57 protein-coding genes (1 of these 57 only partly in view) are annotated in these 55,908 nt (G+C 67.2%); 34 read left to right on the plus strand and 23 right to left on the minus strand.

Going from position 1 to position 55,908, the window contains the following annotated elements:
- The 8 genes from dksA to egtD form a co-directional block, all read left to right on the plus strand.
- Window positions 1-254: the 3' portion of an RNA polymerase-binding protein DksA gene (gene dksA, locus JL101_RS02115; protein WP_158047149.1), read on the plus strand. It extends 166 nt beyond the left edge of the window; the window shows 254 of its 420 coding nt (coding positions 167-420); its start codon lies beyond the left edge, outside the window; it ends in the stop codon at window positions 252-254.
- Window positions 244-789 (plus strand): hypothetical protein, encoded by a 546-nt coding sequence (locus tag JL101_RS02120; RefSeq protein ID WP_203096874.1) that lies wholly within the window; start codon window positions 244-246, stop codon window positions 787-789. Before dksA ends, JL101_RS02120 begins: the two co-directional genes overlap by 11 nt.
- Window positions 790-902: 113 nt before the next feature.
- The gene (locus tag JL101_RS02125) at window positions 903-2,948 is read left to right on the plus strand and encodes an NAD(+) synthase (RefSeq protein WP_203096875.1); all 2,046 of its coding nucleotides are present in this window, start codon (window positions 903-905) and stop codon (window positions 2,946-2,948) included.
- Between the two features lie 136 nt (window positions 2,949-3,084).
- Window positions 3,085-4,065, plus strand: coding sequence for a TAXI family TRAP transporter solute-binding subunit (locus JL101_RS02130; protein ID WP_228435247.1), 981 nt, complete (start codon window positions 3,085-3,087; stop codon window positions 4,063-4,065).
- 95 nt (window positions 4,066-4,160) lie between these two features.
- Window positions 4,161-6,230, plus strand: a complete 2,070-nt coding sequence (locus tag JL101_RS02135; RefSeq protein WP_203096877.1) for a TRAP transporter permease — start codon at window positions 4,161-4,163, stop codon at window positions 6,228-6,230.
- A 220-nt stretch (window positions 6,231-6,450) separates the two neighbouring features.
- A complete protein-coding gene (locus JL101_RS02140; RefSeq protein WP_203096878.1) occupies window positions 6,451-7,392 on the plus strand; it encodes a DUF3800 domain-containing protein in 942 nt (313 codons plus the stop codon).
- A 22-nt stretch (window positions 7,393-7,414) separates the two neighbouring features.
- Entirely contained in the window at window positions 7,415-7,696 is a 282-nt protein-coding gene (locus JL101_RS02145) for a GNAT family N-acetyltransferase (protein ID WP_228435248.1), read from the plus strand.
- 40 nt (window positions 7,697-7,736) lie between these two features.
- Entirely contained in the window at window positions 7,737-8,750 is a 1,014-nt protein-coding gene (egtD, locus tag JL101_RS02150; RefSeq protein WP_203096880.1) for an L-histidine N(alpha)-methyltransferase, read from the plus strand.
- 14 nt (window positions 8,751-8,764) lie between these two features.
- On the opposite strand, the gene JL101_RS02155 is transcribed toward egtD, so the two are convergent.
- From JL101_RS02155 to flgF, 5 genes are all read right to left on the minus strand, one after another.
- Window positions 8,765-10,063, minus strand: coding sequence for a Gfo/Idh/MocA family protein (locus JL101_RS02155; RefSeq protein WP_203096881.1), 1,299 nt, complete (start codon window positions 10,061-10,063; stop codon window positions 8,765-8,767).
- A 524-nt stretch (window positions 10,064-10,587) separates the two neighbouring features.
- Window positions 10,588-11,388: a flagellar basal body L-ring protein FlgH gene (gene flgH / locus JL101_RS02160; protein WP_203096882.1), complete on the minus strand. Its 801-nt coding sequence runs from the start codon at window positions 11,386-11,388 to the stop codon at window positions 10,588-10,590.
- Between the two features lie 51 nt (window positions 11,389-11,439).
- On the minus strand, window positions 11,440-12,399 hold the full coding sequence (gene flgA / locus JL101_RS02165; protein WP_203096883.1) for a flagellar basal body P-ring formation chaperone FlgA: 960 nt from the start codon (window positions 12,397-12,399) through the stop codon (window positions 11,440-11,442).
- 15 nt (window positions 12,400-12,414) lie between these two features.
- Entirely contained in the window at window positions 12,415-13,200 is a 786-nt protein-coding gene (flgG, locus tag JL101_RS02170) for a flagellar basal-body rod protein FlgG (RefSeq protein WP_203096884.1), read from the minus strand.
- A 35-nt stretch (window positions 13,201-13,235) separates the two neighbouring features.
- Window positions 13,236-13,961 (minus strand): flagellar basal-body rod protein FlgF, encoded by a 726-nt coding sequence (flgF, locus tag JL101_RS02175; RefSeq protein ID WP_203096885.1) that lies wholly within the window; start codon window positions 13,959-13,961, stop codon window positions 13,236-13,238.
- 404 nt (window positions 13,962-14,365) lie between these two features.
- On the opposite strand from flgF, the gene JL101_RS02180 reads away from it, so the two are divergent.
- The 7 genes from JL101_RS02180 (at window position 14,366) to JL101_RS02210 (ending at window position 21,605) form a co-directional block, all read left to right on the plus strand.
- The gene (locus JL101_RS02180) at window positions 14,366-14,938 is read left to right on the plus strand and encodes a flagellar basal body-associated FliL family protein (protein ID WP_203096886.1); all 573 of its coding nucleotides are present in this window, start codon (window positions 14,366-14,368) and stop codon (window positions 14,936-14,938) included.
- A gap of 16 nt (window positions 14,939-14,954) precedes the next feature.
- Window positions 14,955-16,040, plus strand: a complete 1,086-nt coding sequence (gene fliM, locus JL101_RS02185; protein WP_201074230.1) for a flagellar motor switch protein FliM — start codon at window positions 14,955-14,957, stop codon at window positions 16,038-16,040.
- Entirely contained in the window at window positions 16,037-16,669 is a 633-nt protein-coding gene (locus tag JL101_RS02190) for a DUF6468 domain-containing protein (RefSeq protein ID WP_203096887.1), read from the plus strand. The genes fliM and JL101_RS02190 overlap by 4 nt, the downstream gene beginning before the upstream one ends.
- Window positions 16,670-16,702: 33 nt before the next feature.
- Window positions 16,703-17,485: a MotE family protein gene (locus JL101_RS02195; RefSeq protein ID WP_203096888.1), complete on the plus strand. Its 783-nt coding sequence runs from the start codon at window positions 16,703-16,705 to the stop codon at window positions 17,483-17,485.
- Window positions 17,486-17,547: 62 nt separating this feature from the next.
- Window positions 17,548-18,201: a protein phosphatase CheZ gene (locus JL101_RS02200; protein ID WP_203096889.1), complete on the plus strand. Its 654-nt coding sequence runs from the start codon at window positions 17,548-17,550 to the stop codon at window positions 18,199-18,201.
- Window positions 18,202-18,207: 6 nt separating this feature from the next.
- Window positions 18,208-21,246, plus strand: coding sequence for a tetratricopeptide repeat protein (locus JL101_RS02205; protein ID WP_203096890.1), 3,039 nt, complete (start codon window positions 18,208-18,210; stop codon window positions 21,244-21,246).
- Window positions 21,247-21,311: 65 nt separating this feature from the next.
- The gene (locus JL101_RS02210; RefSeq protein ID WP_203096891.1) at window positions 21,312-21,605 is read left to right on the plus strand and encodes a hypothetical protein; all 294 of its coding nucleotides are present in this window, start codon (window positions 21,312-21,314) and stop codon (window positions 21,603-21,605) included.
- 42 nt (window positions 21,606-21,647) lie between these two features.
- Here JL101_RS02210 and JL101_RS02215 read toward each other — a convergent pair whose 3' ends face one another.
- The 5 genes from JL101_RS02215 to JL101_RS02235 form a co-directional block, all read right to left on the minus strand.
- Window positions 21,648-22,340 (minus strand): YsnF/AvaK domain-containing protein, encoded by a 693-nt coding sequence (locus JL101_RS02215; RefSeq protein WP_203096892.1) that lies wholly within the window; start codon window positions 22,338-22,340, stop codon window positions 21,648-21,650.
- Window positions 22,341-22,689: 349 nt separating this feature from the next.
- On the minus strand, window positions 22,690-23,472 hold the full coding sequence (gene fliP / locus JL101_RS02220) for a flagellar type III secretion system pore protein FliP (RefSeq protein ID WP_228435249.1): 783 nt from the start codon (window positions 23,470-23,472) through the stop codon (window positions 22,690-22,692).
- Entirely contained in the window at window positions 23,469-23,762 is a 294-nt protein-coding gene (locus JL101_RS02225) for a flagellar biosynthetic protein FliO (RefSeq protein WP_203096893.1), read from the minus strand. The genes fliP and JL101_RS02225 overlap by 4 nt, the downstream gene beginning before the upstream one ends.
- Window positions 23,763-23,790: 28 nt before the next feature.
- Entirely contained in the window at window positions 23,791-24,171 is a 381-nt protein-coding gene (locus JL101_RS02230) for a hypothetical protein (RefSeq protein WP_203096894.1), read from the minus strand.
- Window positions 24,168-24,527, minus strand: coding sequence for an EscU/YscU/HrcU family type III secretion system export apparatus switch protein (locus JL101_RS02235; protein ID WP_203096895.1), 360 nt, complete (start codon window positions 24,525-24,527; stop codon window positions 24,168-24,170). Before JL101_RS02235 ends, JL101_RS02230 begins: the two co-directional genes overlap by 4 nt.
- A 281-nt stretch (window positions 24,528-24,808) precedes the next feature.
- Here JL101_RS02235 and flgB point away from each other — a divergent pair, with 281 nt between their 5' ends.
- The 13 genes from flgB (at window position 24,809) to JL101_RS02300 (ending at window position 38,508) form a co-directional block, all read left to right on the plus strand.
- Window positions 24,809-25,219, plus strand: coding sequence for a flagellar basal body rod protein FlgB (flgB, locus tag JL101_RS02240; protein WP_203096896.1), 411 nt, complete (start codon window positions 24,809-24,811; stop codon window positions 25,217-25,219).
- Between the two features lie 34 nt (window positions 25,220-25,253).
- Window positions 25,254-25,664: a flagellar basal body rod protein FlgC gene (flgC, locus tag JL101_RS02245; RefSeq protein WP_203096897.1), complete on the plus strand. Its 411-nt coding sequence runs from the start codon at window positions 25,254-25,256 to the stop codon at window positions 25,662-25,664.
- Window positions 25,665-25,702: 38 nt separating this feature from the next.
- Window positions 25,703-26,008 carry a flagellar hook-basal body complex protein FliE gene (locus tag JL101_RS02250; protein WP_158047125.1) on the plus strand — a complete coding sequence of 102 codons (306 nt, stop codon included), beginning with the start codon at window positions 25,703-25,705 and terminating at the stop codon, window positions 26,006-26,008.
- 39 nt (window positions 26,009-26,047) lie between these two features.
- Window positions 26,048-26,320, plus strand: a complete 273-nt coding sequence (fliQ, locus tag JL101_RS02255) for a flagellar biosynthesis protein FliQ (protein ID WP_203096898.1) — start codon at window positions 26,048-26,050, stop codon at window positions 26,318-26,320.
- Window positions 26,321-26,324: 4 nt separating this feature from the next.
- Window positions 26,325-27,101: a flagellar biosynthetic protein FliR gene (locus JL101_RS02260; protein ID WP_228435250.1), complete on the plus strand. Its 777-nt coding sequence runs from the start codon at window positions 26,325-26,327 to the stop codon at window positions 27,099-27,101.
- Between the two features lie 72 nt (window positions 27,102-27,173).
- Complete coding sequence (gene flhB / locus JL101_RS02265; RefSeq protein WP_203096899.1) at window positions 27,174-28,250, plus strand: flagellar biosynthesis protein FlhB; 1,077 nt, start codon at window positions 27,174-27,176, stop codon at window positions 28,248-28,250.
- Window positions 28,251-28,510: 260 nt separating this feature from the next.
- Window positions 28,511-30,928: an ATP-binding protein gene (locus JL101_RS02270; RefSeq protein WP_407697428.1), complete on the plus strand. Its 2,418-nt coding sequence runs from the start codon at window positions 28,511-28,513 to the stop codon at window positions 30,926-30,928.
- A gap of 172 nt (window positions 30,929-31,100) precedes the next feature.
- Window positions 31,101-32,177, plus strand: a complete 1,077-nt coding sequence (recA, locus tag JL101_RS02275) for a recombinase RecA (RefSeq protein ID WP_201074188.1) — start codon at window positions 31,101-31,103, stop codon at window positions 32,175-32,177.
- Between the two features lie 228 nt (window positions 32,178-32,405).
- Complete coding sequence (gene alaS, locus JL101_RS02280; RefSeq protein ID WP_203096901.1) at window positions 32,406-35,066, plus strand: alanine--tRNA ligase; 2,661 nt, start codon at window positions 32,406-32,408, stop codon at window positions 35,064-35,066.
- 1 nt (window position 35,067) lies between these two features.
- Window positions 35,068-35,937 (plus strand): AAA family ATPase, encoded by an 870-nt coding sequence (locus JL101_RS02285; RefSeq protein WP_203096902.1) that lies wholly within the window; start codon window positions 35,068-35,070, stop codon window positions 35,935-35,937.
- A 137-nt stretch (window positions 35,938-36,074) separates the two neighbouring features.
- Entirely contained in the window at window positions 36,075-36,413 is a 339-nt protein-coding gene (locus tag JL101_RS02290) for a hypothetical protein (protein ID WP_228435252.1), read from the plus strand.
- Between the two features lie 73 nt (window positions 36,414-36,486).
- Window positions 36,487-37,674: a vWA domain-containing protein gene (locus JL101_RS02295; RefSeq protein WP_203096904.1), complete on the plus strand. Its 1,188-nt coding sequence runs from the start codon at window positions 36,487-36,489 to the stop codon at window positions 37,672-37,674.
- A gap of 465 nt (window positions 37,675-38,139) precedes the next feature.
- On the plus strand, window positions 38,140-38,508 hold the full coding sequence (locus tag JL101_RS02300; protein WP_037459387.1) for a GcrA family cell cycle regulator: 369 nt from the start codon (window positions 38,140-38,142) through the stop codon (window positions 38,506-38,508).
- A gap of 172 nt (window positions 38,509-38,680) precedes the next feature.
- Here JL101_RS02300 and JL101_RS02305 read toward each other — a convergent pair whose 3' ends face one another.
- The 4 genes from JL101_RS02305 to JL101_RS02320 all read right to left on the minus strand — a co-directional run bounded on the left by JL101_RS02305 (window position 38,681) and on the right by JL101_RS02320 (window position 42,130).
- Complete coding sequence (locus JL101_RS02305) at window positions 38,681-39,259, minus strand: OmpA family protein (RefSeq protein WP_203096905.1); 579 nt, start codon at window positions 39,257-39,259, stop codon at window positions 38,681-38,683.
- A gap of 304 nt (window positions 39,260-39,563) precedes the next feature.
- Window positions 39,564-39,941 (minus strand): Gfo/Idh/MocA family oxidoreductase, encoded by a 378-nt coding sequence (locus JL101_RS02310; RefSeq protein ID WP_203096906.1) that lies wholly within the window; start codon window positions 39,939-39,941, stop codon window positions 39,564-39,566.
- A gap of 173 nt (window positions 39,942-40,114) precedes the next feature.
- On the minus strand, window positions 40,115-41,338 hold the full coding sequence (locus JL101_RS02315; RefSeq protein ID WP_202684108.1) for an NADP-dependent isocitrate dehydrogenase: 1,224 nt from the start codon (window positions 41,336-41,338) through the stop codon (window positions 40,115-40,117).
- Window positions 41,339-41,545: 207 nt separating this feature from the next.
- Window positions 41,546-42,130: an LOG family protein gene (locus tag JL101_RS02320; RefSeq protein WP_203096907.1), complete on the minus strand. Its 585-nt coding sequence runs from the start codon at window positions 42,128-42,130 to the stop codon at window positions 41,546-41,548.
- 298 nt (window positions 42,131-42,428) lie between these two features.
- On the opposite strand from JL101_RS02320, the gene JL101_RS02325 reads away from it, so the two are divergent.
- Window positions 42,429-43,505 (plus strand): LysM peptidoglycan-binding domain-containing protein, encoded by a 1,077-nt coding sequence (locus JL101_RS02325; protein WP_203096908.1) that lies wholly within the window; start codon window positions 42,429-42,431, stop codon window positions 43,503-43,505.
- Between the two features lie 32 nt (window positions 43,506-43,537).
- Here the strand turns inward: JL101_RS02325 and JL101_RS02330 are convergent, their stop codons facing one another.
- Entirely contained in the window at window positions 43,538-43,972 is a 435-nt protein-coding gene (locus tag JL101_RS02330; protein WP_203096909.1) for a hypothetical protein, read from the minus strand.
- A 198-nt stretch (window positions 43,973-44,170) separates the two neighbouring features.
- Here JL101_RS02330 and JL101_RS02335 point away from each other — a divergent pair, with 198 nt between their 5' ends.
- The 3 genes from JL101_RS02335 to JL101_RS02345 are packed head-to-tail and all read left to right on the plus strand — an operon-like array spanning window position 44,171 to window position 46,329.
- A complete protein-coding gene (locus JL101_RS02335) occupies window positions 44,171-44,863 on the plus strand; it encodes a phosphatidylserine decarboxylase (RefSeq protein WP_228435253.1) in 693 nt (230 codons plus the stop codon).
- A gap of 1 nt (window position 44,864) precedes the next feature.
- Window positions 44,865-45,713: a CDP-diacylglycerol--serine O-phosphatidyltransferase gene (gene pssA / locus JL101_RS02340; RefSeq protein WP_203096911.1), complete on the plus strand. Its 849-nt coding sequence runs from the start codon at window positions 44,865-44,867 to the stop codon at window positions 45,711-45,713.
- Between the two features lie 10 nt (window positions 45,714-45,723).
- Window positions 45,724-46,329, plus strand: a complete 606-nt coding sequence (locus JL101_RS02345; RefSeq protein ID WP_203096912.1) for a CDP-alcohol phosphatidyltransferase family protein — start codon at window positions 45,724-45,726, stop codon at window positions 46,327-46,329.
- A gap of 28 nt (window positions 46,330-46,357) precedes the next feature.
- On the opposite strand, the gene JL101_RS02350 is transcribed toward JL101_RS02345, so the two are convergent.
- From JL101_RS02350 to JL101_RS02365, 4 genes are all read right to left on the minus strand, one after another.
- Complete coding sequence (locus JL101_RS02350) at window positions 46,358-46,627, minus strand: hypothetical protein (protein WP_203096913.1); 270 nt, start codon at window positions 46,625-46,627, stop codon at window positions 46,358-46,360.
- Window positions 46,628-46,629: 2 nt separating this feature from the next.
- A complete protein-coding gene (locus JL101_RS02355; protein ID WP_203096914.1) occupies window positions 46,630-46,872 on the minus strand; it encodes a hypothetical protein in 243 nt (80 codons plus the stop codon).
- A gap of 18 nt (window positions 46,873-46,890) precedes the next feature.
- Window positions 46,891-47,232 carry a cupin domain-containing protein gene (locus JL101_RS02360; RefSeq protein WP_203096915.1) on the minus strand — a complete coding sequence of 114 codons (342 nt, stop codon included), beginning with the start codon at window positions 47,230-47,232 and terminating at the stop codon, window positions 46,891-46,893.
- 103 nt (window positions 47,233-47,335) lie between these two features.
- Window positions 47,336-48,247 carry an MBL fold metallo-hydrolase gene (locus tag JL101_RS02365; RefSeq protein WP_203096916.1) on the minus strand — a complete coding sequence of 304 codons (912 nt, stop codon included), beginning with the start codon at window positions 48,245-48,247 and terminating at the stop codon, window positions 47,336-47,338.
- Between the two features lie 138 nt (window positions 48,248-48,385).
- On the opposite strand from JL101_RS02365, the gene JL101_RS02370 reads away from it, so the two are divergent.
- Entirely contained in the window at window positions 48,386-51,160 is a 2,775-nt protein-coding gene (locus JL101_RS02370; protein ID WP_203096917.1) for an ATP-binding protein, read from the plus strand.
- Window positions 51,161-51,180: 20 nt separating this feature from the next.
- Here JL101_RS02370 and JL101_RS02375 read toward each other — a convergent pair whose 3' ends face one another.
- The 3 genes from JL101_RS02375 to JL101_RS02385 are packed head-to-tail and all read right to left on the minus strand — an operon-like array spanning window position 51,181 to window position 52,190.
- Window positions 51,181-51,600, minus strand: coding sequence for a Shedu anti-phage system protein SduA domain-containing protein (locus JL101_RS02375; protein ID WP_228435458.1), 420 nt, complete (start codon window positions 51,598-51,600; stop codon window positions 51,181-51,183).
- A complete protein-coding gene (locus tag JL101_RS02380) occupies window positions 51,491-51,859 on the minus strand; it encodes a hypothetical protein (RefSeq protein ID WP_203096919.1) in 369 nt (122 codons plus the stop codon). The genes JL101_RS02375 and JL101_RS02380 overlap by 110 nt, the downstream gene beginning before the upstream one ends.
- Complete coding sequence (locus tag JL101_RS02385; protein WP_203096973.1) at window positions 51,825-52,190, minus strand: DUF4258 domain-containing protein; 366 nt, start codon at window positions 52,188-52,190, stop codon at window positions 51,825-51,827. Before JL101_RS02385 ends, JL101_RS02380 begins: the two co-directional genes overlap by 35 nt.
- 223 nt (window positions 52,191-52,413) lie before the next feature.
- On the opposite strand from JL101_RS02385, the gene JL101_RS02390 reads away from it, so the two are divergent.
- Window positions 52,414-52,740 (plus strand): catalase-related domain-containing protein, encoded by a 327-nt coding sequence (locus JL101_RS02390; RefSeq protein ID WP_228435254.1) that lies wholly within the window; start codon window positions 52,414-52,416, stop codon window positions 52,738-52,740.
- A gap of 403 nt (window positions 52,741-53,143) precedes the next feature.
- On the opposite strand, the gene JL101_RS02395 is transcribed toward JL101_RS02390, so the two are convergent.
- Window positions 53,144-55,585: an SIR2 family protein gene (locus JL101_RS02395; protein WP_203096920.1), complete on the minus strand. Its 2,442-nt coding sequence runs from the start codon at window positions 55,583-55,585 to the stop codon at window positions 53,144-53,146.
- Between the last annotated feature and the right edge of the window lie 323 nt (window positions 55,586-55,908).

The following is a 55,908-nucleotide window of genomic DNA, read 5'->3' on the forward strand; positions in this document are numbered from 1 at the left end:
AAGCCGACATCGCCGACCGGGCTTCGCTCGAGACCGACCGTTCGCTTGAGCTGCGGACCCGCGACCGCGAGCGCAAGCTGATCTCCAAGATCGACGCCGCGCTGGAGCGGATCGAGGACGGAAGCTACGGCTACTGCGAGGAAACCGGGGAGCCGATCAGCATCCGGCGGCTGGAGGCGCGTCCCATCGCGACGCTCAGCCTGGAAGCCCAGGAAAGGCATGAACGGCTGGAACGTACCCACCGTGACGATTAGCCGCCCGGTCCGCCGCCTCGTCGTATCCGTCCTGGCGCTCGCCGCATCGTGCCTGCCGGCCCTGGCCCAGGCGCCGGGCCAGGGGCGCGAGAGCGCCGTGCTGGAAGGCGTCAACATGGCGGTCGTGATGCCGGTCGACCTGGCCTCCAGCGCCGCCAACGCCGAATGCGGGCTGACCGAGCAGCTGGTCAACGATTCCATCCAGCTCACCGTCCAGTCCGCCGGCCTGCGGACCGAACTGCTGTCGCAGGCCCAGCCCTTCACCACGGTGACCCCGGGCGTCTACCTGATCCCGACGATCGCGACGCTGCGGGACAGCTCGTCCCTGTGCGTGACCTGGCTGAGCCTGAAGGCCCAGTCGGCGCATACCCTGACGCTTCCCTCGACCCAGCAGCGCAAGACGGTCCAGGTGCTCTACTGGGACCGCGGCATGCTGCTGAGCACGCCGCGCGGCAGCCATGCCGGCGCGGTCGCCGCCGGCCTCCGCCAGCTCGCCGCCGACTTCGGGGAGCAGTGGCGGCGCGACCAGCGCTGAGCGGGGGTCCCGGATGCCGACCGGCCGGGCGGACCGGATCAAGTTCGCCCGTCAACAAATCGTGGTCTAGACTGTTGGATCCAGACCATCGATCCGCTGCTCCGGAAGCTCCCATGACGTTCCGTTCGATCTACCAGCATGGCTTTGCGCGCGTCGCCTCCTGCACCATGAGGTGCTCGCTCGCCGATCCCGCCGGCAACGCCGAAGCCGTCCTGCGCGTCGCCCGGACATGCCACGACCGCTCGGCGGCGCTGGCGCTGTTCCCTGAACTGGCGCTGTCCGGCTACGCGATCGACGACCTGTTCCACCAGGACTCCCTGCTGGACGCGGTGGAGCGCGCGGTCGAAACCGTGGTCGCCGGGTCCAAGGACCTGCTGCCGCTCCTGCTGGTCGGGGCGCCGCTGCGCCACGCCGGGCGCGTCTACAACTGCGGGCTCGCGATCCATCGCGGCCGCCTGCTGGGCGTCGTTCCCAAGATCCACCTGCCCAATTACCGGGAATTCTACGAGAAGCGGTACTTCGCGTCGGGCGCCGGCACCGGGGGCGGCGAGATCCGGATCGCCGACCAGAACGTGCCGTTCGGCCCCGACCTGCTCTTCGCCGCGGAGGACCTGCAAGGATTCACCGTCCATGTGGAGGTCTGCGAGGACCTGTGGGTGCCGGTGCCGCCCAGCTCCGCGGGCGCCCTGGCCGGGGCCACCGTGCTGGCGAACCTGTCGGCCAGCAACATCACGATCGGCAAGGCCGACACCCGCCGCCTGCTGTGCCAGTCCCAGTCCGAGCGGTGCATCGCGGCCTATCTCTATTCCGCCGCGGGGGCGGGCGAATCGACCACCGACCTCGCCTGGGACGGCCAGACCTCGATCTACGAGAACGGTAGCGTCCTGACCGAGACCGACCGCTTCCCGACCGGCGACCAGATCGCCGTGGCCGACATCGACCTGGACCGCATCCGCCAGGAGCGGACGCGGATGGGCAGCTTCGACGACAACCGCCGCTACCAGGACGTCATCGGCGCCGATTTCCGCACGGTTCGGTTCCATCTGGACCCGCCCCGGGCCGATATCGGGCTTGAACGCCGGGTCGAGCGCTTCCCCTTCGTGCCGGCCGACCCGGCGCGGCTGGAGCAGGACTGCTACGAGGCCTACAACATCCAGGTCGCCGGCTTGGTCCAGCGGCTGCGCGCGATCGGCACCGAGCATCCGGTGATCGGCGTTTCCGGCGGCCTCGACTCGACGCACGCCCTGATCGTGGTCGCCCGCGCCATGGATCAGCTCGGACTGCCCCGGTCCAGCATCCTGGCCTATACCATGCCGGGCTTCGCGACCAGCGACCACACCAAGGGCAACGCGGTCCGGCTGATGGAGTCGCTCGGCGTCACCTGGCGCGAGCTCGACATCCGCCCGGCGGCCCGGCAGATGCTGTCCGACATGAAGCACCCGTTCGCCGGGGGCGAGCCGGTCTACGACGTGACCTTCGAGAACGTCCAGGCGGGCCTGCGCACCGACTACCTGTTCCGGCTGGCCAACCAGAACAACGGCATCGTCGTCGGCACCGGCGACCTGTCGGAACTCGCCCTGGGCTGGTGCACCTACGGCGTCGGCGACCAGATGGCGCACTACAACGTCAATTCGGGCGTGCCCAAGACCCTGATCCAGCACCTGATCCGCTGGGTCAGCGCGTCCGGCCAGTTCGAATCGGACGTGTCGGCGACCCTGGACGCGATCCTCGGGACCGAGATCTCGCCCGAGCTGGTGCCGGTCGAGCCCGGCCAGACGCCGCAGAGCACGGAGGCCAAGGTCGGCCCTTACGAGCTTCAGGACTTCAACCTGTACTACACGCTCCGCTTCGGCTACCGGCCGGCCAAGATCGCCTTCCTGGCCCTGCATGCCTGGAGCGACGCGGAGCGGGGCGCGTGGCCCCCGGGTTTCCCGCCGGAGCGGCGCCGCAGCTACGAGCTGCCCCAGATCCGGCAATGGCTGGAGGTCTTCGTCCGCCGCTTCTTCGGCTTCAGCCAGTTCAAGCGGTCGGCCATGCCCAACGGGCCCAAGGTGAGCGGCGGCGGGTCGCTGTCGCCGCGCGGCGACTGGCGGGCGCCGTCGGACTCGACCGCCCGCACCTGGCTCGACGACCTGGAGCGCAACGTTCCCCGGTCATAAGCGGAAGGACTGCGGTCCGGAACAATCCGATAGGGTGACAATCTCAACGGCAACCGCCATGATCCCCCGACATATCGGACCGGCAGGAACGGGTCCGACAAGTCTGCATAGTAGAGAGGGGACTGCCGTGAGCTTCATGACAAGAAAAAGCCGCCTGGCGATCGGGGCGATGCTCGGAGCGATCGCGCTCGGCACCACCGTCGCCATGGCCCAGGCGCCGGCCTTCTTCCGCATCGGGACGGGCGGCACCGCGGGAACCTACTATCCCGTGGGCGGCCTGATCGCCAACACGATCTCGGCGACCGGCGGCGGCGTGCCCGGACTGGTGGCGACCGCCGTGTCGTCCAACGGCTCCGTCGCCAACATCAGCGCCGTCAACGGCGGCTCGCTCGAGTCGGGCTTCTCGCAGTCCGACGTGGCCTACTGGGCCTATACCGGCACCGGCCTGTTCGAAGGCAAGGGCAAGATCGAGAACCTGCGCGCCATCGCCACCCTGTATCCCGAGACGATCCACCTCGTCGCGACCAAGGATTCCGGCATCAAGTCGGTCGCGGACCTCAAGGGCAAGCGGGTGTCGCTGGACGAGCCCGGGTCGGGCACGCTGGTCGATGCGCGGATCGTGCTCGGCGCCTACGGGCTGACCGAGAAGGACGTGAAGGCCGAGTATCTCAAGCCCGGCCCCGCGGGCGACCGCCTGCGCGACGGTGCGCTGGACGCCTATTTCTTCGTCGGCGGCTACCCGACCGGCGCCATTTCGGAACTCGCGACCTCCAGCGGCATCACGCTGGTGCCGATCGCCGGCCCGCAGGCCGACAAGCTGCTGTCCGAGTACCAGTTCTTCTCCAAGGACACGGTGCCCGCCGGGACCTACCGCGACGTTCCGGAAACCCAGACCATCTCGGTCAACGCCCAGTGGGTGACCAGCGCCAAGCAGCCGGAGGAACTGGTCTACAACATCGTCAAGGCGATGTGGAGCGACAGCGCCCGCGCCGCCCTGGACGCCGGCCATGCCAAGGGCAAGCTGATCACCCTGGAGAATGCGACCAACGGCATCGCGATCCCGCTGCATCCGGGTGCCGAGAAGTTCTACCGCGAGAAGGGCGTGCTGAAGCAGTAACCGCCCCGGACCCCGCCCTCGCCCTCATTCTCGTAGGGGGAGGGCGGGGGTCCGTCCTGTTGGGATCCAATCGAAATCATGATTCTGGAATACCGATGAGCGACCCGTCGCGCGAACAGCCGCACCTCACCAAGTCCTCGCTCGAACTCGACCCGGAAAAGGCGAAGGAGCTTGAGGAGAAATTCGACAGCGAGATCCGCTTCCGTCCGCTGGCGCCCGCCGCCGGCTGGCTGGTCGGCGGGCTTCTCGTGGCGCTGTCGCTGTTCCATTACTACACGGCGGGCTTCGGGCTGCTGTCGGAGATGGCCCACCGCGGCATCCATCTCTCCTTCGTGCTGGGACTGGTGTTCCTGGTCTTTCCGTTCTCCAAGCGGGGTTACGACCAGCCGGCCCGCGGCACGGCCCTGCGTCCGCTCGGCATCTCGCTGCCGGATTGGGCGCTCGCCGTCGGCGCGGTGGTCGCCGTGCTGCACGTTCCGCTGATACCCCTGGACGACCTGGCTTTCCGGGTCGGCAACCCGACCACGACCGACGTGGTGCTGGGCGGACTCCTGATCGTCGTCCTGCTGGAGGCGACCCGCCGCTCGGTCGGCTGGCCCTTGCCGATCATAGCGTTGCTGTTCATGGGCTACGCGATCTGGGGACCGTCGATGCCCGGCATCCTGGTCCATCCCGGCGCCAGCTTTTCCCAACTCGTCGACCACCTGTACCTGACGACCCAGGGCATCTACGGCATAGCGCTGGGCGTGGTCGCGACCTACGTCTTCCACTTCGTGCTGTTCGGCGTGCTCGCCACCCGCATCGGCCTGGGCCAGCTTTTCCTCGACTGCGCCGCGTGGGTCGCGGGACGCTATGCCGGCGGCCCGGCCAAGGTGTCGATCTTCGGGTCCGCCCTGTTCGGCATGATCTCCGGCTCGTCGGTCGCCAACACGGTCACCGTCGGCTCCCTGACCATCCCGGCGATGATCCGGTTGGGCTACAAGCCGCATTTCGCCGGCGCCGTCGAGGCGACCGCGTCCACCGGCGGCCAGACCACCCCGCCGATCATGGGGGCCGCCGCCTTCCTGATGATCGAGTTCCTGGGGCTGCCCTACACCACGATCATCATCGCGGCGATCGTCCCGGCCTTCATGCATTTCTTCGGCGTGCTGGTCCAGGTCCATTTCGAGGCGAAGCGTACCGGCCTGCGGGGCCTCCGCCCCGACGAGATGCCGGACGTCAAGGCGGCGCTCAAGCGGGACTGGCCGACCGTGATTCCGCTGATCGTCCTGGTCGGCATCCTGCTGGCCGGCTACACCCCTTACCTGGCGGCGTTCTGGGGCATCACGCTGTGCATCGCGGTCGGGCTGCTGAACCCGCGCAACCGCATGAGCATCCCGGACCTGGTGATCGACCTGCGCGACGGGGCCAAGTACGCGCTCGCCGTGGGCGCCGCGGCGGCGACGGTCGGGATCATCGTCGGCGTGGTCACCCTGACCGGCGTCGGCTTCAAGATCTCCTTCATCGTCACCTCCACCGCCGCCGAGATGGCCGGCTGGGTCGGGGCATTCCTGCCGGCGGGCTGGACGGCACCGCAGACGCTGACCCTGCTGTTCACCCTGATCATGACCGGCATCGTCTGCATCCTGATGGGCTGCGGCATCCCGACTACCGCCAACTACATCATCATGGCCACCATCGCCGCACCGACGCTGGGACTGCTCGGCGTGGCGCCGATCGTGGCCCATTTCTTCGTCTTCTATTACGGCGTGCTCGCCGACATCACGCCGCCGGTGGCGCTGGCGGCCTATGCCGCCGCGGGCATGGCGGGGGCCGATCCGTTCAAGACCGGCAACACGGCCTTCCGACTGGGGCTGGGCAAGGCGCTGGTGCCCTTCGTCTTCGTGTTCTCGCCGTCCCTGCTGCTGGTCGCCCCCGGCTTTACCTGGACCGACTTCATCATCGCCTTCGTCGGGTGCATCGTCGGCATCACCTGCCTGGGTGCGGCCCTGGCCGGCTGGATGTTCACGACGGCCCGGATGTGGGAACGGTTGCTGCTGGCCCTGGCGGCGATCCTGCTGGTCGCGCCGGAACTCTATTCCACGCTCGCGGGCCTCGTGCTCCTGGCACCGGTGCTGGTGCGGCAGATCACCACCTGGCGGGCGGAGGCGCCGGCAGCGGTTTGAGCACGCAGCCGATGACATGACCAAAGGGCTAATCTATAAGGCGTAGACAGCCCTTATAAATTCGTCGCGAGTTGGTCATGGAAATCGGCGTGCTGCCCTCTTGCGACCGTTTCGGGAGCATGTTAATCGTAGCTGTGGATGCGGCAGGTTCGTCTTGTCGCTCCATTTCCGGGGCCCGCGTAGCAAAATGCGCGGGCTTCCGTGTTTCTGATCGTTGACGATGCATTTCATCGTCTATCTGGATGAATTCGGCCATGATGGCCGCTACATCAGACGCACCGATCCCCACCATAATGCCAGTCCGGTATTCGGTTTCGCCGGTTTTGCCATGCCGGTGCCTCGCGTCCGGAGCTTTGCGACCTGGTTCTTTCAGCTCAAATGCAGGCTTCTGGCCTTGGAAATAGAAAAAGCAGGCGGTCATCCCGCCAAATGGGAGAAGAAAGGAGCTTCTTTATATACAACTCGGAATGTAAAGAATTATCCGGAGCTCCGAAAAGCTACGGGGCGTATTTTGAACAAAATCCGATCAGACGGTGGTTTCATTTTTTACTATGGATTGGAGAAGTATGATCCGCAAAAAGGTCACGACCCGAAATCCCTTTATCAGGTAACCCTCACTAAGTCATTGAGGAGGATAGATAGTTTCATTCTGGGGGATTCCAGTACCTTTCTCCTCCTGCTGGACGAGCATCAAAACCGCGCCGAGCTTGTCGAAGCAACCTCGAAAACGATGTTCGGCGAGGATGGCGTAAAGTGCTTGATAGAGCCGCCAATCCAAGCGGAAAGTCATCTTTATCAGACGCTGCAGTGTGCGGACTGGATCTGTGGACTGGTCGGCCGGCTTGGTGCGTTTCGCGTCAGACCTGACGAATACAGGGACTTCGAATGGGCTGAAAAGTATTTCGGCAATCGGGTGGACTCGGTCGCACGATCAAGCGTAATCCTCAAGAACAAACGTTCCGCGTCCGGGACTCTGGCCGAGCAAGTCACCCTGACGGAAGTCGCGGTCTTGGCATTGCCTCCTGAGTCCGCAGGGAGCGAGGAGGCAACTGCGATGGGGCAAACGGACCCGACCCGGGAAGGCCATCGGAATTCGGTGCTTCAGGCAGAGTCCGTCGAACCAAGCCCCCCGCCGGGGTGTTCTCCCTTGCAAGGCATCTAGACCCTGCATGAGGAGAGCGCCCGTGGCGGAAGTCACCGACAATCAAGCGGATAACCGGTACGAGATGGACGTGAAGGGCACCGTTGCCTTCATGGACTACCGGCTGAAGGACGATGTCATCGCCCTCGTCCATACCGAAGTGCCCGAGTCCCTGTCCGGACAGGGCGTCGGATCGAAGCTGGTCAGCGGCGTGCTGGACGACGTCCGGCGCCGCGGCTTGAAGGTTGAGCCGTACTGCACCTTCGTGAAAAGTTACGTCGAGCGTCATCCGGAATACCAGGATCTCGTCCTGCCGATCCGCTAAGCACCGCCGTCAGACGAAAAAAAGATCAAGGGAGGAATACATGACGGATGGAACAGCCAGCCGCCGCATCGGCATGCCTGCGCCCGGACCCGACCGGGACACGGAATTCCTCAAGGACGTCCTCGACGGGCTGGGCCGGCCGGCCAAGGCTCTGCCGGCCAAGCATTTCTACGACCAGCGGGGATCGCGGCTCTTCGACCGGATCTGCGAACTGGAGGAATATTACCCGACCCGTACCGAGACGGCCATCCTCGCCCGCTACGCCGGAGACATCGCCGGGAAAGTGGATCGCGGCGTCACGCTGCTGGAACTTGGCAGCGGGTCGAGCGTCAAGGTGCGCCTGCTGCTCGACGTGCTGGACGAGCCTGCCGCCTACATTCCGGTCGACATCTCCGGCGCGCACCTGGAAGCGTCGGCCGCCCGGCTGGCGGCCGACTACCCGGACATCTCGGTGAAGCCGATCCATGCCGACTACAGCCAGGCTTTCCCCCTTTCGGTGAAGGGCGGAGCGGAGCGTACCCTGGCGTTCTTTCCCGGATCGACCATCGGCAACTTCTCGCCGGAGGAGGCACGGTCCTTCCTGGCACGCCTGGGGCGGCAACTCGGCGCGGGCGGCCGTCTGCTGGTCGGCGTCGACCTTAAGAAGGACGTCGGACGGCTGGAGGCCGCCTACAACGACGCGGCCGGAGTGACGGCGGCGTTCAACCTGAACCTGCTGGAGCGGATCAACCGCGAACTGGACGGCACGTTCGACCTCACGGCCTTCGCCCATCGCGCCTTCTACGACAGGGATCTCGGCCGGATCGAGATGCACCTGGAGAGCCTCAAGCCCCAGACCGCCCTGGTCGCGGGGGTCCCCTTCCGATTCCAGGCGGGCGAGACCATCCATACCGAGGTTTCGCACAAATACACGGTGGAGGAGTTCCGGGACTTGGCGCGCGATGCCGGATGGCGGGCCGACGAGACCTGGACGGACGGCGACCACCTGTTCAGCATTCACCTGCTGACCTTCCAGGAGCCGCCGACCCGCTTCCGCCGGGCTCCGGAGGCGTAGCGACCGAAGGCGCTTCAGCCTTCCTGCCGCGGTTCGGGTCCGCGGGTCGTGTCCCGCCCGGCCACCGCCTCGAGGGATACGGGAGCCATGGTGCGGGCGGATTCGTACAGCGCCTCCATCAGGACATGATCCTGCACCCCCTCCTGGCCGGGCGTCCGCGGCATCCGGTTCTCCTTGACGCAGGAGGCCATGTGGTCGATCTCGAGCGCGAACTGGTTCTGCTGCGGCAGGCGCACCCGCTCGACGATCTCCGCCTTGCCGCCCCGATGCGCCACCTGCATCTGCTGGCCCTCGTATGCGAAGGCGTTCTCCAGGTCGATCCAGCCCTTCTCCAGCCGTACCCGCAGGTCCTTGCTCTCGTGGGCGCCGTAGCTGGTCGTGCAGTTGGCGATCGTCCCGGAGGGGAAGCGCAGCATGAAGGAGACGGTTTCCTCTATCTCGCGGTAGCGCGGGTCGCCTTCCGGGTTGAAGATCCGGGCGAAGACCTCGATCGGCTCCTCCCCGGTGATGGCGCGCGCCGTGTTCAGGCAGTAGAGGCCGATGTCCGGCAGCGCGCCGCCGCCGGCCAGCGCCTTGCTGAAGCGCCACTGGTCGCCGGGTCCCATCACCTGGGTGTTGGTCGCCTCGATGAACCGTGCGGCGCCCATGTCGCCGGAGCGAACCCGCTGGATGGTTTCGCGGTTGTAGGGCTCGTACTGGCAGCGATAGGCCACCATCAGCTTGACGCCGGCCCGTTCGCAGGCGGCGACCATGTCTCGCGCCTCGGCCGAGTTGTTGGCCATCGGCTTCTCGCACATGACGTGCTTCCCGGCCTTCGCGGCGCGCAGCACGTATTCGCGGTGGAGCCCGTTGGGCAGCACGACATAGACCACCTGGACCCGGGGGTTCTCGGCGATCCGGTCGAAATCCGCGTAGTCGTACACCGCCTGGTCGGGAATGCCGTACTGGGAGGCCACCAGTTTGGCCTTCTCAGGCGACCCCGAGACCAGAGCCACCGGCCGCGCCCGCTTGCATTCGGCGAAGGCGGGCAGGAGCTGCTCCAGGGACAGGCGGCCGAGCCCGACGATCGCGAACCCGATGCGCTGATCCGGCGGCAGGGGTGCCGGCGGCGGCGGGGAGGGCCGGTCGGCCTCGCCGCGCCAGTTGGGGAAGGTCACCTTGCCGCCTTCCACCTTGCCGGTGTCGAGCGGCGTCGGGCCGGGTACCGCCGGGCCGCCGGCCGCCAGGGCGGGGCCGGCGACGGCGGACAGCAGGCCGACGGAGCCGGTCCTGATCAGGCTGCGGCGGGAGAGGAATGGAAGGTCGAACGACATCGGCGTGCGCTGGCCCTTGAGTCCCGTGGATGGATCAGATTACCCCGATCACCAGCAGCACGATGATCACGATCAGCGGGACGCCCATCATCCAAAGAATTCCACCCTTGAGCATTGCCGGTCTCCTGTCGTCTTCCGTGAAAGTTCTTGTATTCGAGGAAGTTCAACAGACGCGGCGGTCATTCGTCACGCGTGAGAGCCGGCATCGCCTTCGTTGTTGCCGCCCGATCGTAGGTCGGCGTTCGCCCGTCAGGGCGAACGCCGACACCCCGCACCAACGGTCCTGCCATGCTGTCGGCGTCGGCCTGCGGCCGAGGTCGACCTACGGTCATAGGGAATGTCTACACAGTTCCGTACACAGGAGCAGCACTCGGCCTTTCGATGCGCTCGACTGAAGCGCATGGAGCGATGGGCTCCCGTAGTCCGGCCGTCATCGGCGAAGGGACATTGAAAAGCGCTTTCCGCCGTGGCTGCACCACGGCGGAAAGCGCTCCTTGATTCCATTTGCCTTTCAGGGCCATTCGTCAGAACGGCATGATGATGTCGAAGATCTGCTGGCCGTAGCGGGGCTGCTGGACGTCGGTGATCTGGCCGCGGCCGCCGTAGGAAATGCGGGCCTCGGCGATCTTCTCGTAGCTGATCGAGTTGGCCGAGCTGATGTCCTCCGGCCGGATCACGCCGGCCAGCAGCAGCTCGCGGACCTCGAAATTGACCCGGACCTCCTGGCGGCCCTGGAGCACCAGGTTGCCGTTGGGCAGCACGTCGGTGATCAGCGCCGCGACCTGAAGGGTGATCGTCTCACGGCGGTTGATCTGGCCGGTGCCCTTGTTGCTGGTGTCGCTGGTCAGGCCCAGCAGGTTCTCGCGCCCGCCCGGATCGTACTGGGTCGAGTTGCCCTCCAGCTTGCCTTCCAGCAGCGCCTTGGCGGCGCTGGTGCCGGGCAGGACCTTGTTCAGGTCGAAGCCGAAGATCTCCGGCATGCCGGCGTTCTCGCTGTTGGCCCGGGTCCGGGTGGTCTGGTTGTTCATCTGGGCCTGATCGTTGATGTTGATCGTCACGGTCAGGATGTCGCCGACCCGGCTCGCCCGCTGGTCCTTGAAGAAGGCCCGGGCGCCCGAGCGCCACAGCGAGTTGGCTTCGCGAACGCCGGTCTGCGGCGCCGGCATCGGCAGGCTGACCGGGACGAAGCCGGGGGCGCGGTTCGGGTTCTCGATGTGCGACAGGGCCGGCGCGCTGCCGACTTCGGACAGGCGGCTCGTGGCGTTGCAGGCGGAGAGCGAAGCGGCGGCGGCGGCGATCAGGGCGATGCGGGCGAAGGTCGACATGGCGGTATTCCTTGGGGGCCGGATGTCTCGGCCGGAAATCGGTTCAGGAAATCAGTTCAGGACGGCGGCGCCGGGCCGGGTGACGGAGACCTGGTTGGGACCGACCACGACCGCCTCGACGGTGCGGTTGCTCATGGTGTTGACGACGCGGATCACCGCCCCGTCGGATCCACCCTCCAGCGCCTTGCCCTGGGCGGTCAGCATCATCGACTTGTGCTGCAGCACCATGGTGACCAGCGCGCCCTTGGCGACGACCTGCGGCTGCTGCAGGTCGCGGGCCCGGACCGGGGTGTTGGCGGAGATCTGCCTGCGCGGGGTCCGGCCGACCAGCTCGTCGGCGTCGCGGAGCAGTTCGGCGCCGATCCGGTTCATCCGCACCTCGGTGTAGCCGATGTCGGAAGCCGTGATGACTTCGCCCGGCTTGATCCGGCGGGTCAGGACCGGGACCTCGACGATGGCGGCGGCGCGGCCGGAGATCGCTGTGCGGCTCTGCTCCGGTCCTTCGGCGGGTGCCACCACGACCGCGCTGAAGCGGCCCTGGATCTGGTCGTAGGTCACGGATTCGAGCTTGAGCGTCGCCGGCTGGCCGCTCGGCAGGTGCAGTTCCAGCAGCTTGTTGTCCAGGTCGATGTCGAGGCGGTCGGCTTCCGACCGGCCGGCCAGTTCCTGCGCCACCGCGTCGCGGACCCGTTCGGCGTCCACGACCGTGCTGCCGCGGGTCAGCACCACCCGGTCGTACTGGCTGGCCGGGCGCCAGCCCAGCTGGTGGTAGGAGGCGAGCCGGACCAGGAAGCCGGCGTCGTAGGTGGCGCGGCGGCCTGGCGCCGGGGCGCGGCCGACCGGCTGCCCGGCCTTGTCGCCGACGTCGTCGAACAGGTCGCCCAGGAGGACGGTGTCGCCCTCGATGGTGGCGTCGGTGCGCAGGGTCGCGGCATCGGCCGACAGGGCGGCGGCGAAGGACAGCGCTGCGGAGAGGGAGGCGGACAGGGCGATCAGGGAGAGCTTGTTCATCTATCGGTCCTCCGCTCAGCGCAGCTGGCTGGTGGTGTTCATCATCTGGTCGGTCGTGCTGATCACCTTCGAGTTCATCTCGTAGGCGCGCTGCGCGGTGATCAGGTTGGTGATCTCGGCCACGATGTTGACGTTGCTGGTCTCCAGGGCGCCCTGGACCAGCCGGCCGTAGCCGGGGGCCGAGGGGTTGCCGGGGACGGCGTCGCCCGACGCCGGGGTCGCCAGCAGCAGGTTGCTGCCGATCGCCTCCAGGCCGGCCTCGTTGGGGAACACGGCGAGCTGGATCTGGCCGACCACCTGGGGCTGGATCTGGCCGTCCAGCTTGACCTGCACCTCGCCGCTGCCGTTGACCGTGATGTCCACGGCGTCGGCCGGGACGACGATGCCGGGCTGCACGGTGTAGCCATCGGCTGTCACCACGGTGCCCTCGGCGTTGATCTGGAACGAGCCGGCCCGGGTATAGGCGGTTTCGCCGTCGGGCAGGGTGATCTGGAAGTAGCCCTGGCCGTTGACCGCCAGGTCCAGCGCGTTGTCGGTGACCGACAGGTTGCCCTGCTCGTTGATCCGGTAGACGGCGGCGGCCTTGACGCCCGCGCCGATCTGGACGCCCGAGGGGACGATCGTGCCGGCGTCCGACGAGGTCGAGCCGACCCGGCGCTGGTTCTGGTACAGCAGGTCCTGGAACTCGGCGCGCTGGCGCTTGAAGCCGGTCGTCGTCATGTTCGCGATGTTGTTCGAGATCGTCTCGACGTTCAGCTGCTGGGCCAGCATGCCGGTGGTGCCGATGCTCAGGCTACGCATGGTTGGTTCCTCTTCTCTCAGGGGTAGCCGGGGCTTCAGCTCAGCCGGGACAGCTTGGTGATGGCGTTGCGCTGCCGTTCGTGCTCGGCTTCGATCATTTTCTGGTTGACCGCGTACTGGCGCGAAATCTCGATCATCTGGGTCATCTCGACGACGGACTGGACGTTGGACTCCTCGACCGCGCCCTGGACGACCTTGGTCTCGGGGGCCGGCAGTGGCGGCTCGTCGGTGGTGAAGATCCCGCCGCCCAGCTCGGTCATGAACTGCTCGCGCTCGAACCGGACCAGCTTGATGCGGCCGATCTGGCCCTGGTCGGACGAGACGGTGCCGTCCGCCGCGATGGTGATCGGACCGGAATTCTGCGGGACCGTCATCGGCAGGTCCTGCTCGTTCAGCACCGGCAGGCCGTTGGTGTCGACGATCTGGCGGTCCAGGTCGAGCTGCAGGCGGCCGTTGCGGGTGAACCGCTGGCCGTCGCGCGTCTCGACGGTCAGGTAGCCGTCGCCCTGGAGCGCCACGTCGAGGGGGTTGCCGGTCGAGCTGATCGGGCCGACCGCGGTGTTCCGCAGGACGCCGTAGTCCTGCACCATGGAGATCTTCTCGACCGGGGTGGCCGCCGGCTTCGCCAGGTATTCCAGGAACATCATGCGCTGGTTCTTGTAGGCCGGCGTCGTCATGTTGGCGAGGTTGTTGGCGACCACGTCCATCTGCCGGCGCAGCGCGTCCTGACGCGACAGGGCGATGTAGATGGGGTTTTCCATGTCCGACGCTCTCGTTCCTGGTTGCTGACCCGGCGCCGTCCGCCGTGCCGCGATATCCTTTGCATCCCGCGTGCCAGACCCGGAAACCGCGGGAATGCCTGGGTCCGGGCGCCTCCGACGCTCCGGGGCAGGGATTGCCCGGCATAAATTGCCGGTGCCGGGCGGGGCGCGGGGCAAAGGGTGCCGGTGCGGCGCGTCGGCCGGCCGGGCCATCCGCCGGGGGCTTGGCGGAAGATTGCGGAGAATTATACTTAAAGATTTCTGAACGGGGAGCTGGTCCGCGTCTTGCAGAACGGCAGTAGCGCTTAATAAAGCCGGGTAGCTTCAACGACTTGTTAACTATCCCGAGCTAAGTGTTTACCTAGTTTTTCGCACGCGCGGCGATCGCAGGGAGCCCAGTGATTATGGCGGGTGCAACCCACGAGGAAGATGAGGGGGCAGGCGGCGAAGCGCCGGCACGCAAGAAGTTCAGCGGCAAGAAGCTGGTGCTGTTCGTCATATTGCCGCTGCTTCTCGTCCTGGGCGGAGGGGCCGCCGCGTTCTTCGCCGGCGTCTTCAGCCCCGCCGAACCCGCCGCCGAGGAAGGCCACGGCGAGGCGGCGCCCGCCGACGACGGCCATGGCGCGCCGAAGGACGACGGGCATGGCGGAGGGCACGGCGCGCCGGGCGGCGGCGGTGTGTTCTTCAACGTGCCGGACCTGGTGGTCAACCTGAACAGCACCGGGCGGCGTCCCAGCTTCCTCAAGATCAGCATCAGCATAGAGGTCGGCCGGCCGGAGGATGTGCCGGAAATCGAGAAGGTCATGCCGCGTATCGTCGACAATTTCCAAGTCTACCTCCGCGAACTGCGGCTTGAGGACCTGCGCGGTTCCGCCGGGATCTACCGGCTGCGCGAGGAGCTGCTGATGCGCGTCGGCGTCGCCGCCCAGCCGGTGCAGGTCAAGGACGTCCTGTTCCGCGAAATGCTGATCCAGTGAGCCGGGGGAGCATGGCATGAGCGACCTTAAGCTGGACGGGCTGAGCGACGAGGAGCGGCTGGCCGCCGAATGGGCGGCGCTGGCCGACGAGGGCAGCGACGGCGGCGGCGGCGACGTGGGCGGCGGGACTTCGACCCGCGTGCTCAACCAGGACGAGATCGACAGCCTGCTGGGCTTCGACAGCGACGGCTCGGGCGACGGCGACAATTCCGGCCTGATGGCGCTGGTCAACAGCGCGCTGGTCAACTACGAGCGCCTGCCCATGCTGGAGGTGGTGTTCGACCGCCTCGTCCGCATGATGTCCACGTCGCTCCGCAACTTCACCTCCGACAACGTGGAGGTCAGCCTCGACCAGATCTCCTCGGTCCGGTTCGGCGACTATCTCAACTCCATCCCGCTGCCGGCCATGCTGTCCGTCTTCAAGGCGGAGGAGTGGGACAATTACGGCCTGATGGTGGTGGACAGCGCGCTGATCTACTCCATCGTCGACGTGCTGCTGGGCGGACGGCGCGGCACCGCCGCGATGCGCATCGAGGGCCGTCCCTACACCACGATCGAGCGCAACCTGGTCGAGCGCATGGTCCATGTCGTGCTCAGCGACCTGTCCGCCGCCTTCGACCCGCTGTCGCCGGTGACTTTCCGGTTCGACCGGCTGGAGACCAACCCGCGCTTCGCGACCATCGCCCGGCCGGCCAACGCCGCCGTGCTCGCCAAGCTGCGCATCGACATGGAAGACCGCGGCGGCCGGCTGGAACTGCTGATCCCCTACGCGACGCTGGAACCGGTGCGCGAGCTTCTGCTTCAGATGTTCATGGGCGAGAAGTTCGGCCGGGACTCGATCTGGGAAACCCACCTGGCGAGCGAGCTGTGGATGACCGAGGTCCAGATCAGCGCCGTCCTGGACGAGATCACGGTGCAGCTCTACGACGTGCTGAACTGGAAGGTCGGCACCCGCATCCTGCTCAACGCCACGCCCGACGACACGATCGAGCTGCGCTGCGGCGACGTGCCCATGTTCGACGGCCGGATGGGGCGCAAGGGCGGCCATATCGCGGTCCGGATCGAACGCGAGGCCCCGCGCGAGGAGGATACCCGGAGATGACCGTCACGCTGCCCCTCATCCTGGACGTCCTCATCGTCGTGCTGCTGTCGGCGACCATCGGCTTCGCCATCGTGCTGAACCGCCGGCTGACCCGCCTGCGCGACAGCAAGGACGAGCTGGACGCGCTGGTGAAGGGCTTCGCCGACGCCGCCGGCCGGGCCGAGACCAGCGTCGCCGGGATGAAGGACACGGCGGCCAAGGTCGCCGAGACCCTTCAGAAGTCGATCGACCGGGCCCAGACCCTGCGCGACGAGCTGCAGTTCATGATCGAGGCCGCCGACAGCCTGGCGAGCCGCCTGGAAGGGTCGGTCGGCAGCCACACCCTGCGCGCCGCGACCGGCCCCGCTCCCGCCGCGATCAAGGCGGGGGCCGCGCCGAAGCCGTCCGCGGCGGCATCGCAGCAGCCGTCCGCCGGTCCCGCGCGTCCGGCCAGGGCCGAAGCGCCCGCGCGCCGCCCGCCGCCGCCCGGCCCGGCGAACGCGGCGCAGCATCCGCCCTTTCAGCATGCCGCGCCGGCCGCCCATCCGGAGCCGCCGCCACCGCCACCGCCACCATCCCCGGCGCCGCCGCAGGAGGCCCGCTCGCGGGCCGAGCGCGAACTGCTGCGCGCCCTCGAAAACCTGCGCTAGCAGCGCGCCAGATCCAGCGTCGAGCCGACCGCCATGTCCAAACCCAAACGCCCCGCCAAGACCCCCGCTCCGGCCAAGCCGTCCCGCGCTCCCGCCGGAGCGGCGGCCCCCGTCGCGACGCTGAGCCTGCCGTCCCGCTTCCGGCCGCGCCTGCTGCCGCTCACCATCTTCGTCGCGGTCCTGATGCTGGGAGTCCGGGTCGGCGACATCTGGCTGGCGATCGGCGGCGGCATGCGCGACCCGATCGCCGTCGTCCAGGCCCGGGAGCCCGTAGCGAAGGCCGAGGTTGCCCAGGCCCCGGCCGCCGCTCCCCCGGTTCCGGCGCCGCAGCCTGCGCTGGCTCCGCCGCCGCCGCTGCGGACCGTGACCGCCTCGACCGGCGAGGGCGACGGGCAGGGCTTCGGCAATGTCCAGGCCGAGGCGTTCCAGCGGCTGACCGAACGGCGGGAGGAGCTGGACCGGCGCGCCCGCGAGCTCGACCAGCGCGAGGCCCTGCTCACCGCGGCGCAGCAGCGGATCGACCAGAAGGTGGCGGAGCTGACCGACCTGCGGACCAACATCGAGGGGCTGCTCCGCCAGGTCGACGAGAAGCAGGCGGCCCAGCTCGAAAGCCTGGTCAAGATCTACGAGACCATGAAGCCCAAGGATGCCGCCCGGATCTTCGAGGCGCTCGACATGCCGGTGCTGCTCGACGTGATGGAGCGCATGAAGGAGGCCAAGAGCGCCCCGATCCTCGCGGCGATGGACCCGCTGAAGGCCAAGGAGGTCACGACATCGCTCGCCGACCGCAGCGCCCTGCCCACCATACCCCAATAGTCGACCCCCGAAGACCGTCCCCCGGGATCGGTCCCGCAGGCCGGCCCAACGAGAAGGCGAAGATGACCACCGCTCCTTTCGGCTCGACCCCGCCGCTCCACCAGCGTCTCGCGCTGGCGCGCGATGAAATCCGCCAGCCCTTCGCCCGGGAGGAGGTGGCCGGGATCGTGACCGCCGTTCTGACCTCCATGGAGGGCGACGTCTCCGCCGCCGACCTGAAGCTCTACGGCGAGCTGGAGGCGCTGGCGCGCTACATCCAGCACGCCAAGCGCGAGATCGCGGCGATCCGGCCGGACGACATCGGCAGCGAGCACATCGCCAGCGCCACCGACGAACTGGACGCCGTGGTCGGCGCCACCGAGGACGCGACCAACCGGATCATGGATTCCTGCGACGTGATCGGCGCCATCGCCGGCAAGGTCGATCCGGAGAACGGCGCCGCGTTGACCGCCGCCGTCACCGCCATCTTCGAGGCCTGCAACTTCCAGGACATTACCGGGCAGCGCATCACCAAGGTGGTCCGCACGCTCAAGCATATCGAGGGCAGGATCGACGTGCTGATCCAGGCCCTGGGCGACGAGGTCCAGAAGACCCACCGGAACGCCGCCGCGGCGGCCGACCCGGGCGACGAGTCCTCGCTGCTGAACGGCCCCCAGCTTCCGGGCAACGCGATCGATCAGAGCGAGATCGACAAGTTGCTCGCCAGCTTCGACTGAACCGACATGACAACCCGGCTGGGGGCGGCACTGGCGGCCGCGATTCTGCTCGCCGCCGGGTTGTCCGGAGGCTCCGGTCCGGTCGCGGCGCAGCAGCCCGCCCCCGCGGGTTCCGGCCCGGCGGCCGCCGAGGCGGTGGTCCGGGTCCGCGCGGGCGTGCATCCCGACCGCAACCGGCTGGTGTTCGACTGGCCGGGAGCGGTCGACTATTCCGTCGCCCGGCGGGGCGATACCGTCCAGATCACCTTCTCCAGGCCGGGGCAGGCCGATTTCTCGCGGCTTCAGCGAGTCCGCCTGCGCAACGTGCCGACGGTCGGGCAGGCGGCCGTCGACGGCCGGCTGGTCGTGCAGGTCAGCATCCCGCCCGGCAGCGAGGTCAAGGATTTCCGCACCGGGGCCGGCGGCGTTGCCCTCGACATCGTCGATCCGCCCCGCCGGGAAGCCGCCGCGCCGGCCACGCCCGCGGCCCCCACGCCCGCGGCGACGCCGGCCCCCGCCCAGCCCGCCGCTCCGGTGCCGGCCAAAGCTCCGGCTCCGGCTCCAGCTCCAGCCGCCCCGGTGAAATCGGAACGACCGCCGGCACCGCTGCCCCAGCCGCAGGCTGCGGCTCCGGCTTCCCGCGCGGTGCCGGAGCCGCCGCCGCCCTCGACGGCCCCGCTCCAGCCCGTTGCGGCGCAGCCGCTGTCCCCGGGCGGCGCCGAGACCTGGCGCGGCACCGTGACGGTGGAGGCGCAGGAGCCCGCGGCGGCGGCCGTCTATGTCCGCGCCGGCTATCTCTACGCCGTGTTCGGAAGGCCGCTGGACCTGGAGGGCCGCGTCAGGGTGGATGCCCTGATTCCCGGGCTCGGCGGGCCGGAGACGGTGCCGATGCGGGGCGCCACCGCCTTCCGCATGGCCGTGCCCGACGGGCTGGAGCCGACCGTGTCGCGCGACGGCAATACCTGGCGGATCGCGCTGGCCCAGCGTGCCGCCACCCGGCCCGAAGGGTTGCCGGTCGATGCCCAGCGCGATTTCCCGCTCGGCGCCCGGCTGGTGGTCGGCGTGCCCGACGCCCGGCAGGTGATCCAGATGAACGACCCGGTGGCGGGGGACCAGCTCCTGCTGGTGCCGCTGCCCAATCCGGGGCAGGCCGTGGTCGAGCCGCACGGGTTCGCCCAGCTCCGCCTGTTGCCGGCCGCGCAGGGCATCGTGGTGCAGCCGCTGGAGGATACGGTCGCGGTCCGGCCGATCCGCGACGGCGTCGAGGTGACCACCGCCGGCGGCCTGATGCTGTCGCCGCCCGGCGACCTGGTCGGCGTCTCGCCGACCCGCCTGAGCGGACGGGGCCGCGAGGTCCAGTCTCCGACCGGGCTGTTCGACCTGGCGGGATGGAAGCGCGGCCCCAGCGGCGACTTCAACAAGCTGCGCCAGGAGGTCCAGAGGGCGGTCGTCACGGCGCCCGAGGCCGAACGCGACCGGGCCCGCATGGACCTCGCGCATTTCTACTTCGCCCACGGCTACGCCGCGGAGAGCCTAGGCCTGCTGGGATTGCTCGCGGGCAACCAGCCCGACCTGGAGACCCGTCCCGAGTTCCTGGCGATCCGCGGCGCCGCCCGGCTGCTCTACGGGGACCCGCAGTCGGCTGCCGACGATCTCGCCAACCCGGCGCTCGACGGCAAGGAGGAGGCGATCCTGTGGCGAGCCGCGGTGGCGGCGGAGCGGGGCGACTGGCCGGCGGCGGCGCGCGACTTCGACCGCGCCCGTGCCCAGCTCGACGGCTATCCGGATCCGTTCTTCACCAAGCTGGCTGCCCTGGCGGTGGACGCCCGCATCCGCACCGGCGACCGGACCGGCGCCGCCCGCCTGCTGGATACCCTGGCGCAGCGGACCGGCGGGAATTTCGAGCGCAGGCCGGCCGGGCAGTTCCGGCGCGCCCAGCTCCAGCAGCTCGCCGGCGACAAGGACGGTGCCGCGGCCTCCTTCCTCGCGGCGGCAAGCGGCACCGACCGGCTCTACCGGACCCGGGCCGAGCTGGCCCTGGTCGATATCGAGCTGGAGCAGGGCAAGCTGACGCCGGCCGACGCGGCGGCGCGGCTGGAGCGCCTGCGCTTCGCCTGGCGCGGCGACGACCTGGAGCTGGACATCCTCCAGCGCCTGGGCGAGACCTACATGAAGGCGAACAACTACGCCGAGGGCTTCAACACGATCCGGCAGGCCGTCGCCCTGTTCCCCGAAAGCCCGCGGGCCGCCGAACTGTCCCGCGGACTGTCCGACAGCTTCGCCAACCTGTTCATCAAGGACGGTGCTGCGGCGCTCCCGCCGGTCGAGGCGCTTGGGCTGTACGACCAGTTCAAGGACCTCGCCCCCGAGGGGCCGCGCGGCGACCTGGTGGTCCGCATGCTGGCCGAGCGGATGGTCGAGATCGACCTGCTCGGGCGCGCCGGGGACCTGCTCCAGGCCCAGGTCGCGGGCAAGCTCCAGGGGGCGGAGAAGGGCGAGGTGGGCGCCCGGCTGGCCGAGATCAGGCTTCAGGACGGCAGGCCCGACCAAGCCCTGTCGGCGCTCGACCAGTCCGAGGTTCCCGACCTGTCCGCGGAGATGGTGGCCCGGCGGCGCGTGCTGCGCGCCCGCGCCCTGGCCGAGCTGAAGCGCTACGGCGAGGCGGTGGCGCTCCTGAAGGAGGACTCCAGCCAGTCGGCGGAACTGATGCGGGTGGATATCGCATGGCGCGGCGCCCAGTGGGCCGAGGCGGCGGCCGGTCTCGCCAAGGTGATCGGTCCGCCGCCACCGGCCGGCACGCCGCTTTCCAAGGACAAGGCCGACCTGGTGCTGAACCAGGCGGTGGCCCTGTCCCTGGCCGGCGACAGCGCCGGGCTCGACCGGCTGCGCGGCCAGTTCACCGCGGCCATGGACGGGACGCCCCACGCCGACACCTTCCGCGTGCTGGCCCGTCCGGGGCAGTCCGGCGGTCTGGTCGACCTGGCCTCGATCCAGTCCCGCGTCAAGGAAGTCGGGACCTTCCAGAAGTTCCTCTCCGGCCGCCAGGGCGGGCAGGCGGTGAATTGACGGAACGGACGCCGCCCGGGTCCTGTTGAGTTCTCCCGACTGAACGAGATCCGGAGAAGCCGACCGTGTCAGACCATGATCAGAACAGCAGGAACGACGAAACGGAACGGCTGAGGTTCCGCCCCGGCCAGCCTGTGCAGACCGACGCCGACGGCATCAAGGCCGGGCAGGCGGCCGGCCCGGGCAGCCCGACCGCCGCCGCATCGAGCAGCGGCGGTTCCGGCGATCATGTGGCCCCGGAGCAGAAGGGCGCCAATCCGGTCGCCGGCGGCACCGAGCGGGCGGATGCCGCTGGCGACGCCGAAAGCAAGGCGGCCGAAGGGGATGGCGGGCCGCGCGGGGAACCCGCCACCTCCTGACCGCCCAACTGCTCACCGAACGGGCCGATCGGAAGGACCGGATCAGGACTTGCCGGACTTCCGGTCGATATCCTCGACGGTGACGTCCTGGCGGCGGACGGTGCCGCTCACGGTGGCCTCGCGCTCACCCGACTGCTTGGTCAGGGCGACCTCCTCGACCACGTGGGCCTGCTTGGAGACGACCGGCTTCTCCTTGATCTCGGTCATCTCGACGGTCCGGTCCTGGAACGCCTTGTCCGCATCCTCGGGCTTCAGGACCCGGTCGGCCTTGGTGCGCTCGACATCGACGGTTTCCTCGTGCAGGGTCACCGACTCCTGGACCTCGCGCTCGCTGACGGAAACCTCCAGGCGCTTGCCGCCGGTCGTCCGGGCCTTGCCGACTTCCAGCTCTTCCTCGATCACCTGGGCCTTCTCGGTTTCCGAGCCGCCGATCTTCTCCAGCAGGGCCTCCGGGGTCAGGACCTCGAAGCGGCGCATGGTGCTGAGAGCCTTGTCGGCCTTGTCGTCGGTGGTTTCGGCGACGACGAGCGCACCGCCCTTTTCGACGGCTTCGCCGTAGCTCTTTGCCCGGTCCTCTTCATAGCCGGCGTCGACCAGGCGGCTGGAAATCTTGGATACCGCGACCCCCTGCAGGATTTCCACCGCCTTCTTGTCGAAGCCGGCCTTGGTCAGTTCGCCAAGAACCTTGCTGGCGACGTCGCGGCTCTCGAAGAGTCCGATGACGGAAGTGGTCATGAGAAATTCCCTCGCGATGATGTGCTGTGATTGTCTTCGGGCGGCGGGACTGGCCGGTGGCCGGCCGTCCTCGCACATGCAAACAAACATGCTGCACTGCACGGGGTTCCTGAATTTATCTGCCAGGGTCAAAGTTTTATTATTCGTGTACAATAAAGAGTGAGAATAATATTAAGTCTCTTTCGGATGGATGACGACATCCGCACTCCGTGGGATGATTAGCCATCACGATCGGGGACGGCTGATTCTTTGTGATATTTGTAAATCAGAAGCTTCCGTACATTTTCCTTTATTCCGACGGGTCGATCTTTATGGAAACCGACCTCCGGCGATCGACGCCGCCGGATTTCTAGGAAATCGTCCCGAAGCTCTGGACCAGCGTGCCGGAGATCAGGTGCCAGCCGTCCACCAGGACGAAGAAGATGATCTTGAACGGCATGGCGACCGCCGCCGGGGGCAGCATCATCATGCCCATCGACATCAGGATCGAGGCGACCACCATGTCGATGATCAGGAACGGCAGGAACAGCAGGAAGCCGATCTCGAAGCCCCGGCGCAGTTCGGAGATCATGAAGGCGGGGATCAGCACCTGGAGCGGCGTGTCCTCGGGCGTGCGGATCTCGCCGACCTTGGCGATGTCGGCGAACAGGATCAGGTCCGCCTCGCGCACGTGCCGCATCATGAAGGCGTGGAACGGCTTCACCGATTGGTCGAACGCCTCCATCTCGTCGATCTCGTTGGCGATCAGGGGGGCGATGCCGTTCGTGTAGGCCTCGTCCATGGTCGGAGCCATGATGAAGGCGGTCAGGAACAGGGCCAGGCTGATCATCACCGAGTTCGGCGGGGTCTGCTGGATGCCCATGGCGGTGCGCAGGAACGACAGCACCACGACGATCCGGACGAACGCGGTCACCATGACCAGGATGCTGGGGGCAAGCGACAGAACCGTCAGCAGGGCGAAAAGCTGGATGATCTGGGACGTGCTGGATCCGCCCGCCCGGTTCAGGTCCAGGCTGAAGCTCTGGGCCAGGGCCGGGGACGCCGCCAGCCATGCGCCAAGTCCCGCGGCGACGGCCAGCCCCGCGACGACCGCTCCCGCGGGAGTCCCCATCCTGAAGGTCGGCATCCTCATGGCACGGTGCTCCCGGCTTCCGCCGCGGGCCGGATGCCGCTTTCCAGGACGAGGTCGGCGTTCATCCCGAGCAGCACCAGATGCTCGACGCCGTCGCGCCGGACCAGCACCAGCTTCCGGCGGGCGTCGATCTGCGCCACCTCGACGATGCCGAGCCGCCGCTCGCGGCCGGGACGGGGCGCTGCGGCTCCGCCATAGCCGAACCGTCTCATGACCCAGGCCGCGACGACGATCAGGCCCAGCACGAACACGAGGGCCAGGGCGAAGCGCAGATAGGTTTCCATCTCCATGTCGGTGGGTTCCAGGACTGTCGGGAGGCTATTCGCCGGTCGGGCCGCGCGGCGGCGGCTCCGGCTTGCGGCCATAGGCCAGCGAGGCGCGGTTGCGGGTCGCGACCCGTTCCAGCTCGATAGAGGTGTCGGCCCGGACCTTGTCGCAGGCGGCCGAGAGCCCGTTGAGGTCTTCCACCAGGGCCAGGAGCCTGGGCAGCAGCGCCCGGGCCGCTTCCGGAGGCCGGGTCTCCAGGGCGGCGCAGATGGCGGCGATCCGGTCGTCCAGTCCGGCCAGGTCGATCACGCCGCCGCCGCTCAGCGCCACCTGCGCATCGGCCACCGCCAGCACGATCCCCTCCAGCTCCCGCTCGATCGCCTGCATGTCCGCGGCATCCGGAAGGGTCGGGGCCGGTGGGTGCCCGGTCATGGCTGGCCTCCGCAGGGCGGCAGCTTGCCGTTCGCCCGATAGATGTAGGCGAGGATCTCGGCCACCGCGACCAGGGCGTCGGCAGGGATCTCCGAATCGAGCTGGACCACCGACAGCAACTCGGCGAGATCGGCGTCCTCGCGCACCTTCACGCCGGAGGCGAACGCCATTTCCAGGATCTGCTCCGCGACATGCCCCTGTCCGCTGGCCACCACGCGCGGCAGGGACGGGCCGTCCAGTTCGTACTGGAGAGCCACGGCGATGGGGCGGCGCGGCTTGGCGTGCCGGCTGCGGGAACGGCCCGCGTCTGAGGGGTCCGGATAGGCCACGGAGGTCTCGACCAGGTTTTGCGACATTGCCCGCTTGCGCGGGCCGGCCGTCACCCTAATCCGGTCATGCTTAACCAAATCTGAAGGAGGGCGCGGCAATCTTGACCCGGCAGGAATTGCCGCAGTGCCGGCCGCCACCGGCCTGCGACGGGACGATCCTCGGGAATCCGGGGCTTCCGGCGTTGGCTCGCGACTTGCTTGGGGGATGGGGGCGGCCGGAGTTCGGTCGGGCCGCCGCCGCGGCGTTAACGGCAAATTAACGCGGGCGGGCAATTCTGGAACCTTGCGTTGCAAAGGGTGGTGGCACCATGGATCTGGGCAATACGGGGCTCTTCAAGCTCATGAAGGGCAAGCTGGACTGGCTGACCGAGCGCCAGCAGGTGCTCGCCCAGAACATCGCCAATGCCGACACGCCGCGCTACCGCCCGAGCGACCTGACCGGGTTCACCTTCGACAACGCGCTCAGCCAGACCCGCCAGCTGGCTCCCCGGATGACGGCGGTCGGCCACATGTCCGGTTCGGTCGCGGCGCGCGGCAACGATGTCCGCGAGGACCGGCCGAAGAGCAATTTCGAAGTCGCGCCGGACGGCAACTCGGTGGTGCTGGAGGAGCAGATGAGCAAGGTCGCCGACACCGGCATGACCTACCAGCTCGTCACGAACCTGTACCGCAAGCATGTCGGGCTGATGCGCACGGCCATCGGCCGCGGCGGCGTCTGACTGCTGAAACCCGACGCCAGGAGGAGGACAACACATGGATCTGCGCGACAGCCTGAACGTCGCCGCCGCCGGCATGAAGGTCCAGGGGGCCCGCATCAAGGTCATCGCCGAGAACATGGCCAACGCCAACTCGACGGCCGAGACGCCCAACGACCTGCCGTACCGGCGCAAGGTCATCACCTTCGAGAACGCGCTCGACCGCGAGATGGGCGTCGAGACCGTGCGGGTGCGCAAGATCGACAAGGACCGCAGCGACTTCCAGAGGCGCTACGACCCGACCCACCCGAGCGCCAATGCCGAAGGCTACGTCCTGTTCCCCAACGTCAACACGCTGGTCGAGACCAACGACATGCGCGAGGCGCAGCGGAGCTACGAGGCCAACCTGAGCGTCATCGAGGCGTCCAAGACGCTGCTGATGCGCACCATCGAGATCCTGCGCGGCTGACCCGCGCGGCTGAACCGCCCTTGTCCGGAGCCTGAACCATGGTCGCCACCGTCGCCAACGCCGTCAACGCCTATGCCAAGATGGCAGCCACCGGCACCACGCCCGGCATGGCGCCGCGCGACGCCGGCCCGTCCTTCGCGACGTTCGTCCGCGAGGCGGCGGAGACCGGCATCGGGCAGCTTCACCGGAGCGAGCAGGTCAGCGCCGCCGCGGTCGTCGGCAAGGCCGACCTGACCGAGGTCATCACCGCGGTGACCAACGCCGAGCTGACGCTGCAGACGGCGACCAGCGTGCGGGACAAGGTGGTGCAGGCCTACCAGGAAATCCTGCGGATGCCGATCTGAGCCTTCCCCGAAGCCGAAGCCGAAGCCGGTGCCTGGCCCATGAACGAGACCGACGTGATGGAGGTCGTCCGCGAATCGATCGTCGTGACGCTGAAGATCGGCGGCCCGATCATGGTCCTGACGCTGGTCGTCGGGCTCGTGATCTCCCTGTTCCAGGCCTTGACGCAGATCCAGGAAATGACGCTGACCTTCGTGCCCAAGGTGGTCCTCGTGTTCGGCGTCCTGCTGCTGCTGATGCCCTACATGCTGTCGACCCTGATCACCTTCACCCAGCAGCTGGCCGACCGGATCATCGGCATGGGAGCCACATGATCCCATGCCGATGGAGCTGCTGAGCCTGAACGAGGCGCTGACCGGACAGATCTACGCCTTCATCGTGATTTTCTCGCGGATCGGCACCGCCTTCATGCTGCTGCCGGGTTTCGGCGACGCCTACGTCTCCGCCCGCATCCGGCTGCTCCTGGCGCTTGCCATCACCCTGGTGGTCCAGCCGATCCTGATGCCCATGCTGCCGCCGGTCCCCGCGGGCGCCCTGGGATTGACCGTGCTGATCGTGAAGGAGGGCTTCATCGGGGTCTTCCTCGGCACCGTCACGCGGTTGCTGACGGCGGCGCTTGATATCGCCGGGACCATCATCTCCATGCAGATCGGCCTGTCCAACGCCTTCATGTTCAATCCGGCGCTGGCGGCCCAGGGCACCCTGATCGGCGCCTACATGGGCTATATCGGCATCGTCCTGCTGTTCGTCACCGACCTCGACCATCTCCTGATCCTCGCGGTGGTCGGGAGCTACGAGGTGTTCGTCCCGGGCGCCGTCCTGCCGATGGGCGACTTCGCCGAAATGACGACGAAGATGGTCGGGCAGAGCTTCGCGATCGGCGCCCAGATGGCCGCACCTTTCCTGGCGGTCGGCATCATGTTCAACCTGGCGATCGGCCTGCTTCAGAAGATGATGCCGCAGTTCCAGGCCTTCAGCGTGATCATGGGCGGACAGGTCGCCCTTGGCCTGGGACTGTTCGCGATCGTCATCTCGGCGACCATGCTGTTCTGGCTGCGGACGGTCCAGGACACCCTGATGGGATTGCTCGGCTGAGCCCGCTCCGGACACGCGGTCGTCCCGGCCCCGAAACGGCCGGTGGACCGCCTCGGCTGCTTGGAGGTGCCGATGGCCGAGGAAGATGATGATGCTTCCAAAACGGAAGACCCGACCGGAAAAAAGCTGAGCGACGCCCGCGAGAAGGGCAACGTTCCGATGAGCCAGGAGGCCAAGAACTGGCTGATGCTGCTCGGCGGGCTGGTGGTGGTCTCCCTCGTGGCGCCGGCGTCCATCCGGCGGCTGAGCGACGCGCTCGTGGGATTCTTCGAGCGGGCCGGCACCGAACGGCTCGACCAGGGGATGATCGGGCTGATCCTGGCCGATACCGTATTGACCGCCCTGCTGGCGATCCTGCTGCCGGTGATCATCATGGCGGCGGCCGGCGCGCTGGGCACGCTTCTCCAGATCGGATGGCTGGTCACCGCGGAGAAGATGAAGCCGGACCTGACCAAGCTGAACCCGCTGCCCGCCTTCATGAGGCTGTTCTCGATGCAGAACAGCCTGGAACTGGTCAAGGGCTTCGTGAAGATGGCGGTGGTCGGCGTCGTCTGCGCGATCGTCCTGCGGCCGGTGATCACCAGCGTCGAGCACTATGCCGGCATGCCCATGGACCTGCTGCTGGCCGAGACCCAGTACCTCGTGGTCAAGCTTTTCCTGTGGGTCACGATCATCATGCTGTTCGTGGCCATGGCCGACTTCTTCTATCAGCGGTTCGAGTACACCAAGAAGATGCGGATGACCAAGCAGGACGTGAAGGAGGAGTTCAAGCAGCAGGAAGGCGACCCGATCGTCAAGGCGCGCCTGCGCCAGATGCGCTTCGACAAGGCGCGGCGTCGCATGATGCAGGCCGTCCCGCGCGCCGACGTGGTCGTGACCAACCCGACCCACTTCGCGGTCGCCCTGAAATACGACCAGTCGGCCATGGCGGCGCCGGTCGTGCTGGCCAAGGGCGCCGACGCCGTCGCCGCCAAGATCCGCGAGATCGCCCGGGAACACGACATTCCGCTGGTCGAGAACCCGCCGCTGGCGCGCGCGCTCTATGCCGCCGTGGAAATCGACCAGGAGATTCCGCCGGAACATTATAAAGCCATGGCGGAGGTCATATCCTACGTGTTCAAGCTCAAAAATCGCTTCTCGGGACGGTAACCGTACCTCGCGCGGAACGCATGCAAGTAGTAGGATCGATACTTAATCATTGGCATGGGGCAGCAGTGCAGGAGCAGGTTTCTTCATCCGCCCTCGACCTTGCGGGGCCGAGGCTGTCCACCCTGGAGAAGCCGGCGAGCGACGGCGTCCTGGCCCGCACCGCCGTCTTCGGCGCGGGCGGGCTGGCGGCGGTCGGCGCCGCCGGGCTGGGGCTGGCGGCAGGGGGGATCGTGACCGATCCCGTGGCCCTGAGCGGCGGCATGTTCGCCCTTCTCGCCGCCGGCGGCGCCGCGCTGGCGAGCAGGATCTCGTCGCTCCAGGCATCTGGCCGGGGACGGACCGATGGCGAGCGGGCGATGCTGGCCAGCGCCTTCCAGGCGGGGGCGGTAGGGCGCATGATCACCGGCCGTGACGGCCGCGTCGTGCAGGTCAACGCCGTCTTCCGCCATCTGGCCGGCGGGGCCGGCAAGGACGAGCTCGAGTCGTTCCGGCTGCGTTTCGATCATGACCCGGAGATGGCCGCCGGCATCCGCAAACTGGTCGATGCGGCGTTGCGCGGCGACGCGGCGTCCGCCGAGCTGGCCTTCGAGCCGGGCCGGCCATGGTTCCTGGTCCAGGTGATGCCGCTGACCGATGCGGATCCGGCCGCCGACGGCCCGGACTCCGGGGAGAAGCTGGTCAAGTGGGTGGTCGAGGACATCACCGAACGCAAGCTGGCCGAGCAGCAGTTGCGTGACGAACAGGCGAACCTGTCCGACTTCATGGGCAGCGCGCCGATCGGCTTCTATTCCGTCGATCAGGACGGCCGCTTCCTGTACGCCAACGCCACCCTGGCCGAATGGCTCGGCTGCACGCCGGCCGACCTGGTCGGCAGCCAGGTCAGGCTGCACGACGTCCTGGCCGAACCGCCCCCCGGCGCGTCGGCGGCGCACAGCCCGTTCCCCGGTGCCGAGAGCCGCGGCGACGTGACCATGAAGGGCCCCGGGGGGCGGCGGTTCCAGGCATCGATCGTCCAGACCGTGGTGGCGTCGGGCGACGGCCGGTCGCTGCGGACCCGCTCGGTGGTGCGGGACCTGACGCCCGAGCGGGAGTGGCGCGAGGCCCTGCACCTGTCGGAGCAGCGGTTCCAGAGCTTCTTCGAGGAGGCGCCGATCGGCATCGCGCTGATCGACGAGGGCGGCAGGCTGGCGGAATGCAACCAGGCATTCCTGACCATGGTGGGACGCCCGCTGCGCAGCATCATGGGATGCCCCTTGGCCGAGCTGTTCAGCGCGGGCGAGCGGTCCACGGTGGTCGCCCGCCTGGAGCAGATCAAGTCCGGCTCCGACATGATCGCTCCGTTCGAGGTCAACCTGCGCGCCCAGGGCCGCGACAAGAAGATGGCGCAGCTCTACGCCCGCCGGATGGCCGGCGGGTCGGGCAACGGATCAGGGAGCGGCGAGGCCGGGCCAGGTTCCGGCTCCGGAATGATCCTTCACTTCATCGATCTGACCGAGCAGAAGAGCCTGGAGGCGCAGTTCGCCCAGAGCCAGAAGATGCAGGCGATCGGGCAGCTCGCGGGCGGCGTGGCCCACGACTTCAACAACCTGCTGACCGCGATGATCGGCTTCTGCGACCTGCTGCTGCTCCGGCACAAGCCGGGCGACCAGTCGTTCAGCGACATCATGCAGATCAAGCAGAACGCCAACCGGGCGGCCAACCTGGTGCGCCAGCTGCTGGCCTTCTCGCGCCAGCAGACGCTGCAGCCGCGGGTGCTCAACATCACCGACGTCCTGGCCGAGCTGTCGAACCTGCTGCGCCGGCTGATCGGCGAGAACATCGAGCTGAAGATGACCCACGGCCGCGACCTGGGCCTGATCAAGGTCGACCAGGGCCAGCTCGAGCAGGTCATCATCAATCTCGCCGTCAACGCCCGCGACGCCATGGCGGGCGGCGGGCGGCTGACCATCCAGACCAGCAACGTCTCGACCGACGGCCCGACCCGACGCGAGCACGAGGAGATGCCGCCCGGCGAATATGTCGCGATCGAGGTGTCGGATACCGGCATCGGCATCCCGAAGGAAAACATCGCCCGCATCTTCGAGCCGTTCTTCTCGACCAAGGAGGTCGGTTCCGGCACCGGCCTCGGCCTGTCCACCGTGTACGGCATCGTGCGCCAGACCGGCGGCTTCATCTTCGTCGACAGTGCCCCCGGCGAGGGCGCCAAGTTCACCATCTACCTGCCGCGCCACCAGTCGGCGAAGGCCGCCGGCGCCACGGCCGAAGCCGAGAGCGAGGCCCGGGAACGGTCGGCCGGGGACCTGACGGGGACCGGGACCATCCTGCTGGTCGAGGACGAGGACGCGGTGCGCGTGTTCAGCGCCCGGGCGCTCCGCAACAAGGGCTACCAGGTGCTGGAAGCCCGCAGCGGCGAGGCGGCCCTCAGCCTGCTGAACTCCGAGTCGAACCGGGTCGACCTGCTGGTCAGCGACGTGGTGATGCCGCACATGGACGGGCCCACGCTGATCCGGCACGTCCGCGACAAGCGTCCGGAAATGAAGGTGATCTTCATCTCCGGCTATACCGAGGACAAGTTCCGCGACCAGATCGACGCCGGCGAGCACATCCATTTCCTGCCCAAGCCGTTCAGTCTCAAGCAGCTTGCCGGCAAGGTGAAGGAGGTCCTGCGCGACGGGTGAAACGGGCCGCGGCCGCTTCCACAGATCGGGCTCCTCCGGACGGCTGCGGAATATGGAACGGGCAATTCGTTCTCTTTATGTTCTGATTGTCCCTTGGCAGGGAGGAACGGAAAGAGTACATTCTCTTCACGTTGCACTCCTGCCGACCGTATGAGAGAAGAGGGGCCCCAGCATGTCGTCCGCACCCTTGCGTTTGGTTGAAAGTCCCATGGATAAGCAAAAGGCACTAGACGCGGCCCTCGGTCAGATCGAACGCGCGTTCGGCAAGGGCTCCATCATGAAGCTCGGTGCCCGCGAGACCCCGACGGAGGCGGAGGTCGTCTCGACCGGCTCGCTCGGCCTGGATATCGCGCTCGGCATCGGCGGCCTGCCGCGCGGCCGCATCATCGAGATCTACGGCCCGGAAAGCTCGGGCAAGACCACGCTGGCCCTCCACGCCATCGCCCAGGCCCAGAAGAATGGCGGCACCTGCGCGTTCGTCGACGCGGAGCACGCGCTCGATCCGGGATATGCCCGCAAGCTGGGCGTCGACGTGGACGAGCTGCTGATCTCCCAGCCCGACGCGGGCGAGCAGGCGCTCGAGATCACCGACACGCTGGTCCGCTCGGGCGCCATCGACGTGCTGGTGGTCGACAGCGTCGCGGCCCTGGTGCCGCGCGCCGAGCTGGAGGGCGAGATGGGCGACAGCCATGTCGGCCTGCATGCCCGCCTGATGAGCCAGGCGCTCCGCAAGCTGACCGGCTCGATCTCCAAGTCGCACTGCACGGTGATCTTCATCAACCAGATCCGGCTGAAGATCGGCGTCATGTTCGGCAATCCGGAGACCACGACCGGCGGCAACGCGCTTAAGTTCTACGCCTCGGTCCGCCTCGACATCCGCCGCATCGGCGCGATCAAGGACAGGGAGAACGTGGTCGGCAACCAGACCCGCGTGAAGGTGGTCAAGAACAAGATGGCCCCGCCGTTCCGGGTGGTCGAGTTCGACATCATGTACGGCGAGGGCGTGTCCAAGGTCGGCGAGCTGCTCGATCTCGGCGTCCAGGCCAACGTGGTCGAGAAGTCCGGCTCCTGGTTCAGCTACGAGGGCCAGCGGATCGGCCAGGGCCGCGAGAACGCCAAGAACTTCCTGCGCCAGAACACGGAAGTGGCCGACGCGATCGAGGCCAAGATCCGCGCCAACGCCGGCCTGGTCGCCAACGCCATGATGGGCACGCCGGAAGCCGACGGCGAGGCCAGCAGCCCGGACTGATCCGCACCGCGCGATACCCTGCCCGGGGTATCGCGCACCGGAAAGCGAGCCGCGCGGGCCTTCGGGACCGCGCGGCTTTTCCGTTTGGGCATTCCCCGGGGCTTCGGTCGGGCATCGGTGGACATCGGCCCCACCGGCACGGTACAAGCAGGTAAACCCGTGTCGGCCGAAACCTTTGAACAGAAGACGGGCCGCACCATACCTGCGTCCTGGGAACCGAGCGCCATCATGCAGACCGCCAACGACATCCGCGCCACCTTCCTGAACTATTTCGCCAGTCAGGGTCACCAGATCGTCGAGTCCAGCCCGCTGGTGCCGCGCAACGACCCGACGCTGATGTTCACCAACGCCGGCATGGTGCAGTTCAAGAACGTCTTCACCGGGGCCGAGACCAGGCCCTATTCCCGGGCGACCACCAGCCAGAAATGCGTGCGCGCCGGCGGCAAGCACAACGACCTGGACAATGTCGGCTACACCGCCCGGCACCATACCTTCTTCGAGATGCTCGGCAATTTCTCGTTCGGCGACTACTTCAAGGAAGGCGCCATCGAGCATGCCTGGAACCTGATCACGAAGGAGTACGGGCTTCCGGCGGACAGGCTGCTGGTCACCGTCCACTCCTCGGACGAGGAGGCGGCCGCCCTGTGGCGGAAGATCGCCGGCCTGGACGACGGCAGGATCATCCGCATCCCGACCGACGACAACTTCTGGCGCATGGGCGACACCGGGCCGTGCGGCCCCTGCTCGGAGATCTTCTACGACCACGGCCCGGCGGTGGCCGGCGGGCCGCCGGGCAGCGCCGACCAGGACGGCGACCGCTTCATCGAGATCTGGAACCTCGTGTTCATGCAGTACGAGCAGGTGACGCCTGACCGGCGGATCGACCTGCCCAAGCCCTCGATCGACACCGGCATGGGCCTGGAACGGCTGGCGGCCGTGCTCCAGGGCAAGCATGACAACTACGACATCGACCTGCTGCGCACGCTGATCCTGGCCTCGGCCGACGCCACCAAGGTGGCCGCCGACGGCCCGCACGCCGTCTCGCACCGGGTCATCGCCGACCACCTGCGCTCGACCTCGTTCCTGATCGCCGACGGCGTCCTGCCGTCCAACGAGGGGCGCGGCTACGTCCTGCGCCGGATCATGCGCCGCGCCATGCGGCACGCGCACATCATCGGCTGCAAGGAACCCCTGATGTACCGGCTGGTCCCGGCGCTGGTCCAGCTCATGGGCACGCATTATCCGGAGCTGGTGCGGGCGCAGCCGCTGATCACCGAGACGCTGAAGCTGGAGGAGACCCGGTTCAAGCAGACGCTGGAGCGTGGCCTGCGCCTGCTGGACGAGGAGACCGCCGGCATTCCCGAAGGCGGATCGCTGCCCGGCGAGGTTGCGTTCAAGCTCTACGACACCTTCGGATTCCCGGTCGACCTGACCCAGGACGTGCTGCGCGGCCGCAACCGCACGGTGGACATCGACGGCTTCAACCAAGCCATGGGCCGGCAGAAGGCGGAGGCGCGCAAGGCCTGGGCCGGCTCCGGCGAGGCCGCGACCGAGACCCTGTGGTTCGAGCTGCGCGACGAACTGGGCGCCACCGAGTTCCTGGGCTACGACACCGAGGTGGCCGAGGGCAAGGTGCTGGCCCTGATCGTCGACGGCAAGCGGGTGGAGAAGGCCGAGGCCGGGGCCGACGTCCAGGTGATCGTCAACCAGACCCCCTTCTACGGCGAGTCCGGCGGCCAGGTCGGCGACAGCGGCGTGATGTTCACGGCCGAGGGCGCCGAGGTGCCGGTCTCCGATACCCAGAAGAAGCTGGGCGCGCTGTGGGTCCATCAGGCCAGGGTCGCCAAGGGCGCGGTCTCGGTCGGCGACGTGGTCGAGCTGCGGGTCGATACCGCCCGCCGCGCCGCGATCCGGGCGAACCATTCCGCGACCCACCTGCTGCACGAGGCGCTGCGCCGCCGGCTGGGCGGGCACGTCACCCAGAAGGGCTCGCTGGTGGCGCCGGAACGCCTGCGCTTCGATATCAGCCAGCCGGTGGGATTGACCGCCGAGGACATCGCCGTTGTCGAGGCGGAGGTCAACCGGCGGGTCCTGGGCAACAGTGACGTGGTCACGCGCCTGATGAGCCCGCAGGAAGCGGTCGAGCTGGGTGCCATGGCGCTGTTCGGCGAGAAGTACGGCGACGAGGTCCGGGTCGTCTCCATGGGCGGGCGGGACCCGGACGCCAACAAGGAGTTCTCGATCGAGCTGTGCGGCGGCACCCATGTCCGCCGCACCGGAGACATCGGCCTGTTCAAGATCGTCGGCGAGGGCGCGGTGGCCGCCGGCGTCCGCCGCGTGGAGGCGCTGACCGGCGCCGGCGCCGCGGCTTACCTCAACGAGCAGGAGCACCTGCTCCAGCAGACGGCCGCGGCCCTGAAGGCGACGCCGGCCGAGGTGCCGGCCCGCGTCGCGGCCCTGGTCGAGGAGCGACGCCGGCTGGAGCGGGAGCTTGCCGACCTTCGCCGACAGGTCGCCATGGGCGGCGGCGCCGGCCCTGCCGGCGGCGGCGAGAAGGAAGTCGCCGGCATCAAGTTCGCCGCGCGCGTGCTCGACGGCATGCCCGCCAAGGACCTGAAGCCGATGGCCGACGAGATGAAGAAGCAGGTCGGCTCGGGCGTGATCGCGCTGGTCGCGGTCAATGACGGCAAGGCGTCGCTGGTGGTCGCCGTGACCGAGGACCTGACCGGCCGCTTCAGCGCGGTCGAACTGGTCAAGGCGGGGGCGGCTGCGGTCGGCGGCAAGGGTGGCGGCGGCCGCCCCGACATGGCCCAGGCCGGCGGACCCGACGGCGCCAACGCCGGTGACGCCGTCGCGGCGATAGAGCAGGCCATGGCGGGAGCTGCCTGAGATGACCCCTCCTGAATCGAAGAAGTTCACCGGCACCGACAACTACGTCGCCACCGAGGACCTGCGGGTGGCGGTCAACGCCGCGGTGGCGCTCCAGCGCCCGCTGCTGGTCAAGGGCGAGCCCGGCACCGGCAAGACGATCCTGGCCGAGGAGATCGCGCGGGCGCTGGGCCGCCCGCTGATCCAATGGCATATCAAGTCCACGACCAAGGCTCAGCAGGGCCTGTACGAGTACGACGCCGTCAGCCGCCTGCGCGACAGCCAGCTGGGCGACGAGCGGGTTCGCGACATCGCGAACTACATCGTCAAGGGCAAGCTGTGGGAGGCGTTCGACGCGCCGGAGGCGCCGGTGCTCCTGATCGACGAGATCGACAAGGCGGACATCGAGTTCCCCAACGACCTGCTGCTCGAACTGGACCGGATGGAGTTCTTCGTCTACGAGACGCGGCAGGTGGTGAAGGCGCGCCGGCGTCCGGTCGTGATCATCACCTCGAACAACGAGAAGGAACTGCCGGACGCCTTCCTGCGCCGCTGCTTTTTCCATTATATCCGCTTCCCCGAGCCGGAGACGATGGCGCGCATCGTCGAGGTCCATTACCCCGGACTGAAGGGCGACCTGCTGCGGGAAGCGCTGACCCTGTTCTACGAGGTCCGCGAGACTCCCGGCCTCAAGAAAAAGCCCAGCACCTCGGAGCTGCTGGACTGGATCAAGCTGCTGATGGTCGAGGACGTGTCGCCGGAAACCCTGCGCACCCGCGACGCCAAGAAGCTGATCCCGCCGCTCCACGGCGCCCTGCTGAAGAACGAGCAGGACGTCCACCTGTTCGAGCGTCTAGCCTTCCTCAGCCGGCGCGAACGGGGAGGCGGCTGAAGGGAGAGGGCATACCTCGAAAGTTCGTGACGAATGCGGTCGTAACGGTTAGAGTCAGCCAGTGACTTCCGTCGGAAGATGCCCGCGACATGGAAAAGCCGGATGAAGCGCTTGTAATCCTCAATCGGCTTGAGCCGATGCTTTCCACCATCCTGGAACAGCAGGAACGCATTCTTTCGGAACAGGGCCGCATGTCCGCAGAGCTGGTCTGCATGAACCAGGAGTTGGTCCGCCTGTCAGCGGAACAGGGCCGCACGAACCAGGAGTTGACGCGCCTCGGGCAGGAGCAGGTCCGGATGTCCGACACCTTGATCCGGCTGGAAGCCCGGATGACCTCGGGGGAGGATCGCCTGCGGCGGATCGAGGAGCACCTGGACGTGGCGGAGTTGCGTGGCCGGGTCGAGGAGATCAGCCGCCGGCTTCCCACCAGCCTCGCCTACGTGCCGCCTCCCGCCCGCAAGGATCCGGGGAAATAAGGGCGGAATCATCGGGCCGAAACATGGCACTATGCGGGCCTGACCCATTCAGCCCGAAATTCACCGACGAGCCATGTTCACGACTTTCTTCTACGAGCTGCGCAAGGCGCAGGTGCCGGTATCCCTGAAGGAGTACTTGGCGCTGATGGAGGCGATGCGCCAAGGCATCGCCGACTACAGCGTCGAGGATTTCTATTATCTCTCCCGCACCTGCCTCGTGAAGGACGAGCGCAACCTGGACAAGTTCGACCAGGTGTTCGGCCATGTCTTCAAGGGGCTGGAGGGTACGGCCGAGGGGGGCGAGCCGGTCACCGCCGAGATTCCCGAGGAATGGCTGCGCAAGCTCGCCGAGAAGTACCTCACGGAGGAGGAGAAGCGGCAGATCCAGTCGCTCGGCGGCTGGGACAAGCTGATGGAGACGCTGGCCCAGCGGCTGGCGGAGCAGAAGGGGCGCCATCAGGGTGGCTCCAAATGGATCGGCACGGCCGGCACCTCGCCGTTCGGCGCCTACGGCTACAATCCCGAGGGTGTCCGCATCGGGCAGGAGGGCAGCCGCCATCGCCGGGCCGTGAAGGTTTGGGACAAGCGCGAGTTCAGGAACCTGGACGACACGGTCGAGCTGGGCACCCGCAACATCAAGGTGGCGTTGCGCCGGCTGCGCAAGTTCGCCCGCGAAGGTGCCGCGGAGGAACTGGACCTGCCCGACACGATCCGCTCGACCGCCCGGAATGCCGGTACGCTCGACCTCAAGATGGTCCGGGAGCGGCACAACAGCGTCAAGGTGCTGCTGTTCCTGGACGTCGGCGGCTCCATGGACGACCATATCCGGATCTGCGAGGAGCTGTTCTCGGCCGCGCGGGGCGAGTTCAAGCACCTGGAATATTTCTATTTCCACAATTGCGTCTACGAGGGCCTGTGGCGCGACAATCGCCGACGGCACGCCGAGCGCACGCCCACGTGGGACGTGCTGCACACCTATGGGGCGGACTACAAGCTTGTCTTCGTCGGTGATGCCGCGATGAGCCCCTACGAGATCGTCTATCCCGGCGGCAGTGTCGAGCATTGGAACGAGGAGGCCGGGCAGGTCTGGCTCCAGCGCCTGCTGAACACCTACAGCCGCTCGATCTGGCTCAATCCCTCCCCCGAAGCCTATTGGAGCTACACGGAGAGCACCCGCATCCTTCAGAGGCTGATGGGCGGGCGCATGTATCCGCTGACCATCGATGGGCTGGACGCCGGAATGCGCGAGCTGAGCCGATGACCGGCAGGGTGCCGGCCCGCGGGCGTGGCGGCGAAGTCACGGTGCGTAATCGTTTTCATGTCCGGCGCTCGGCTGAAATAGAAAGAACAGTTCATGCAATTGCCTGGAAAGTTATCGCAGTGATATCTTTCCCTTGCGAATGAGCGCAGGCGTGCGGACCTGCGGGACGCGGCATTCCGTTGGAATGATTGGCATATATCCGGTTCATCCCCCGTATCGCGACAGAATGGTCTTTCTGTTCGGTCGCGTCTTCGACTTGGCGGCGACTGTGATTTAAACAAATGGTTTACCACCTTTGCATATAAATGTAACAGCAACCCTCTAGGCATGGGCGGGCTTATCTGGTAGCCTTCCACCGCGTCGGCACTAGATATAGGTTTTTATGGAAAGCGGCACGCCATATGCGGCCCACCATACTCCTGTCGGCAACAAATAATAGGGACCCGGATGAGTGGAGACAGCGGCATGAGTTGGACTGACGAGCGGGTAGAGCGCCTGAAGCAACTCTGGGGTCAGGGGATGAGCGCGAGCGAGATCGCGGACACCCTGGGTGACGTCACGCGCAACGCCGTGATCGGCAAGGCCCATCGCCTTGGATTGTCGGGACGGCCGTCACCGATCAAGAAGAAGCCGTCGCGCGGCGCCACGATCCTCGCCCTGACCGAGCGCATGTGCAAATGGCCGGTCGGCGACCCCAAGCACGCGGATTTCCATTTCTGCGGCAAGACGGCCCAGCCCGGCATGCCCTATTGCGCGGAGCATGCCGCCATCGCTTACCAGCCCAGCTCGAAGAAGCGGGACGACGATCGCGAGCGCAAAGTCGGCGCCGCCTGATCCGACCTCCGCGACGCCACCCGACAGCCCGCCGGCACCCCACCGGCGGGCTTCTTTTTTGGGCGGGACGCGGCCCCGCGCCGGCTTCTCGGCAAAGAAAAAGGGGTGCCGGACGGCACCCCTCTCTCCCGGTGGGACCCTCCGCTCGGAGGGACCCGTGAAACCCGCCCGATTACTGGAAGCGGATTTCGGCGCGACGGTTGGACGGCTCGCGGACGCCGTCGCCGGTGGCGATCAGAGGCTGCGTCTCGCCGAGGCCGCGGGTGGTGATCTGACCGGCCGGGACGCCACGCTGCACCAGAGCCTCGCGCACGGCGGTCGCACGACGCTCCGACAGGCGCTGGTTGTAGGCCGGCGAGCCCGAGGTGTCGGTGTGGCCGAGCACGTTCAGGCGGGAGGCGTTGGTCCGGCGGGCATCGCTGACCACCGTGTTCAGGATGTCCTGGGCCGCCGGGGTGATGGCCGAGCGGTCGAAGTCGAAGAACACGAAGTAGACGGCGTTGGCCAGCGGAGCGGCCGGCGGAACGGCTGCGGCCGGGGCGGCGGCGGCCGCTGCGGGCGGCGGCGGGCAGTCATAGCTTCCGGCGTGGAGAACGGCAGTGTTGTTGGCGGCAACCACGGGCTTGCCGGTGGAGTCCACCACCGTGTTGCACTTTTCCGGGGCGCTTTGAGCCAGCACGCTGGCGGGCGCAACCACCGACATCGCCAGGAACGCAAAGACGCCCGAGGCAGCGATTTGATTAAGGCGCACGACCTTCTCCCTTGAGCTGAATTGGTGCATCAACATAACGCGTACACGCGAGAGTCCAATGCGGAAAACACATACGGCGCGGGCACGGTTCCTATCGGATCCGAAGAACGGAGGCTAGTCCGTAGCATCCAGAACGAGGAGTAACCTGCCGAAAACAAACGTTTTCCACAAGCTTCGCGGAGCGGCCCGCAGGAGTGCCGCTCCCCTACAAACACGACAGCAGTGGCGAAATCATGAGGGTCGTCCTGGACCTGTTGTTCCATATTCCTATAATCAAGGTCGAGTGAACGCAGCCAACAGGGGCTTAATAATCCAAGTCGCCATGCTTGATATGGACCAGCTCGCCTTTGGACAGGGAGAGCAGCAGGACGGCGATCAGTTCATGCATGATCACGGTATGATGATTGTCCGACTCCCGCATGTACTGCCGCAGCGCATCCCGGACCTTGTGTACACCTGTCACATCAATGAATATATCGATGTCTTCACCCATCCGGGCCAGTTCAAGGAAATCGCTGTAAGTCTTCACGCCCCTGGACCGGGCCAATACAATGCCCGGAGCATCGGGATTTAGGTCGGCAATGCCTATAACCTTGACAAAATCTGCCGAGAGAAGCTGCTCAAGCAGCGGCGCGCCGGTTTCACCTGCCCCGACGATCGCGATTCTGATCTTGTGTGGCATCTTTGCAATTCCTCTGCACGGCGGACACAGGTAGCCCCCCGGTATTATGACGCGTCCGGTTTATACCATTTCGCGAATAGGAGGATAGATTTGCGCGTCGGGCAGCAAAAAGCAACCCCGCCCGATCGAATCGGGCGGGGTTGCGGCGAAACGAAGTCCGTGCCGGGGCCGGATCAGGCGGCTTCGGCCATGGCCTTCTTCAGGTTCTCGTCCAGCTTGTCCAGGAACTGCTTGGTGGTCAGCCAGGGCTGCTCCGGGCCGATCAGGATGGCGAGGTCCTTGGTCATGAAGCCGGCCTCCACGGTGCTGACGCACACCTTCTCCAAGGTCTCGGCGAACCGGGTGACCTCGGGCGTGCCGTCGAACTTGCCGCGATAGGACAGGCCCTGGGTCCAGGCGAAGATCGAGGCGATCGGGTTGGTCGAGGTCTCGCGGCCCTTCTGGTGCTCGCGATAATGCCGGGTCACGGTGCCGTGGGCGGCCTCGGCCTCCACCGTCTTGCCGTCGGGGCTCAGCAGCACCGAGGTCATCAGGCCCAGCGAGCCGAAGCCCTGCGCCACGGTGTCGGACTGGACGTCGCCGTCGTAGTTCTTGCAGGCCCAGACGAAGCCGCCGTCCCACTTCATCACGCTGGCGACCATGTCGTCGATCAGGCGGTGCTCGTAGGTCAGGCCGAGCTTCTTGAACTCGTCGGCGAACTCCGCGTCGAAGACCTCCTGGAACAGGTTCTTGAAGCGGCCGTCATAGACCTTCAGGATCGTGTTCTTGGTCGACAGGTAGACCGGCAGCTTGCGCGCCAGGCCGTAGTTCATGCAGGCCCGGGCGAAGCCGCGGATGCTTTCATCCAGGTTGTACATGCCCATGGCGACGCCAGCCTCGGGGAACTGGAAGACGTCGTAGGTCACCGGTTCGCCGCCGCCGTCGGGCGTGAAGGTCATGGTCAGCTTGCCCGGGCCGGGAACCTGGAAGTCGGTCGCGCGGTACTGGTCGCCGAAGGCGTGGCGGCCGATGATCAGCGGCTTGGTCCAGCCCGGAACCAGGCGCGGCACGTTGGAGCAGATGATCGGTTCGCGGAAGACGGTGCCGCCCAGGATGTTGCGGATCGTGCCGTTGGGCGACTTCCACATCTTCTTGAGGTTGAATTCCTTGACCCGCGCTTCGTCCGGGGTGATCGTGGCGCACTTGACGCCCACGCCGTATTGCTGGATGGCCTTGGCCGCGTCGACGGTGACCTGGTCGTCGGTCTTGTCGCGATACTCCATGCCCAGATCGTAGTACTTCAACTCGATGTCGAGGTAGGGCAGGATCAGCTTTTCCTTGATGAACTGCCAGATGATCCGGGTCATTTCGTCGCCGTCGAGTTCGACGACGGGGTTAGCGACCTTAATCTTTGCCATGTATGAAATCTCCCGGTTGGAGCGGGTAGCGTGTGGTTCTTGGGCGCCCCGGATCCCGCCGTTCGAGGCGGTTCAGCAGGCGTCGTGCGGCGTTCCAGAAGTTTGGACGGCGCGTCTTATAGCACCGTCGCTTCCGCATAAGAAGGCGCACTTGCCCGCAGCGATCCCGCGTCGCAGGCCCGCCGCCCCGGCCGGGCCGCTACCGGATCACAGCCACTTGGTCTCCGGCTTGATCACCGGTTCCGGCTGGAGCGACAGGGCCGGCAGCACGTCCTCCACGCGGGTCACGACGCTGAACAGCTTGCGGTGGGCCGGCTGGGCGAACCCCTGGGCGATCATGTGGTCGAGCAGCGCCTCGAACGGGTCCCAGTAGCCGTCGATGTTGGCGACCACCACGGGCTTGTCGTGCAGGCGGAGCTGCTTCCAGGTCAGGATCTCGAACGTCTCGTCCAGCGTGCCCAGCCCGCCGGGCAGGACGACGAACGCGTCGGAGCGGTCGACCATCATCCGCTTGCGGGTGTGCATGCTGTCGACCACCAGCAGCTCGGTCAGGCCGGTATGCTCCACCTCGAGCACCTGGATGTGCTCCGGGATGATCCCGACTACGGGTCCGCCGGCCGCGATCGCGGCGTCGGCGACGATCCCCATCAGCCCGACCCGGCCGCCGCCGTAGACGAGCTGGCGCCCGCTCTGCCCGATCAGCGTGCCGAGCAGGTGCGCGGCATCCTTGTAGGTATCGCTGACCCGGCTCGACGAGCCGCAATAGACGCAAATCGAATTCAAATCCTTCATTCCATCACCCTTACGGACCGCGGCGGCCGGAACCGGGCATGGCGCCTGCCGCCGGCGGTCGATCCGTCCGCGCTTCCCAGCCTCTCACGGCGGAGCCGCCGCGCCAAGTGCAACCATGACGATCCGCCGCATCCCCTGGCACTCATGCGTGAACAGACCGGCTCGACGGATGGCCCGGCATGATTTAGACCGATGAACTTCGGCTGTTGACGTAACTTCTATGCATCCTGATCTACACCGAATAGACTTTGCGGCGGACGAGGGTCGGATCGTTCGGGGAAGAACAAGCGGGACGATCGTGAAGAGAGCGCTCATAATCGGTGCCGTCGGCGTAGCCCTGCTGGGCACCGCCCTGGCCTTGACCTGGCTCGACCAGACCGGTGAATCGCTGATGGACGCGGCGCCGCCCGCGGCCGTGAGGCCCGATCCCGGGCCGTCCGTTTCCGCCGCGGCGCCCGCTCCCGAACCGGCCGCGCCGCCGGACAAGGATCCGGAGCCGTCCAGGCCGGAGCCCCGGCCCGGCGCGCCGCCCAGCTTCGACGTCGTCAGGATCACCCCGCAGGGCAACGCCGTCATCGCCGGGCGCGCCGAGCCGCATTCCACCGTGACCGTGCTCGACGGCGGCCGGACGATCGGGCAGTCGGTCGCCGACCAGAGGGGCGAATGGGTGCTGCTCCCCGACAACCCGCTCGGCCCGGGGGGCCGCCAGCTCAGCCTGTCGGCGCTGGCACCCGACGCCGAGGCGCCGGTCGGTTCCGAGGACGTGGTGGTGCTCGTGCTGCCCGAGGCGACCCAGGGGGCGGGCCAGGGAGCGGGCCAGGGAGCGGGCGGCGCGATCGCCCTGGCGGTGCCCCGGGACGGCGTCGGCGCGTCGGCCGTCCTCCAGGCGCCGTCCGCCGCCGTCCCGGCGGCCGCGCCGCGGCCGGCCGGCGGCGTGTCGATCGACGTGGTCGATTACGGGGCGGACGGGCGGGTGAACATCGGGGGACGGGCGCCGCCGCGAACCCGCGTCCAGGTGTATCTCGACAATCTGCTGGTCGGCCATGCCCAGTCCGGCGACGACGGCCGCTGGGCCCTGACGCCCGAGCAGCCGGTGCGGCCGGGCCGCTACGCCCTGCGCGCCGACCAGGTGGCCGAGGACGGCAAGGTCGCCGCCCGCGCCGAGATCCCGTTCCAGATGGCGGAGCAGGCCGCGATGCTTCCGGCCGGCCAGTCGGTGGTGGTCCAGCCCGGGGCGAGCCTGTGGCGCATCGCGCGGCGCACTTACGGCTCCGGCGTCCGGTACAGCCAGATCTACGAGGCGAACCAGCAGCATATCCGCGACCCCGACCTGATCTATCCGGGCCAGATCTTCAACGTGCCCCCGACGAACTGACGGGGCCGGGCATCGGATCACAGGCCGCCGGATCACAGATAGTCGGACAGGATGCGCAGGTAGGGCCGCACCTCCTGGAGGAACAGCAGGGTCTCGAACACGACGCCGGTGACGTCGAGATGCTCCTCCGCCTCGGACTCGCCGATCACCAGGATCTTCTGGCCGTCGTCGAGCACGAAGCAGGCCCGTTCCAGGTGCTGCGACGCCCGGAGGATCGTCAGCACGTCGCGGCGGCGCTCGGGCGACTGGGCGGTGTAGGGAACCCAGCCGATCTCCGCCCAGATGCGAAAGCGCATGCGGTCGCCGACCGGCGTCGTGGAAACCTGGAACAGCAGGTCGTCGATCACGAAGCGCTGGTTCGACGCCGGCGGGGCCGTGGCGATGCCGAGCAGGCCGTCCGGGGTGACGTGGACGGTCCCCAGCCTCAGCGGCAGCGCCGCCTGGGAAACTTCGACGAGAGCCTGCATCCTATCCGCTCCGCTGTGGAAATGGACCGCGCAGGGCGCCGCCGGGGGAGCATCCTGGGCCCTTCCGCCTTAATTTCGGGTAAAGGCACCGGGGTGCGGCGGCGGAAGTGGTTTGCATCGGGCCTCCGGTGTCATAAGTATCGGTGTCCGCCCAGCCCGCTTTCCAATCCAGACCAGCGCAGGAACCAGCTTCCGACCATGTCCGCTCTGCAATCCGTCGTCGTTCCGATCAACCGTGCCGGTTGGCCCTTCATCGCGCTGTTCGCAGCCGCCACGGCCGTCCTGGCCTTCGTCGCCCAGCCGCTCGGCTGGATCGGGGCGCTGCTGACCGCCTGGTGCGTCTATTTCTTCCGCGACCCCGACCGGGTCGTGCCGGCCCGCCCGGGATTGCTGGTCAGCCCGGCCGACGGGACGGTGCAGATGATCGTGCCGGCGGTCCCGCCGCCCGAGCTGGGCATGGGCCCCGAGCCGCGCCTGCGCATCAGCATCTTCCTGAACGTCTTCAACGTCCACGTCAACCGCACCCCGGCGGCCGGCACGGTCGAGGCGGCGGAGTACCGCAAGGGCCGCTTCCTCAACGCGGCGCTGGACAAGGCGAGCGAGGAGAACGAGCGGATGGCGATCCGGCTGCGGCTGGACGACGGGCGGGAGATCGCCTTCGTTCAGATCGCCGGGCTGGTGGCCCGGCGCATCATCTGCCACCTGAAGCCGGGGCAGGCGGTGGCCGCGGGCGAGCGCTACGGCCTGATCCGCTTCGGCAGCCGGACCGACGTCTACCTGCCCGACGGCGTCCATCCCCAGGTGATCGTCGGCCAGACCACGATAGGGGGAGAGACCGTGATCGCCGACCTGAACTCGACCGAGCCGGCACGGCTGGGGGAGGTGCGCTGACATGACCGCCCGTCCCGAACGCGCCCGCCGCCGCAACCGTCCGCCCCGCCTGCGCGGCCTGTCGATCAACCGGCTGCTGCCCAACATGCTGACCATGCTGGCGCTGTGCGCCGGCGTCACCGCCATGCGCTTCGCGATCCAGGGGAGGTTCGAGGCGGCCGTGGTGTCGGTCATGATCGCCGCCGTGTTCGACGCCCTGGACGGCAGGATCGCCCGGCTGCTGAACGGCCAGAGCCGGTTCGGCGAGGAGCTGGACAGCCTGTCCGACGTCGTCAGCTTCGGCGTTGCGCCGGCCATCACCCTGTACCTGTGGGTCCTGGCGGGAGCCGGCACGCCGGGCTGGATCGCGGTGCTGGCCTTCAGCGTCTGCGCCGCGCTGCGGCTCGCCCGGTTCAACAGCAAGCTGGGCGACTCGGACCTGCCGCCCTACGCCTACAACTACTTCACCGGGGTCCCGGCGCCGGCCGCCGCGGGGCTGGTGCTGCTGCCGCTGGTGATCTCGTTCGAGGCCGGCACCACCGTGTTCGGCCACCCCCTGTTCGTGGGCGTGTGGGCCGCCGCCATCGCCCTGCTGATGGTGAGCCAGTGGCCGACCTTCTCGTTCAAGGGGATCCGGGTCCCGCAGAAATACGTGATCCCGCTGCTGGCCGCGGTCGGGCTGCTGGCCGCGATGCTGGTCAGCACGCCCTGGCTGACCCTGGCCCTGATCGGCCTGGCCTATCTGGCCAGCCTGCCGTTCAGCCTGCGGCAGTACCGCCGGCTGCGCCGGGAGGCCGAGCGCCTGCACGGGGCGGCGCACCAGGACCCGGAGGACGAAGGGGAAGCCGCCGGCGAGCGGCCGGCGGACTGACCGGCCCGGGATGCTCGACGCCCGCCTGCGCCGGCTGATCGACCCGCCGCTCGACCGCGCCGGCGCGGCCCTGGCCCGCCGCGGGGTTCCCGCCGACGCCGTGACGCTGGCGGGGTTCGCCGTGGGGGCGGCGTCCTTCCCGGCGCTGGCGGCGGGAGCCTACGGCTGGGCGCTGGCGCTGATCCTGCTGAACCGGGCGATGGACGGCCTGGACGGCGCGGTAGCCCGCCATGCCGGGGCCACCGACTTCGGCGGCTACCTGGATATCGTCTGCGACTTCCTGTTCTATTCGGGCGTGGTGTTCTTCTTCGCGGCGGGCCGTCCGGAGGACGCGCTGGCCGCCGCCTTCCTGGTGTTCAGCTTCGTCGGCACCGGCTCGTCGTTCCTGGCCTACGCGATCCTGGCGGCCAAGCGGGGGATCACGACGGAGATCCGCGGCGCCAAGTCGCTCTATTATATCGGCGGCATCACCGAGGGGACCGAGACGATCGCGCTGTTCGCCGCGATGTGCCTGTTCCCCGACGCTTTCCCCTGGCTCGCCTGGGGCTTCGGCGCCCTGTGCTGGCTGACCACCGGGGCGAGGATCGCGGCGGCGGCCCGGACCTTCCGTCCCTGACCGCCCAGCCCCCGAACAGCCCGCCCCCTCACCCGGCGACGCAGTTGTAGGCCGAGACCTTGCTGTCGCGGGACTCGTTCCGATAGCGCTCCACCACCGAGGCGGCGCGGCCCCACTGGCGGCAGAGGCCTTCGGCCTGGGCGTCGACCGCATCCTCGGGCCGCCCGTCCTCCGGATGGCTGATCGTGACGGCGGCCGGCAGCCGGACCGGCGGCTCGTCCGGCGTGCCGCAGCCCGCCAGGCCGGCGGCCGCGAGCAGCAGGAGCCCCGCGGGACCGAACGCCGTCAGGCTGCCCACCGTCAGGCCCCCTCGCCGAAGGACTCGCCGGCGACCTCGACCAGATCGCCGCGCCGCTCCAGGGCGTCGACCACCGGCTGCCAGTCCTGCCCGGCGGGAAGGTCGAGCGTCACGGTGGTCAGGCCTTCCTCGCCGGAGTGGCTGCCGGTGCTCCGCGCCTCGCCGAACCGCTCGCCGATGTCGCGCAGGACGGAGCTTTCGAGCCCCTCGTTCCGCTCGCCCTCGTAGCTGTAGATGATCCTCATCCGAACTCTCCCGGCCCGCTATTCGCGGCCATGGACCTGCGCCGGGGGGCTGGTCGCCTCGACCGCGGTGAAGGGCTCCAGGATCTTGTAGGAATGCTTGGCGCCCTTCGGCACGGACCAGCTGTCGCCGGGCTCCAGCCTGACCATCTGGCCCTCGATGTGAAGCTCCGCGCTGCCGGAGATCACGTACCCGACCGTCTCGTAGTCCCGGGCGGAGGGCTCCTTGGCGTCGGCTTCGGAAGGCTGCTCGCCCTCCCAGAGGCGCATCGACAGGGTCTTGCCCGACGCCAGGTATTTCTGGCCCATCTCGCCCTTGGGCGAATCGGCGGAGTGGACCTTCATCACGGTGGTGTCGGCCATGGTGCTCTCCCTTGCCTCGTTGCGTCCGATCGCGGCCGGCCCGCGGGGCCGGCGCTCCACCCCACAACATCGCCGGCAGGGCGAGGTTCCCCGGCCGCCCGGCTCATCCCACGGCGACCCGGTCGAAGTCGGCGGCGACGCGGACCCGGCCGAACCCGGCCCGCGCCTCCGCCTCCACCGCGCCGGCGGGATAGCGGGCCGACTGGTGGTTCAGCCACAGCTCGCCCACGCCGGCGTCGCGGGCCAGGCCGGTCGCCTGGCCGACGGTCAGGTGGCTCCGCGCCTCGGCCTTGTCCCGGTCGGCGTCCAGGAAAGTGGCCTCGATCACCAGCAGGTCGACGCCCCGGACATGCTCCAGTAGGCCGGCGGTGCTGCCGGCGTCGCCGACCACCGCGACCCGGCGGCCGCGCCGCTCGGGACCCGTCACTTGGCCCGGCTCGACGCGCCGCCCGTCCGGCAGGACGACCGCCTCGCCGCGGGCCAGCCGCCCCCGCGCCTCGCCGGCCGGCACCCCCAGCGCGTCCAGCCGGTCGGCGAGCAGGTGCCGGCGCGGGGTCTCCTCGAACAGGAAGCCGAAGCAGTCCGGCGCCACGTGGTGGACCGGGAAGGCGGTCACGGTCAGGTCGCGCGCGGCCAGCAGGGGGCCGGGCGACAGTTCCCGCCAGTCCAGCCCCAGTCGGGGCGGGCCGTCCGGCCAGACGACGTCCTCCAGCAGGCGCCGGGCGAGACGGAGCGGCGCGCGGCCGGCATGGATCGCCAGCCGCTCCGTGCTCCGCCACAGGTTCAGCGTCCCGGCCAGCCCGCCCAGCCCGAGCAGGTGGTCCAGGTGCCCGTGGGTCAGCAGGACGGTGTCGAGCCGGCGGAAGCCCAGCCCGCTCGCCATCAGCTGGCGCTGGGTGCCCTCGCCGCAGTCGATCAGGAAGCGCCGGCGGCCATGCTCCACCAGCAGGGAGGACAGGCCACGGCCGGCCGAGGGAACGCTGGCCGCGGTGCCCAGGAAGGTGATCTCGAACATGGCGCGGAGATTAGCATAACCGCACCCCTGGCCCGGCGCGCAGTTGCGCCCGCCGGGCCGCTACCCCACAATCACGCCTGCAATCTTGGGTGACTGAACGGTCGGGCTGCCACCGACCGAAGGGACGGGCGGCGTAGCGTGATTCATTCCTGGTGCGTAATCCTGCTGGTCTGCGCCGTCTTCGGTATCGGCGGGTTCGGGTTCGTGCTGAGCACGGCCGGGGAGCCGGGGCCGTACGAGGGCGCCGGGCTGGCCGTCACGCTGGCCGTGCCGCCGGTCCTGGCGGGCTTCCTGGCGTTCCGGACCGGGCTGGCCGCGATCGGCCGGCTGTTCGCCTCGCGGACCGACACCGAGCACGAGCAGATCGTCATCCGGATCCTGCTGGTCAGCCTGATCCTGGCCTATGTGCTGGTCCTGGTGCTGGTCGAGGGGGCCGCCGGCCACCTGGTCCGGTCGGTGCTGATCCTGCCCACCGTGTGCGCCGGGTCCTGGCTGCTGCTGGTCCACCTGATGCTGGAACCGGGGCCGTCGGTGCCGCGCCGGGTGGTCGGCAACCTGCTGGACATGTCGATGGTCAGCGCCTTCCTGCATGTCGGCGGGGCCATGGCGGCGCCCTGGTACCTGATCTATCTGTGGGTCACCTTCGGGAACGGCTTCCGCTACGGCCCCCGCTTCCTGATGTCGTCGGCGGTGCTGGGCGCCGCCGGGTTCGCCTGGGTGATCCACGTCACGCCGTTCTGGCTGGAGATCCCCCACGTCGCCTACGGCCTGCTGGCGGCGCTGCTGGTGCTGCCGGCCTACGTCGCCCGGCTGATCCGGCAGCTCACCGAGGCCAAGGTCCAGGCGGAGGCGGCCAACCGCGCCAAGGGCCGGTTCCTGGCGACGGTCAGCCACGAGCTGCGCACGCCGCTGACCGCGATCATCGGCATGGGCGACATGATGATGGGGACGAAGCTGGACGGCGAGCAGCGCGAGATGGCGGCCACCGTCAACGCGTCGGCCAAGCAGCTGCTGTCGCTGATCACCGACGTGCTGGATTTCTCCCAGCTGGAGGAGGACAAGCTCACCATCGATTCCGGCCCCTTCGACCTGCACCGCGTGCTGCACGCCACGCGGCTGATGCTGCGCGGGCAGGCCAGGGCGAAGCGGCTGACCCTGCGGCTGGTGGTCGGCGCCGACGTGCCGCGGACGGTGGTCGGCGACGGCAGGCGGCTTCAGCAGGCGCTGACCAACCTGATGGCCAACGCCGTCAAGTTCACCGAGACCGGCGACGTGACCCTGTCGGTGCGCGTGACCCGGTCCGTCCACGAGCGGGCCGGGCACGGCGCGGTCCTGGAGTTCCGCGTCTCCGACACCGGCATCGGCATCGCGCCGCAGCACCTGGACCGCATCTTCGACCGCTTCACCCAGGCGGAGGACGACATCAACCGGCGCTACGGCGGTACCGGCCTGGGGCTGGCGATCTCCCGCCAGCTGGTCGAGCTGATGGGCGGCACCATCGGCGTCGCCAGCGAGCTCCACCGCGGCAGCGAGTTCTGGATCACCCTGCCGTTCACCGTCCCGCACCCCGGCCGGGCCGCCGGCGCGGCGGCACCAATCGGCTGCCCGGTCGAACCGTTGCCGGTCGATTCGCTGCCGGTCGATCCGCTGCCGGTCACGGCCGGATCGCCGGACCGGGTCGCGGCGATCCGCTCGGCCCTGGAGGAGGAGAGGGCGCAAGGCAGGATGGCGGGCCCGGAAACGGACGGCATCGCCGACGCGGTGGACGCCGGGGCGCGGCTGTCCGCGGCGCTTCGGGACGACTCGGCGCTTCCCGTGCTGCTGATCGCGCGCGACGCGCTGGACGATCCGGCCACCGCGCTGGAGCCCTGGCTGGAAAGCGCCGACGGCATCGAGCGCGCCGTCGTGGTGCTGGTCGGCGCCACCCCGCTCGAGGCGACCCGGCGCGCCCGCGGCTGGCGGGCGGAACTGGTGCTGAGCTGTTCCGACGGGCCGGGGCAGGTCCGGCGCGCGCTGGACACGGCGCGGTCGCTGGCCGCGGCGGCCGCCGGCGCGTCCGGTGCCGGCGGCGGCGACCCGGCGCCGTCAGGGCGGCGCTGCCGCATCCTGGTCGCGGAGGACAACGCGATCAACCGGCGGGTGATCGAGAAGATCCTCCAGCGGGCGGGGCACGAGGCCGTCTTCGCCGCCGACGGGGACGAGGCGCTGGACCTGCTGGACCGCAGCCGGTTCGACATCGTCCTGATGGACATGAACATGCCGGCGGTCAGCGGCCTGGACGTCGCCCGGATGTACCGCTTCACCCATACCGACCGGCCGCACCTGCCGATCGTGGCGCTGACCGCGGAGGCGACCGAGGCGGCGCGGCGCCAGTGCGCGGAAGCCGGCATGGACGCTTTCCTGACCAAGCCGGTCGATCCCGGCGCGCTGTTCGCGACCATCGCCCGGCTGGTCGACGGCGGGACCCAGGCCGCCGCGCCGGTTCCGGTCTGGGCCGTTTCCGCCGCCGCGACCGGTCCCGCGGCCCTTCGGAGCGGGACGGAACCGGCGCCGGGACAAGCGCAGGGCCAGGACGAGCCGAGCATCGACACCGCGGCGCTGGACAAGCTGCGGTCGGTCGACGACGACCCGGCGTTCCTGGCCCAGATTGCCCGCGAGTTCCTGAGCGACGCCGAGGAACTGGTCGGCGAGCTGGAGCACGCCTGGGCGTCCGGCGACCTCCACGCCTTCAAGGACCATGCGCATTCCTTGCGCAGCAGCGCGTCCTATGTCGGCGCGGCACCCATGGTGCGCCTGCTGCTGTCCTGCCGCGACCTGTCGCGCGACGAGCTGGCCGAGGAGGGATACCGGCGGGTGAAGGACATCCAGGCGGAGTTCGTCCGCGTGCGGGCGGCGCTTCGCGAGCTGGCGTGACGGCGGGACCGCCGCCGCCCTCAGGAAGATTTCTCCGCCAACCGGCTATCCTGCGCCGCGAACTGCTCGGCACGGATGGCTCGCCAGACGTCGAGCGCGGCGAAGATTTCCGTGTACAGGTCGTCGTACGTCCAGAATCGGATCGGGCATGCGGCGATCGTCGTCTTTTCGCTTCGCCAATGCAGCCGTGAGCTGTCGGTCGGTCCCAGGAAGCTGCTTCGTCCGCAAACCGTCAGACAGGTCTCTGAAACATAGTCCGACCCGAACACATTCTTGTACAAGTTGCTGTGCTGATTGTCGTTCGTGGCCCACCTCCAATCGGAAACCTGGCTAAAGGCGTGCTGAAGCTCGCCCCCCCCAATCCCTGAGTTGGGCGGAGCCCTTTTTTCGACTGAAGATGCTGTTGGGTGATCCGCCGTCGAACTCGACCAGCACGAAATGCTTGGCTTTTGCCGACCCCACCACGAGGTCGCCTCGAAAGGCACCCTGAAGCATAAACTCGTGCTTATACCGGTCCGGCTGTCCCTTTCCAGCCGCGAGTTGTATCAACAAGCAAAGATCCTTGCGCGCCTTCAGTTCCGTGACGACCCTGTTCTCCGGAAACTCGGCATTCTGGTCGAGCCAAGCCTTGTATTCATCCAACTCTTTTTCTGCGCGGGCAAAATCAAGTCTCGTCTCGATCAAAAGCCTGTTCGGCATGATTGGGAAATTCGCTCGTGCGCATCGCCGTAAGCACGGTTATCGAAGCGCCATCTCCTTGGGTCACGATACGAACATCACCCATGCGGAGAACCGTATGGCCGCTCTTGTCGTCCACCCGACTTACGGAACCCTCCGACAGGGCCTGCAGCACATCCGCCTCGCTGATGTTCCTCAGCCTTAAGGCGTGAAGCGCATTGCTGGTGAAGCGGACTTCGCACTTCCGGTCACCCGGCTTTTGTGTTGCCTGCGCCATCGCCGATCCAGTCAAAAACCGTCTGCGCATGTTCTGCTTATCGGGACATTCGCTCGAAGGGGACGCCGCGATCATGCTCCATATGATCTCGGGGGCGGCAAGTTTGCAATGGATCAATGAACGGGCGCTTCGGCTTTGTCGGGGTCGCCCCGCTCTACCCATCCTTGCCGATAGGCAGAGGAAAAAAACTGGCCGGCCGCCACGGGTAGTCCGGCCGGCTACATCCGAGCTGTACTGTGACCCGCTGGACGATACCAGGATTCGCCCTGACGGCTTCCCGCTTCGCCATGCCAGCGTCATGACGTTGAACCTGCTGGAGCGCCGCAACGGCTCTGTCCATGCGCGCGGCCGATTCGACACCATGATGGACTGGGAACGAGACGACCTGATCCTGAACATGGGCACGCTGCTGGGCCAGTGCGAACGCGACGTCCAGGAACGGATGATCTGGCACTTCTTCCTGGTCCATGACGATTATGGCCGCCGCGTCGGCGAAGTGCTCGGCATCACCGCCGACGACGTCTGCAACTTGCCGCCGCCGCCCAAGCAGGTGCTGATCGACGAGGACAAGCACCGGCTCCAGAACCTGGGCAACAACGGCGACAAGATCGACCCCACGGTGTGAGGTCAGTGAACCAGTTCCGTGAAGAACCGCAAGGCCACGGCCGAGGAGGTTCGGAGCGAAATGAAGGGTTCGTAGCAGGGAATGCGGCACGACCAGGCCGCCGAGTAGGCTGGCTGAAAGCGGTTGGCCTCTTTCCCGAAGCGGGGGAAGTGCATGATTAAGGGTTGGGGAAAACTTGAACTGTTAGTGGGTAAGGTCATGTCCGCGAAATGTCAGCTTTCCGCAGGAGCGGACACTCCAGCGGTACCCAGAGGTTGGTGCTCACCCCGCACACTGGGCGCACTATCTCAAACCCGCTGAATTCAAGCACAAAGATTTAGGTTTGAGCTTTCTTGTACTATTTTCGAGGTTCTGTGCAGTCAAGTGAATAGGGTGATAACTAATAATGGTCTCTATGCTCACATCAAGTGAGTGCTTTGACCGCACCTGCGAGCCGATTTCGCAATTCGGGAAGGTTCCTAAAGCGGTCAAGGTGCTTGAAATTCGCAATGCTGCGAATAGCAGCCTCGATAATTTTCTTCAGGGATTTCTTCTGTTCTTGACTTAAGGTATGCGAATGCCTATCTACGATTTCCGCATAAATCCGCATTACGGAAAGCGGGTGATAGAGATCGTCATTTTTCCTCGTCAACACCAACTGCAGCAATGATATGGCATCTTGTTCGCGGCTGCCATCCGCGCTGACGCCAGTCTCCCGTGACTGCGTCAACAGCACCCGAGCCTTGTGATTGTCGATCTGATAGGTGTCCCAATTCGTACGACGCCGGGCCAAGCCATAGGCGTTTTCGATGAAGCGGAACGAAATGTCAAACTGCCCGTTGTTCATGGTGCATATTGACCGCTGAACCCAGAACAACGGATCGTCAGCGGCAAATGACAGTAATCGACAGTCGTCATAGAACTTTTCGATGATCGGGTTTTCACGGTCGCTTTTGATAATCCGTCCATAAACCGAGAATTTCAAAAGTCCTTTTGCCATCTTAACAAGATCATGCTCGCTGGCGAAATGGTTGTGGACCGAGATCAGTCCACGCTTCACTACGGCAAGGATGGTTTCAAGATTGAAGACACGCTTGAGGATGAATTCAGCCAGTGCCGTAGACCGAATGCTGACATCGCCTTTGTCGATCAGAACGAGACTGCCGAGTTCGTGCTCGTTTAATGAGGCCCTCAGGTCCTCGAAAGCGCCGGAATAATCGAGCAATTCGGAGAGGAGCCAGACCTGTGACAGATCCTGGTATCCCGCCTGGGTCAGGACCGCACTGAAAATAATGATGTGCTGCGCGCCCTTGTCGAGTTTCTGGATATTGACCAGAAGCTCTTCCACCCTGCTGTGCAGGGCGCCCGTCTCGTAAAGGCTAAGGACGATATCACGCAGCTGGCCGCCGCAGGTGCGCTCCACAAAGTGCAGCTTTTCTGAGGTTGAAAGGTCCGAATAGTTCCCAAGGAGGCCGTTGACAGTGAGGTACTCAACCATTCGCTGCGTCTCGTCGCGTAGCGGGCTGTCGAGGTCGATTTCGATGGATGTCACGTCCGCGAGGCGAGATTTCACCGCGGAAGCCGATGTGTCGAGGAAGATCGTTCGAACGGTGGCCAGGACAACAATGCTGCTTTTCCTCATTCTTAAGATCGCAGTCGGCAGTTTGGGGAACCGCATGACATCGTCGAAGATTAGCAGCGCGGGCTCGTCCAGTGCTTGCAGATAGGCAAGAACGTCGCCAATATTGTTTGGCTCTCGCTGGAATTTAAAGACGCGGTAGTTCTTCTGGGCGTATAAATATCCAATCTGGTACGAAAAAACTGTCTTGCCATTACCGATGTCACTGTTAACCAGGATGGGAATATTACCGGATGCATGATTGCCGGCGCGAGCATAAGCTCGTCGGCTACGCGATATTGTATACGATCCTAGTTCGCCGGAAATATCGGCTTGCGACAGTTTGTCCAAATCCAGCGACCCGGCGATAAGAAGACGTTCGATGTCGGGCGCCGAGATAGATGCCGTAACCTTTGGGGTAAAGAATATCTCCTGCATAGCGACGGGAAGCGCCGTGTAGGATTTGACGGGTTCTCCTGGCCGCTTCGTTCCCAAATGGGTGGCCAAGGCCGAAAGTCCGATGGGATGCGCCGTTCCAAACTTGTTCATGCGCGTAAGGATCGGCTGCTTCGTGCTGGGGCGGTTCACAAAGTGGATCTTTCGCAGGACTTCGGGAGGCATGAGACCAAGAAGTCTGCGGATGTCGATATCAGTCAGCGAGAACCCGACGAAGATGACGCTTGAAGCAGCGAGCACGTCGTCGTGGAAGGCGCGCATCCACGGAGATTTCAGAAAGGGAGAGTTATCCCGCTGCCGCTCCGTTAACAGGAATGTTGCCGCGAACTCGTGGGCCGACGCTCTGCCTATGTTGCCATAAATGTGCAGGAGTTGGGTCGTCCCGGGTATTGGCTGGCTTACCGGGTCGTTCGCACCATGCGTCGTGACTGGCTTGCGGTTGTCCGCGCAGATCGTCTCGATGACGTCGTCGTAGTTGGTCGTGTATATCCTTCTCCAAGGCTGGGTGACGATGGTCGCTTGATCGTCCGAATATGCTTTGGTCCGGAAGTTCGAATGCAAGGCAATGACGGTTGCCTCGTCGCCGTGGACTTTTTGGAATTCCTCCGCCGCAGTGTCCAGATCATATCCATCCGACGAAGTGATATCTACTTTGCCGAGCAGATAGCTGATCAGCGCTGTGACGTCCTTGATGTCTTCATCATTGGTGTTCGTGGCTTCGGCGGAAAAGCCAGCGCCCAAGAATAGGATGGATGTGCCGGCTTCAATTGTAACCGTTGCGGGCAGATTCATCGTGCTGAGCACCCCAAAAAAATTTACTCTAGAGGGAAGCACATTGCATGGTAGTTTCGCAACATCGATGAAATTTTTTTAGATTTAGAATGGCCGGATTTTATCGCGTGAGCTGAGTTCTCCCAAAAAAAGAAACCGCGCTGCTGATGTTTCTCAACTTATCAGAGAAAGATCTTAGTGTCGTGTCTGGGATGGTTCAGAAGCAATCATCCGTGCTTGGGGCTTCAGCCGGTCCATAAGGATCAATGGCCGAAAGTTGTTAATTTCCCGTATCACCTGCGGCTGACACCCTCGCCGTGCTCTGCCCGCACATCGTCCCACAG

This window comes from Skermanella rosea (assembly GCF_016806835.2).
Classification (GTDB): domain Bacteria; phylum Pseudomonadota; class Alphaproteobacteria; order Azospirillales; family Azospirillaceae; genus Skermanella; species Skermanella rosea.

Bases quoted from the DNA above. Each gene is read 5' to 3' on its own strand.
- flgB (WP_203096896.1), top strand. From the start codon at position 24,809: ATGGATCTGGGCAATACGGGGCTCTTCAAGCTCATGAAGGGCAAGCTG.
- JL101_RS02365 (WP_203096916.1), bottom strand. From the start codon at position 48,247: ATGTTCGAGATCACCTTCCTGGGCACCGCGGCCAGCGTTCCCTCGGCC.
- JL101_RS02140 (WP_203096878.1), top strand. From the start codon at position 6,451: ATGCATTTCATCGTCTATCTGGATGAATTCGGCCATGATGGCCGCTAC.
- JL101_RS02360 (WP_203096915.1), bottom strand. From the start codon at position 47,232: ATGGCCGACACCACCGTGATGAAGGTCCACTCCGCCGATTCGCCCAAG.
- fliQ (WP_203096898.1), top strand. From the start codon at position 26,048: ATGAACGAGACCGACGTGATGGAGGTCGTCCGCGAATCGATCGTCGTG.
- JL101_RS02260 (WP_228435250.1), top strand. From the start codon at position 26,325: ATGCCGATGGAGCTGCTGAGCCTGAACGAGGCGCTGACCGGACAGATC.
- flgG (WP_203096884.1), bottom strand. From the start codon at position 13,200: ATGCGTAGCCTGAGCATCGGCACCACCGGCATGCTGGCCCAGCAGCTG.
- JL101_RS02190 (WP_203096887.1), top strand. From the start codon at position 16,037: ATGACCGTCACGCTGCCCCTCATCCTGGACGTCCTCATCGTCGTGCTG.
- JL101_RS02395 (WP_203096920.1), bottom strand. From the start codon at position 55,585: ATGAATCTGCCCGCAACGGTTACAATTGAAGCCGGCACATCCATCCTA.
- JL101_RS02225 (WP_203096893.1), bottom strand. From the start codon at position 23,762: ATGGAGATGGAAACCTATCTGCGCTTCGCCCTGGCCCTCGTGTTCGTG.
- JL101_RS02235 (WP_203096895.1), bottom strand. From the start codon at position 24,527: ATGTCGCAAAACCTGGTCGAGACCTCCGTGGCCTATCCGGACCCCTCA.
- JL101_RS02135 (WP_203096877.1), top strand. From the start codon at position 4,161: ATGAGCGACCCGTCGCGCGAACAGCCGCACCTCACCAAGTCCTCGCTC.
- recA (WP_201074188.1), top strand. From the start codon at position 31,101: ATGTCGTCCGCACCCTTGCGTTTGGTTGAAAGTCCCATGGATAAGCAA.
- JL101_RS02355 (WP_203096914.1), bottom strand. From the start codon at position 46,872: ATGAGGATCATCTACAGCTACGAGGGCGAGCGGAACGAGGGGCTCGAA.
- JL101_RS02180 (WP_203096886.1), top strand. From the start codon at position 14,366: ATGGCGGGTGCAACCCACGAGGAAGATGAGGGGGCAGGCGGCGAAGCG.
- JL101_RS02330 (WP_203096909.1), bottom strand. From the start codon at position 43,972: ATGCAGGCTCTCGTCGAAGTTTCCCAGGCGGCGCTGCCGCTGAGGCTG.
- JL101_RS02380 (WP_203096919.1), bottom strand. From the start codon at position 51,859: ATGCCGAACAGGCTTTTGATCGAGACGAGACTTGATTTTGCCCGCGCA.
- JL101_RS02315 (WP_202684108.1), bottom strand. From the start codon at position 41,338: ATGGCAAAGATTAAGGTCGCTAACCCCGTCGTCGAACTCGACGGCGAC.
- JL101_RS02390 (WP_228435254.1), top strand. From the start codon at position 52,414: ATGACGTTGAACCTGCTGGAGCGCCGCAACGGCTCTGTCCATGCGCGC.
- JL101_RS02285 (WP_203096902.1), top strand. From the start codon at position 35,068: ATGACCCCTCCTGAATCGAAGAAGTTCACCGGCACCGACAACTACGTC.
- JL101_RS02295 (WP_203096904.1), top strand. From the start codon at position 36,487: ATGTTCACGACTTTCTTCTACGAGCTGCGCAAGGCGCAGGTGCCGGTA.
- JL101_RS02230 (WP_203096894.1), bottom strand. From the start codon at position 24,171: ATGACCGGGCACCCACCGGCCCCGACCCTTCCGGATGCCGCGGACATG.
- JL101_RS02200 (WP_203096889.1), top strand. From the start codon at position 17,548: ATGACCACCGCTCCTTTCGGCTCGACCCCGCCGCTCCACCAGCGTCTC.
- flhB (WP_203096899.1), top strand. From the start codon at position 27,174: ATGGCCGAGGAAGATGATGATGCTTCCAAAACGGAAGACCCGACCGGA.
- JL101_RS02385 (WP_203096973.1), bottom strand. From the start codon at position 52,190: ATGATCGCGGCGTCCCCTTCGAGCGAATGTCCCGATAAGCAGAACATG.
- pssA (WP_203096911.1), top strand. From the start codon at position 44,865: ATGACCGCCCGTCCCGAACGCGCCCGCCGCCGCAACCGTCCGCCCCGC.
- JL101_RS02195 (WP_203096888.1), top strand. From the start codon at position 16,703: ATGTCCAAACCCAAACGCCCCGCCAAGACCCCCGCTCCGGCCAAGCCG.
- flgF (WP_203096885.1), bottom strand. From the start codon at position 13,961: ATGGAAAACCCCATCTACATCGCCCTGTCGCGTCAGGACGCGCTGCGC.
- JL101_RS02155 (WP_203096881.1), bottom strand. From the start codon at position 10,063: ATGTCGTTCGACCTTCCATTCCTCTCCCGCCGCAGCCTGATCAGGACC.
- JL101_RS02320 (WP_203096907.1), bottom strand. From the start codon at position 42,130: ATGAAGGATTTGAATTCGATTTGCGTCTATTGCGGCTCGTCGAGCCGG.
- JL101_RS02125 (WP_203096875.1), top strand. From the start codon at position 903: ATGACGTTCCGTTCGATCTACCAGCATGGCTTTGCGCGCGTCGCCTCC.
- JL101_RS02290 (WP_228435252.1), top strand. From the start codon at position 36,075: ATGCTTTCCACCATCCTGGAACAGCAGGAACGCATTCTTTCGGAACAG.
- JL101_RS02345 (WP_203096912.1), top strand. From the start codon at position 45,724: ATGCTCGACGCCCGCCTGCGCCGGCTGATCGACCCGCCGCTCGACCGC.
- JL101_RS02335 (WP_228435253.1), top strand. From the start codon at position 44,171: ATGTCCGCTCTGCAATCCGTCGTCGTTCCGATCAACCGTGCCGGTTGG.
- fliP (WP_228435249.1), bottom strand. From the start codon at position 23,472: ATGAGGATGCCGACCTTCAGGATGGGGACTCCCGCGGGAGCGGTCGTC.
- alaS (WP_203096901.1), top strand. From the start codon at position 32,406: ATGCAGACCGCCAACGACATCCGCGCCACCTTCCTGAACTATTTCGCC.
- JL101_RS02310 (WP_203096906.1), bottom strand. From the start codon at position 39,941: ATGCCACACAAGATCAGAATCGCGATCGTCGGGGCAGGTGAAACCGGC.
- egtD (WP_203096880.1), top strand. From the start codon at position 7,737: ATGACGGATGGAACAGCCAGCCGCCGCATCGGCATGCCTGCGCCCGGA.
- JL101_RS02130 (WP_228435247.1), top strand. From the start codon at position 3,085: ATGACAAGAAAAAGCCGCCTGGCGATCGGGGCGATGCTCGGAGCGATC.
- flgA (WP_203096883.1), bottom strand. From the start codon at position 12,399: ATGAACAAGCTCTCCCTGATCGCCCTGTCCGCCTCCCTCTCCGCAGCG.
- JL101_RS02270 (WP_407697428.1), top strand. From the start codon at position 28,511: ATGTTCGCCCTTCTCGCCGCCGGCGGCGCCGCGCTGGCGAGCAGGATC.
- JL101_RS02205 (WP_203096890.1), top strand. From the start codon at position 18,208: ATGACAACCCGGCTGGGGGCGGCACTGGCGGCCGCGATTCTGCTCGCC.
- flgH (WP_203096882.1), bottom strand. From the start codon at position 11,388: ATGTCGACCTTCGCCCGCATCGCCCTGATCGCCGCCGCCGCCGCTTCG.
- fliM (WP_201074230.1), top strand. From the start codon at position 14,955: ATGAGCGACCTTAAGCTGGACGGGCTGAGCGACGAGGAGCGGCTGGCC.
- JL101_RS02300 (WP_037459387.1), top strand. From the start codon at position 38,140: ATGAGTTGGACTGACGAGCGGGTAGAGCGCCTGAAGCAACTCTGGGGT.
- JL101_RS02215 (WP_203096892.1), bottom strand. From the start codon at position 22,340: ATGACCACTTCCGTCATCGGACTCTTCGAGAGCCGCGACGTCGCCAGC.
- JL101_RS02250 (WP_158047125.1), top strand. From the start codon at position 25,703: ATGGTCGCCACCGTCGCCAACGCCGTCAACGCCTATGCCAAGATGGCA.
- flgC (WP_203096897.1), top strand. From the start codon at position 25,254: ATGGATCTGCGCGACAGCCTGAACGTCGCCGCCGCCGGCATGAAGGTC.